This is a genomic window from Polaribacter sp. AHE13PA (genome assembly GCF_019278505.1).
Classification (GTDB): domain Bacteria; phylum Bacteroidota; class Bacteroidia; order Flavobacteriales; family Flavobacteriaceae; genus Polaribacter.
In genome coordinates, this window is sequence record NZ_CP058985.1 from 3557672 (window position 1) to 3615342 (window position 57671).

At 30.9% G+C, this 57671-nt stretch carries 43 protein-coding genes (2 of these 43 running past the window's edge); 21 read left to right on the plus strand and 22 right to left on the minus strand.

Going from position 1 to position 57671, the window contains the following annotated elements; all coding sequences use genetic code 11:
- On the plus strand, positions 1 to 139 hold the final stretch of the coding sequence (ahcY, locus tag H0I28_RS15205) for an adenosylhomocysteinase (protein WP_218732274.1). It extends 1175 nt beyond the left edge of the window; only the last 139 of its 1314 coding nucleotides appear in the window; the start codon falls outside the window, past its left edge; the stop codon is at positions 137 to 139.
- A 297-nt stretch (positions 140 to 436) separates the two neighbouring features.
- On the opposite strand, the gene H0I28_RS17675 is transcribed toward ahcY, so the two are convergent.
- Positions 437 to 565, minus strand: coding sequence for a hypothetical protein (locus H0I28_RS17675; protein WP_302850017.1), 129 nt, complete (start codon positions 563 to 565; stop codon positions 437 to 439).
- 25 nt (positions 566 to 590) lie between these two features.
- Between H0I28_RS17675 and H0I28_RS15210 the strand changes: the two genes are divergently transcribed.
- The gene (locus H0I28_RS15210) at positions 591 to 1397 is read left to right on the plus strand and encodes a DNA/RNA non-specific endonuclease (protein ID WP_218759625.1); all 807 of its coding nucleotides are present in this window, start codon (positions 591 to 593) and stop codon (positions 1395 to 1397) included.
- A 71-nt stretch (positions 1398 to 1468) separates the two neighbouring features.
- On the opposite strand, the gene H0I28_RS15215 is transcribed toward H0I28_RS15210, so the two are convergent.
- On the minus strand, positions 1469 to 2614 hold the full coding sequence (locus H0I28_RS15215) for a permease (RefSeq protein WP_218732276.1): 1146 nt from the start codon (positions 2612 to 2614) through the stop codon (positions 1469 to 1471).
- A gap of 3 nt (positions 2615 to 2617) precedes the next feature.
- Positions 2618 to 3808 carry a histidinol-phosphate transaminase gene (locus H0I28_RS15220; RefSeq protein WP_218759626.1) on the minus strand — a complete coding sequence of 397 codons (1191 nt, stop codon included), beginning with the start codon at positions 3806 to 3808 and terminating at the stop codon, positions 2618 to 2620.
- A gap of 285 nt (positions 3809 to 4093) precedes the next feature.
- Here H0I28_RS15220 and H0I28_RS15225 point away from each other — a divergent pair, with 285 nt between their 5' ends.
- Positions 4094 to 4936: a DMT family transporter gene (locus H0I28_RS15225; protein WP_254712794.1), complete on the plus strand. Its 843-nt coding sequence runs from the start codon at positions 4094 to 4096 to the stop codon at positions 4934 to 4936.
- Between the two features lie 113 nt (positions 4937 to 5049).
- On the opposite strand, the gene H0I28_RS15230 is transcribed toward H0I28_RS15225, so the two are convergent.
- Complete coding sequence (locus tag H0I28_RS15230; protein WP_218732278.1) at positions 5050 to 6585, minus strand: YifB family Mg chelatase-like AAA ATPase; 1536 nt, start codon at positions 6583 to 6585, stop codon at positions 5050 to 5052.
- A gap of 91 nt (positions 6586 to 6676) precedes the next feature.
- Here H0I28_RS15230 and H0I28_RS15235 point away from each other — a divergent pair, with 91 nt between their 5' ends.
- Complete coding sequence (locus H0I28_RS15235) at positions 6677 to 8023, plus strand: TlpA disulfide reductase family protein (protein ID WP_218759627.1); 1347 nt, start codon at positions 6677 to 6679, stop codon at positions 8021 to 8023.
- Between the two features lie 18 nt (positions 8024 to 8041).
- Here H0I28_RS15235 and H0I28_RS15240 read toward each other — a convergent pair whose 3' ends face one another.
- From H0I28_RS15240 to H0I28_RS15280, 9 genes are all read right to left on the minus strand, one after another.
- Positions 8042 to 8425, minus strand: coding sequence for a hypothetical protein (locus H0I28_RS15240; protein WP_218759628.1), 384 nt, complete (start codon positions 8423 to 8425; stop codon positions 8042 to 8044).
- A gap of 52 nt (positions 8426 to 8477) precedes the next feature.
- Positions 8478 to 11057, minus strand: a complete 2580-nt coding sequence (locus tag H0I28_RS15245; protein ID WP_218759629.1) for a phosphoenolpyruvate carboxylase — start codon at positions 11055 to 11057, stop codon at positions 8478 to 8480.
- Between the two features lie 238 nt (positions 11058 to 11295).
- Positions 11296 to 12678 (minus strand): TlpA disulfide reductase family protein, encoded by a 1383-nt coding sequence (locus tag H0I28_RS15250; RefSeq protein ID WP_218759630.1) that lies wholly within the window; start codon positions 12676 to 12678, stop codon positions 11296 to 11298.
- An 18-nt stretch (positions 12679 to 12696) separates the two neighbouring features.
- The gene (gene tilS, locus H0I28_RS15255) at positions 12697 to 14007 is read right to left on the minus strand and encodes a tRNA lysidine(34) synthetase TilS (protein WP_218759631.1); all 1311 of its coding nucleotides are present in this window, start codon (positions 14005 to 14007) and stop codon (positions 12697 to 12699) included.
- Between the two features lie 40 nt (positions 14008 to 14047).
- Positions 14048 to 14509: a hypothetical protein gene (locus H0I28_RS15260; protein ID WP_218759632.1), complete on the minus strand. Its 462-nt coding sequence runs from the start codon at positions 14507 to 14509 to the stop codon at positions 14048 to 14050.
- A 1-nt stretch (position 14510) separates the two neighbouring features.
- Positions 14511 to 14744, minus strand: coding sequence for a hypothetical protein (locus tag H0I28_RS15265; RefSeq protein WP_218732285.1), 234 nt, complete (start codon positions 14742 to 14744; stop codon positions 14511 to 14513).
- 19 nt (positions 14745 to 14763) lie between these two features.
- A complete protein-coding gene (locus H0I28_RS15270; protein ID WP_218759633.1) occupies positions 14764 to 16080 on the minus strand; it encodes a serine hydrolase in 1317 nt (438 codons plus the stop codon).
- A 30-nt stretch (positions 16081 to 16110) separates the two neighbouring features.
- Entirely contained in the window at positions 16111 to 17412 is a 1302-nt protein-coding gene (locus tag H0I28_RS15275; protein WP_218759634.1) for an anthranilate synthase component I family protein, read from the minus strand.
- Between the two features lie 67 nt (positions 17413 to 17479).
- Positions 17480 to 18703: an acyloxyacyl hydrolase gene (locus H0I28_RS15280; protein ID WP_218759635.1), complete on the minus strand. Its 1224-nt coding sequence runs from the start codon at positions 18701 to 18703 to the stop codon at positions 17480 to 17482.
- Between the two features lie 101 nt (positions 18704 to 18804).
- Between H0I28_RS15280 and H0I28_RS15285 the strand changes: the two genes are divergently transcribed.
- Entirely contained in the window at positions 18805 to 19413 is a 609-nt protein-coding gene (locus H0I28_RS15285; RefSeq protein ID WP_218759636.1) for a DUF4230 domain-containing protein, read from the plus strand.
- A 39-nt stretch (positions 19414 to 19452) separates the two neighbouring features.
- Here H0I28_RS15285 and lpdA read toward each other — a convergent pair whose 3' ends face one another.
- Positions 19453 to 20853: a dihydrolipoyl dehydrogenase gene (lpdA, locus tag H0I28_RS15290; protein WP_218755020.1), complete on the minus strand. Its 1401-nt coding sequence runs from the start codon at positions 20851 to 20853 to the stop codon at positions 19453 to 19455.
- A gap of 162 nt (positions 20854 to 21015) precedes the next feature.
- Here lpdA and H0I28_RS15295 point away from each other — a divergent pair, with 162 nt between their 5' ends.
- Positions 21016 to 22278, plus strand: coding sequence for a glycosyltransferase (locus H0I28_RS15295; RefSeq protein ID WP_254712795.1), 1263 nt, complete (start codon positions 21016 to 21018; stop codon positions 22276 to 22278).
- A gap of 16 nt (positions 22279 to 22294) precedes the next feature.
- On the opposite strand, the gene H0I28_RS15300 is transcribed toward H0I28_RS15295, so the two are convergent.
- Positions 22295 to 23917 carry a glycoside hydrolase family 10 protein gene (locus tag H0I28_RS15300; RefSeq protein WP_254712796.1) on the minus strand — a complete coding sequence of 541 codons (1623 nt, stop codon included), beginning with the start codon at positions 23915 to 23917 and terminating at the stop codon, positions 22295 to 22297.
- A gap of 51 nt (positions 23918 to 23968) precedes the next feature.
- Positions 23969 to 24718: a DeoR/GlpR family DNA-binding transcription regulator gene (locus H0I28_RS15305; protein WP_218755021.1), complete on the minus strand. Its 750-nt coding sequence runs from the start codon at positions 24716 to 24718 to the stop codon at positions 23969 to 23971.
- A gap of 378 nt (positions 24719 to 25096) precedes the next feature.
- On the opposite strand from H0I28_RS15305, the gene H0I28_RS15310 reads away from it, so the two are divergent.
- From H0I28_RS15310 to H0I28_RS15355, 10 genes are all read left to right on the plus strand, one after another.
- Positions 25097 to 28285, plus strand: a complete 3189-nt coding sequence (locus tag H0I28_RS15310) for a SusC/RagA family TonB-linked outer membrane protein (RefSeq protein WP_218759637.1) — start codon at positions 25097 to 25099, stop codon at positions 28283 to 28285.
- A gap of 11 nt (positions 28286 to 28296) precedes the next feature.
- On the plus strand, positions 28297 to 29793 hold the full coding sequence (locus H0I28_RS15315; protein WP_218759638.1) for a SusD/RagB family nutrient-binding outer membrane lipoprotein: 1497 nt from the start codon (positions 28297 to 28299) through the stop codon (positions 29791 to 29793).
- Between the two features lie 194 nt (positions 29794 to 29987).
- Positions 29988 to 30491, plus strand: a complete 504-nt coding sequence (locus H0I28_RS15320; RefSeq protein WP_218732295.1) for a hypothetical protein — start codon at positions 29988 to 29990, stop codon at positions 30489 to 30491.
- A gap of 9 nt (positions 30492 to 30500) precedes the next feature.
- Positions 30501 to 32510 (plus strand): N-acetylmuramoyl-L-alanine amidase, encoded by a 2010-nt coding sequence (locus tag H0I28_RS15325; protein ID WP_218759639.1) that lies wholly within the window; start codon positions 30501 to 30503, stop codon positions 32508 to 32510.
- Positions 32511 to 32561: 51 nt separating this feature from the next.
- Entirely contained in the window at positions 32562 to 34019 is a 1458-nt protein-coding gene (locus tag H0I28_RS15330; RefSeq protein ID WP_218759640.1) for a sodium:solute symporter, read from the plus strand.
- Complete coding sequence (gene murQ / locus H0I28_RS15335; RefSeq protein WP_218755026.1) at positions 34009 to 34830, plus strand: N-acetylmuramic acid 6-phosphate etherase; 822 nt, start codon at positions 34009 to 34011, stop codon at positions 34828 to 34830. The genes H0I28_RS15330 and murQ overlap by 11 nt, the downstream gene beginning before the upstream one ends.
- A gap of 14 nt (positions 34831 to 34844) precedes the next feature.
- Entirely contained in the window at positions 34845 to 35951 is a 1107-nt protein-coding gene (locus tag H0I28_RS15340) for an acyltransferase family protein (protein WP_218759641.1), read from the plus strand.
- Positions 35952 to 35960: 9 nt separating this feature from the next.
- The gene (locus H0I28_RS15345; RefSeq protein WP_218759642.1) at positions 35961 to 37652 is read left to right on the plus strand and encodes a glycoside hydrolase family 3 protein; all 1692 of its coding nucleotides are present in this window, start codon (positions 35961 to 35963) and stop codon (positions 37650 to 37652) included.
- 62 nt (positions 37653 to 37714) lie between these two features.
- The gene (locus tag H0I28_RS15350; protein WP_218759643.1) at positions 37715 to 39181 is read left to right on the plus strand and encodes a glycosyl hydrolase family 18 protein; all 1467 of its coding nucleotides are present in this window, start codon (positions 37715 to 37717) and stop codon (positions 39179 to 39181) included.
- Between the two features lie 9 nt (positions 39182 to 39190).
- Positions 39191 to 40399, plus strand: coding sequence for an exo-beta-N-acetylmuramidase NamZ domain-containing protein (locus tag H0I28_RS15355; RefSeq protein WP_218759644.1), 1209 nt, complete (start codon positions 39191 to 39193; stop codon positions 40397 to 40399).
- A 97-nt stretch (positions 40400 to 40496) separates the two neighbouring features.
- On the opposite strand, the gene H0I28_RS15360 is transcribed toward H0I28_RS15355, so the two are convergent.
- Positions 40497 to 42512 carry a M3 family metallopeptidase gene (locus tag H0I28_RS15360; RefSeq protein ID WP_218759645.1) on the minus strand — a complete coding sequence of 672 codons (2016 nt, stop codon included), beginning with the start codon at positions 42510 to 42512 and terminating at the stop codon, positions 40497 to 40499.
- Between the two features lie 167 nt (positions 42513 to 42679).
- On the opposite strand from H0I28_RS15360, the gene H0I28_RS15365 reads away from it, so the two are divergent.
- Positions 42680 to 45157 carry a T9SS type A sorting domain-containing protein gene (locus tag H0I28_RS15365; RefSeq protein ID WP_218759646.1) on the plus strand — a complete coding sequence of 826 codons (2478 nt, stop codon included), beginning with the start codon at positions 42680 to 42682 and terminating at the stop codon, positions 45155 to 45157.
- Between the two features lie 66 nt (positions 45158 to 45223).
- Here the strand turns inward: H0I28_RS15365 and purE are convergent, their stop codons facing one another.
- The 3 genes from purE to H0I28_RS15380 are packed head-to-tail and all read right to left on the minus strand — an operon-like array spanning position 45224 to position 47399.
- Positions 45224 to 45703 carry a 5-(carboxyamino)imidazole ribonucleotide mutase gene (gene purE / locus H0I28_RS15370; protein ID WP_068449301.1) on the minus strand — a complete coding sequence of 160 codons (480 nt, stop codon included), beginning with the start codon at positions 45701 to 45703 and terminating at the stop codon, positions 45224 to 45226.
- A gap of 54 nt (positions 45704 to 45757) precedes the next feature.
- Positions 45758 to 46921 (minus strand): 5-(carboxyamino)imidazole ribonucleotide synthase, encoded by a 1164-nt coding sequence (locus H0I28_RS15375; RefSeq protein WP_218759647.1) that lies wholly within the window; start codon positions 46919 to 46921, stop codon positions 45758 to 45760.
- Between the two features lie 58 nt (positions 46922 to 46979).
- On the minus strand, positions 46980 to 47399 hold the full coding sequence (locus H0I28_RS15380; RefSeq protein ID WP_218759648.1) for a Rieske 2Fe-2S domain-containing protein: 420 nt from the start codon (positions 47397 to 47399) through the stop codon (positions 46980 to 46982).
- 203 nt (positions 47400 to 47602) lie between these two features.
- Between H0I28_RS15380 and greA the strand changes: the two genes are divergently transcribed.
- The 3 genes from greA (at position 47603) to H0I28_RS15395 (ending at position 48906) form a co-directional block, all read left to right on the plus strand.
- Positions 47603 to 48076 carry a transcription elongation factor GreA gene (greA, locus tag H0I28_RS15385; RefSeq protein WP_068449307.1) on the plus strand — a complete coding sequence of 158 codons (474 nt, stop codon included), beginning with the start codon at positions 47603 to 47605 and terminating at the stop codon, positions 48074 to 48076.
- Positions 48077 to 48335: 259 nt separating this feature from the next.
- Positions 48336 to 48725: an HIT family protein gene (locus H0I28_RS15390; protein WP_218759649.1), complete on the plus strand. Its 390-nt coding sequence runs from the start codon at positions 48336 to 48338 to the stop codon at positions 48723 to 48725.
- A 1-nt stretch (position 48726) separates the two neighbouring features.
- Positions 48727 to 48906 carry a hypothetical protein gene (locus tag H0I28_RS15395; protein WP_218759650.1) on the plus strand — a complete coding sequence of 60 codons (180 nt, stop codon included), beginning with the start codon at positions 48727 to 48729 and terminating at the stop codon, positions 48904 to 48906.
- A gap of 160 nt (positions 48907 to 49066) precedes the next feature.
- Here H0I28_RS15395 and H0I28_RS15400 read toward each other — a convergent pair whose 3' ends face one another.
- On the minus strand, positions 49067 to 54004 hold the full coding sequence (locus H0I28_RS15400; RefSeq protein ID WP_218759651.1) for a T9SS type A sorting domain-containing protein: 4938 nt from the start codon (positions 54002 to 54004) through the stop codon (positions 49067 to 49069).
- A gap of 147 nt (positions 54005 to 54151) precedes the next feature.
- On the opposite strand from H0I28_RS15400, the gene H0I28_RS15405 reads away from it, so the two are divergent.
- Complete coding sequence (locus tag H0I28_RS15405) at positions 54152 to 54520, plus strand: HIT family protein (RefSeq protein ID WP_218759652.1); 369 nt, start codon at positions 54152 to 54154, stop codon at positions 54518 to 54520.
- A 140-nt stretch (positions 54521 to 54660) separates the two neighbouring features.
- On the opposite strand, the gene H0I28_RS15410 is transcribed toward H0I28_RS15405, so the two are convergent.
- Positions 54661 to 57671 carry the 3' portion of a T9SS type A sorting domain-containing protein gene (locus H0I28_RS15410; RefSeq protein ID WP_218759653.1) on the minus strand. It continues 1774 nt past the right edge of the window, so the window shows 3011 of its 4785 coding nt (coding positions 1775-4785); the start codon falls outside the window, past its right edge — the gene reads right to left on this strand; it ends in the stop codon at positions 54661 to 54663.

The window sequence follows — 57671 nt, forward strand, 5'->3', positions numbered from 1 at the left end:
AAAACATTTAGATGAAAAAGTAGCCAAATTACACCTTGCAAAAATAGGAGTAGAGCTTACAGAATTACGCGAAGAGCAAGCATCTTATATTGGTGTAACAGTAGATGGTCCTTATAAACCAGAACACTATAGATACTAAAACTATTTGTCATTGCGAGGAAGTAATGACGCGGCAATCTTGTTTTTTAGATTGCAAAATATACAAAACCCTTTCATTAATTTGAGAGGGTTTTTCTTTGCTTCTAATTTCCGTTTTTTTCACACCTTGTCATTCCGAAATGAGCCTTTTTAGGCGATTGAGGAATCTCATAATAATTATGCTTTTTTTGGGCGTTTTAACAGGCTTCCACTACTCGCTTTTTTTATGAAAAATAAAAAAGAGCTCAAACAGACCGCTCAATCCTTAACGCGGAATTTTAGGATTAAATAAGGAATACTATTTTAAATTACAGTTCTTAGTAATTCTATTGTCATTTTCTCTTTCTGTAATTCCGAAATGAGTCTTTTTAGGAGATTGAGGAATCTCATATGATTTATGAAGTGTATTAACTTTATCTTTATTCATACCTTTACAACTTAAAATAATCACCTTGAAAAGAAAACAAGTACTATCCATAATAGCCATTATCATTTTAGTAGCTGTTTTAGGTTCTGAAGAACTGTTAGATGCTCAAAAAGAAAAAAGTATCATAGAAAATGGTAAAACACCAAAAGCAACTACCAACCAGTATTTTTTGCCAACAAGTACTACAAACCAAGTGGTACATCATCAAAATTATTCATTATCCTATAGCGAAAAACACGAACAAGCAGAATGGGTTGCGTATGAGTTAAAAGCATCCGATTTAAGTAGCACCAATTACAAAAGACCTTATTTTGAAATTGATAACGCAGTAAAAACCAAAGCAGCACATTGGCGTAATTATAAAAAGTCTGGTTACGATAAAGGGCATTTATGTCCTGCTGCCGACAGACGTTTTTCTAAATCGGCACATGATGAAACCTTTTTAACAAGTAATATCAGTCCGCAAGAGCATAAATTTAACGCAGGTGTTTGGAATCGCTTAGAACAGAAAGTACGTTATTGGGCAAAGAAAAACGATGGTGTATTTGTAATTACTGGAGGCGTTTTAGAAAATAATTTAAAAACAATTGGTAGTGAAGCTGTTGCTGTACCAAATCAGTTTTATAAAGTAATCTTAGATAAAACAAACGGAAAAATTAAAATGTTGGCATTTTTAATGCCTCATAAAGAATCGAATTTGCCTTTGTACAAATTTGTGGTTTCGGTAGATAAAGTAGAAGCTTTAACAGGTATCGACTTTTTTAAAGAATTAGATGATACTATCGAAGAACAATTAGAGAGCTCTAGTAGTTATAAAAATTGGAGTTTTTAATTTCTCTAAATAATTTAAGAAAACCCTTTCATTAATATGAAAGGGTTTTTATTTTTTTAATAGTTGTTGCTTTATTTATCAGCAGAAAGCTGGATTTTATTTTTTTTAATACTAGAAGTATTATCACTTTTTTTAGAAACTACATTTCTTTTTATTTTAATGAATACTGGGTACAAAATTCCGATAAAGAAGAGTGTTGTGCCTAATATTAAAATGTTATCTATATTGGTAAAAGTATTACCAGTTGTTAATATTCCTAAAATTAATAAAACTGAAATAGGCAAAGAAAGTGCTAAAATTGATAAGGCAAAATTAATATCAAAAGTTTTTTCTAGGGTATTTTCTTTTTTCTCTTTTAGGTTTATGGCAGAAATATGTGCAAAAGGCCAAAAACTAGCAGAGCTTAAAGCAAAAGCAATCATTACTAAAATATCTTTTTTGATTGTTATATCTGCAAATAAAATAATTCCAGCAATTAAAAGCAATGTAAAAGCAGCTCTTAAAAGGAGTAAAGAAAACAATTGAAGAAATTGTTCTTTTTTAATTTTTACAGCTAAACCAATAAAAAGTAAGACTAAAGGCGTCATTATATAGCTCAACCTTGTTAAGGTGATTGATAAATAACCAGGAATTTTGTCTAGTGTAATTCCAAAAGAAACCAATACCAATGCTGCAATTATAAATAAGTTTACAGGCTCGTAAAGTAATGCTTTAAAAAGTCCTTTTAATTTTGTTTTTAGCGAATTTGCTTCAAAATCAGCATTTTTATAATGCCATTTTAAGGCTACTAAATAGAGTAAAAAAAGCACAAAAAACTTGTTACCCAAATCTGCCATTGCAGCTTTTGCTAAAGAACCATCACCTAAAAATTCTAATATAAAAGCAAAACAAGATAAACCGGGAGCTAAAGAAGGTATTAGTAGTTTGGCACTTCTACCTTTATCAGAATTTATATCAATACCAATAATTTTTAATAATATAGGTGTAACCGCAAAAAGTATTACATTAAAACCTAAAGCTAAAATTGGAAATAGAATTAAATTTCCATCAACTTTTACTTTTAATAAAGCAATAAATATAGTTGCAGGTAATGCAAGTGTTAGAATTAAACTTTTTAATCCGTTAGTTTGTTCTCCGGTAGATATTTTCTTTTTTAAGAGAACTCCTATTAAAATAAATAGGATAAATGAAATTGATTTTTCTAAAGCGCCATCCATAAATTATGCAAAAATTTCTGTCATAGCATTCGTAAATAATTTCATTTCATCCATGGTACCAATACTTACTCTACACCAATTTTTATCCCAAAATTTAAAAGATTTTACAGCCACATTTTTAGCGTAAATTTTCTTTAAAAATTCTTTTCCTTCCATAGGGATTTCAAAAATTATAAAATTTGTTTCAGATGGTAAACAAGAAAAATTCTTTTCTTTTAAATAACCCATTGTATATGTTCTAGCATCTGCAATTTTGGTTTTACAAGAATCTAAAAACTCGGTATTTTCTAAACTAGTAATTGCTGCGGCTATTGATGGACCTGTAATTCCCATCCCGCCACGTGTAATTTCGCTTATAATATCTAAAGTTTCTTTTTTACCAATAGCGTACCCAACTCTTAAGCCAGCCATTCCATGAATTTTAGAAAAAGTTCTTGCTACTATTACATTTTTACCTTCTGCAACTAGAGAGTTCATAGAATCTTTAATTCCGTTTTTAGATAGCTCAATATAAGCTTCATCAACAAAAACGGGTACTTTTTCTGAAACTCTGCTACAAAATTCTCTTAACTTTTTAGCATCTGTAATTGAACCTGTTGGGTTGTTAGGGTTACAGATGTATACTAATTTTGTATTCTCATCAATTCCTGCTTCCATAGCGTCTAAATCGTGTTGAGAATCTTCTAATAATTTATAAGATTTCCAATTACCACCTACAGATTTTGCAACTACAATTAAAGACATATAACTAGGGTCTGCACTAATTACATTACCACCTTCTTGAAAGAAGACCATGGCTACTTTTTCCAACAAATCTGAAGAACCAGGGCCCATTAAAATTTGGTTAGTGTTAATGCCTTCGTTCTTGGCTATTTTAGTTTTTAGATCGTTTAAAGATTCCCAAGCATATCTATTTCCTTTAAAAACTTCGTCTTGAAAAGCTTTTGCTGCTTTTGGTGGTGGTCCGTAAGGGTTTTCATTAGATCTTAAAATGGTTAATGTACTTTCCTCTTCTATTATAGGAGGTGTAAATTCATTAAAATAGTTGTTAGAATTGTATAAGAAAGTTCTGCCTTCTTTTTGAGCGGTTAGTACGTTGCTGCTCCATATATCATGAGGTACTAAAGCCATTGCACCTAAGGTTAATGCTCCTTTTTTTAACCACTCACGTCTATTAAAATTTGTTGTTTTCATCTATTAGAATTTTATAAGAATTTACATCAACTAAATTATAAAACTATTTATTTTTTACAGTATGAAAAATTTAATAATAAGTATGTTTATTTATTTAATTTATAATAATAAGGTGTTATAATGTGTTATTGATATTGAAAGTTTAATAAAATTAACTTTTTGTTAACAATAATGTATTTTGTTTGTTGCTTTTATATTTATTGACTATATAATTATAAAATGTCTTTTTTATGGTATTTTTGAATATTAGTAAATACTTTTTAAGTAGTAAATTTTTCCTTTTTTATGAAGAGCTCAACAGCAATTTTTTATATGATTTTTAGTGTTATTGCATTTTCTTTGATGAATGCAGTTGTAAAATATTTAGGTGCTTTTGATGCGTATCAAATTGTGTTTTTTAGATCTATTGGTACGCTGTTATTCACTGTTCCATTAATTATAAAAGCGAAGATTCCTATTTTAGGAAATAACAAAAAACTATTGTTTCTACGAGGTCTTTTTGGAGTTATTTCTTTAACCTGTTTTTTTATGTCTTTAAATTATCTTTCTTTAGGAACCGCGGTTTCTTTAAGGTATACATCACCTATTTTTGGGGCTATTTTTGCATTATTTTTCTTAAAAGAGAAAATTAAATCAGTTCAATGGGTCTTATTTTTAATCGCTTTTATTGGAGTTTTAGTTATTAAGGGTTTTGGGGCAGATGTTAATTCTTTGGGAGTAATTTTTGCAATTTTATCTGCAATTTTTTTAGGGTTGATATTTATTGTAATTAGAAAACTAGGAGATTCAGAAAATCCTCTAGTGATTATAAATTATTTTATGATTTTAGCATTTTCATTTGGCGGAATTATGTCTATAAAATATTGGAAAACGCCTAATTTAACAGAGTGGTTACTTTTATTAAGTTTAGGTTTTTTTGGGTATGTTGGTCAGTTATACATGACAAAATCATTACAATCTGGAGAAACAAACGTAGTTGTACCTTTAAAATATTTAGAAGTTGTTTTTATGATTGTAATTGGTGCTTTTTGGTTTGATGAAATTTATAATTTATGGACTTTATTAGGTGTCTGTTTAATTATGTTTGGCCTACTTTATAATATTTATTTGAAAAGAAAGCGTAGCTAATTTTAGTGAAAATTCATTGCTTTTTCAGAAACAAAGCTCATCATTTAGTAAAAAAAAAACAAACAGATTATTAACTGTAATTCTCTGCGAATTTGCGTTTATAAAAATTAATTTTATCCCAGCCAACCATCTCTATCTAAACTTCTATATTGTATGGCTTCTGCAATATGATCTGGAGAAATGTCTTTAGAATTTGCTAAATCAGCAATAGTTCTAGATACTTTTAATATTCGATCATAGGCTCTTGCAGAAAGGTTTAATTTTTCCATAGCGGTTTTTAAAAGTGATAAACTTTCTGGTGATAATTTACAGAATTCGCGAATCTGTTTTACGCTCATTTGTGCATTATAATGTACGTTTTCGAAATCTTTAAAACGCTCAGATTGTATTTCTCTAGACGCCGTAACTCGTTCTCTAATTGCTACACTAGATTCTCCTTTGCGCTCTTCAGATAGTTTTGCAAATGGAACAGGAGTAACTTCTATATGAATATCTATTCTGTCTAATAATGGTCCAGAAATTTTGCTTAAATAACGTTGCATTTCTTGTGGAGAAGAAGTCATTGGGCTGTTTGGGTCATTAAAAAAACCACTCGGACTCGGATTCATACTTGCCACTAACATAAAACTACTTGGGTAAGTAACTGTAAATTTTGCTCTAGAAATAGTAACTTCTCTATCTTCTAAAGGTTGACGCATAACTTCTAAAACATCTCTTTTAAATTCTGGTAATTCATCTAAAAATAAAACACCATTATGAGATAACGAAATTTCTCCAGGACGAGGATATTGCCCGCCTCCAACAAGTGCAACATTCGAAATTGTGTGATGTGGGCTTCTAAAAGGACGTTGGTATAGTAAGCCTTCCTTTTTTATTTTACCAACTACAGAATGAATCTTTGTAGTCTCTAATGCTTCATGTAAGGTCATTGGTGGTAAAATAGAAGGCAATCTTTTTGCTAACATTGTTTTTCCTGATCCTGGAGGACCAATTAAAATAATATTATGTCCGCCAGCAGCGGCAATTTCCATACATCGTTTTATAGATTCTTGTCCTTTTACATCAGAAAAATCGAACTCTGGGAAATCTATGTTTTTATAAAACTCAGCTCTTGTATCAACAATGGTTGGTTCAATTTTTTTATCATCATTAAAATGATTGATTACTTCTAATATATTTTCGACACCTAAAACTTCTAAATCATCTACAATGGCAGCTTCTTTAGCATTTTCTTTCGGAAGAATTAAATACTTATAACCTTCTTCTCTTGCTTTTATGGCAATTGGTAAAGCGCCTCTTATGGGTTGTAAGCTTCCGTCTAGAGAAAGTTCGCCCATAATAATGTATTCATGAATAGCTTCGGATTTTATTTGAGCTGATGCGGCTAAAATTCCAACAGCCAAAGTTAAATCATAAGAAGCACCTTCTTTTCTAATATCGGCGGGAGCCATATTAATAATGATTTTCTTTCCAGGAAGTTTGTAGTTATTGTTGTTTAACGCAGCAGAAATTCGGTAAGAACTTTCTCTAACTGCATTATCTGGTAAACCAACCAAATGGTAGCCAATTCCTTTATCAATATTTACTTCTACGGTAATTGTGGTTGCCTCGATACCAAAAACAGCAGAGCCATAGACTTTTACAAGCATTCTTTTTCTTTTTTCTAAAGATAAAGAAAATTAATTAAGGTTTGGTTTTGGGTATTTTTTTATATATTGATTTTTTTAACATTAGTTATGTATGAGAGTAATTATTATTATTAGTATAATGGTCATATTTTTTGGATGCAAAACTAAAACCAAACTTAAGAATATAGAAACGGAATTAACTTTGGTAATTAATCAAGATATTGCGTTTAATAGACAATTTGATACAAGGAGAATTTTTTCATTGAATGAAAAGTTTCCAGAATATTATAATAAACAATTAGAACTATCTAAATTTAAAAAAGACGATTCTATTATAATTTCTACACTTTATACTGATTATCGAAAATTTTATTTTGAAATGTATCAGAAAGGATACTTGAATAGAGATGAGTTTATTAAAAAAAATATTGATAGTACTATAGAAATTAAAAAACCAGAACAAAAACTATTATTAACAGCAATAAAATTTACTAAAACCAAACAAGTTATTATTGTTGATGATAATAATAATGGTGATTTTTCGGATGATAATCCTATATACTTTGATAATAACTTCAGAATAGACCCAGATGATTCTTTAACTATAAGAAATATACCTTTAATAAATTTCAATTATTGGAATTTTAAAGATTCTCAAATAAATAATTTTAAACGAAAAGCTATCGTTTATCCATCTTTAAATGATTATCGGTTCTCATATTCAAATAATGATATTTTAAAGAAGTCAAGATTAATTATTAAACTAAAAGATTATTGGTCAGGATCTTTAGAGGTTGATAAACAAAAATATAACATAGCAATACAAGGATATTATAATTCTTGGCTAACAGTTTTAATAAAACCAGATTCTTTAAAGTTTAATAAAAATGATTTTACTGTTAATGGTAATTTTGAATATCGAATTAAAGACTCAATTAAGCTAGCAAATAAAATTTATGTTATTGATAGTATTACTAATAATGTTTCTAAATTAATACTTAGAGTAACTAATAAAAAAGAAATTTATGGATTTAGAACAGGACAAACAATAAACAATTTAAAAATTGTAGATCTAAATGGAGATGAAACTAAATTGTATATCTTCTCTAAAAATAAAAAATATACTTTATTAGATTTTTGGGGTACTTGGTGTAAACCATGTAAAGATGCAATTCCAGAACTTAAATCTTTCTATTCTAAAAATGCCGAAAATGTGAATTTATTAAGTATTTCTTATGATAAAGAGGTTACAAAGGTGAAAGATTTTGTTCATGAAAATGACATGAAATGGAATCATTTCTTTGTAGAAAGATCAAGAATGGGTGCTGGAATTATAAGGGATTTGAATATCAAATACTATCCAACATTAATATTAATAGATTCTAATAATAAAATTGTTTATAGAGGTAGTGGTACAAGTGCTCTAAAAGAAATAAATGATATTATTTTAAATAATTAAAAAAAATATTAAAGAAAATTAATTAAGCTTCTGTGATGTAAAGTTGATAGGGTCCCACCTTGTAGGATCATATTTTTGTAAAAATCCTTTTAATAAGTTTTCGTCTCTATAATTTTTATAATCGTCATAGATAAATTTAGTAGCTTTTGTAGTAAGGTTTTCAGTAGAAATTACAAATAGGTTATTATCAATATCTTCAAAAGAAATTGTAGAAAATTTATAATATTTTTTGAAGTTTAAATTTTTCTTAAGAGAAGCATAAGAAGGTTTAATGTCTGTTTTAACCTGAAAAGAAGTAGTGTAAATACTAACAGGAATAAAATTATTGTTGGTAGTTTGTTGTTGTGAAAAACAAAAACTACCAACAAATAAAGTTAAAAGTAAGAAAGCGTATTTTTTCATGGTACGTAATTTTACTTTATAAATATACTATAATTATTTGATAAATAAGTTTTTAAGCAGAGTTTCTACTTGCATTAATATTACCAAATAAAGAACGCATTACCATTTTTTCATACACTTCAATTTCTTCTGGGCTTCCTCCAGTTTTTTGAAGTTCTTGAATTTTCTTTAAAGCAAATTGCTGTATTGTTAATAAAGGCAATACAATTTGTTCTCTAATCTCTATAGATGCTTTTCCTACAGGGAAATTTTCCATTAATTCAGATTCTCCGGTAAGTTTTAAAAGCAGTCTTTTAGTAGTTTCGTACTCTGTGAATATTAGAGTCCAAAATTCACCAAATTCTTCATCATCTGCCATATAAGAAGTTAAACCAAAGAAAGATTTGGTTAAACTCATCATACTATTTTCTAACAAAGTTCTAAAGAAATCTGAAGCGTGATAAAACTCTTTTACTTCTTCAAATCTACCAGCATCTTCGTATTTTTTAAGTGCAGTACCTACACCAAAGAAACCTGGTACGTTTTGCTTTAACTGACTCCAGCTACCAACAAAAGGAATTGCTCTTAATGCAGAAAAGTCTAACTTGTCAGAGCCACCACGTTTACTTGGTCTACTTCCAATATTTGTTTTTGCATAGTATTTTAACGTACTCATTTTTTCTAAATACGATAAAAATTTAGGATGATTTTTAAAATCTACATACTTTTGGTAACTTGTAGCAGCCATGTCGTTTATCAATTCCCTATGGCTATCATTTAATTGATCTTTGGTAAAAACATCATTTTTAATACCAGAACTTAATAATTGTTCTAAGTTGTATTGAGATGAGTTTTGTGTACCAAAATTAGAACTAATTGTTTGTCCTTGTATGGTTAATTGTATTTCTTTATCCTCAATTGTTGGGCCTAAAGAAGCATAAAATTGGTGTGTTTTTCCTCCTCCACGAGCTGGTGGTCCACCACGTCCGTCAAAGAAAATTACTTCAATATCAAATTCTCTAGAGATTCTTGTTAAAGCTTCTTTTGCCTTAAAAATACCCCAGTTAGCCATTAAATAACCACCATCTTTTGTTCCATCAGAAAAACCTAACATAATCGTTTGTTTGTTTTTCCTTTTGGCAACATGGTGTCTATATACTTTATTAGAGTATAAAGTTCTCATTACATCTTCTGCATTTTCTAAATCTTCTACTGTTTCAAAAAGTGGAATTACATCTACTGGTAATTCATTTTCAAAACCACATAAGTTTAACATTGCAAAAGTTTGCATTACGTGTAAAGCACTTTGGTTGTTACTAATAATGTAACGGTTTGCTCCACGTTCTCCATTTCTTTGCTGAATTTCTTTTAAAGCATAAATAGACTCTATGGTTTTAACAGAAGTTTCATCCGTTAAAATACTTGGGTCAATACTTCCTTTTACAACAGATAAAATTTCAACTTGTTCTTCATCAGAAAGATTTAAATAGTTTTTAGGAAAAGTAGTATCTCCTGTTTTAAGTAAATCTTCTACAATTTGTGTAAATGCTTGGTGATGCACTCTACTGTCTTGTCTAATATCTAAAGTTGCAAAATGAAAACCGAAAATTCTAACTTTATTGATAACATCATTCAATTCTTCTACAAATAAAGATTGATGATCATTTACAATAATTTCTCTGGCAGCATATAGCTCATCTAATAAGATTTTTTGAGAAAAGTTAACTTTTGTATAGCTTCTTACAACATGCTTGTAAAGTCTTTTTTCTAACCTTGCAAAAATTTCTTGCACACCATCAAAAGTATAACGTCTTTTTAAACGTCTAATGTCTCTGTAATAATTTCTTAAAATTGTTTGACGCAATCTTTCTGCAACATCTAAAGTAATTTTAGTAGTTACAAATGGGTTTCCATCTCTATCTCCACCTGGCCAAAAACCAAGTTCAATAATTTCATTTTCTATCGGTTCACCATCATAAATATGATGTTGAATGTAGTTGTATATTTTAGGAACAGAGTGATAAAATACGTGTTCTAAATACCAAATTAAACTTACAGCTTCATCAAAAGGAGAGGGCTTTTCTTTTTTATAGAAAGGTGTTTTCCCTAATTGAGCTAATAGTTTTCTAATGAGTAGTAAATCATCATTTTGTATTGCCTTGTCTAAATCTGTAATGATACCTAAAACAGACCCAGGGTAAAATTGTGTTGGGTGTGCCGTTAATACAATACGTACTTTAAAATCTTCTAAATGCTTTTTTAGTTCGTCTTTTTTATTGCTTAATAGCGCTAGTTCCTTAGAGTTTCTTAACGTTCCAAAACCATCCATATTATTTACAATAGGATATGCAGCATCTTCTACAGCATCAAATAAAACTACTTGACGTTCTATAAATTGAATAAAACGAAAAAGTAAATCAGATTTTTCTTTTTCTGAAGGTTCGTCTTGGTATTTATTAAAAAAGTGTTCTACAATTTCTGTAGGGTTTTTTTCTAATTTAAAACCTTTGTTACAAACTTTATGTAAAAGAGGTAATAAAACCCCAGTATCGTCTATGGTGTCAAAAGGTAGCGTCGAGAAAATACTGTTGTAAATTTGATATTTAGACAGTACGTTTTCATTAAATCTATCTAGCTTAGGTAAATTGTTCATTTTCTTATGATTTTACGGGATTAAAATTACGAAAAAGGGAAATGATTAAGTGTGCTTTTTAATGAATAATCATGTTTTTATTTGCGAAAACGATATAAATTTGATTCCTTTTTAGTGAATTGTTTATTTTCTATTACTTATGAAGTTTTTTATTTTTATTTGAGCAAAAATATTTTGATATATCTGTACGACGAATAGCTTCTTTTTTTAATAAATTGTATCGTATAGTTTTTAATCTTTATAATTCTAAAGATTGTAGCGTTTCAACTAATTTTTGGTCAGACGGTCTTGGTGCATTTGCGTTTACAATATTTCCGTTTGGGTCAATTAATATAAAACGTGGAATCCCTTTTATTAGGTATTCTTCTACAAATTTAGATTCCCAATTATTATCTGCAAATAACTGTATTCCTTTTAGATCTTTATCAACAATCATTTTTTTCCATTTTTCATGGTCTTTCATTTTGTCGATAGAAATACTAATAAATTCAATGTTTTTACCATGATACTCTTTTTCTAGTTTCTTTAAAGAAGGTATTTCTGCAATACAGGGTCCGCACCAAGTTGCCCAAATATCTAAATATAAATATTTTCCTTTTAAGTCGTCTAGAGAAGTGGTTCCGCCTGCATTGTTTTCATAATCTATAAATTTTGGAGACGGACTCCCTTTAGCCAAAGCTTTTAGTTTGTTGTAAGCCGTTGTTATTTCTTTGTTGTTTTCTTGGTTGGTAGAATTGTTAGTAAAGAGCGTATAAAATTCTTCTAAATTGTCTGTATAAGTAATTCCGTATTTAGCGGCATCATACAATAATTTATTTTTTATTTTATCATTTTTTATTTTCGCAGTCAATTTTAAATAGGCAATATCATCTGCTATAGAATCTTTTTTTGCTAATGCTGTAGCATTGGTTGCTAATGCATTATCAACAAGACCTCTATATCCTGGAGAAAAAAGATAGTCGTTTTCATTTTCTAAATCGATATTTTTTAATTCATCTAAAAAGTTTTCAGATGCTTTAAAACTTTTGTCTTTAGTGTAATATCCGTGATAAGGAGCGTAATTCTGTAAAGTAGATAAATAACTGTAATTAATGTTTTTAAGTTCCTTATTTTTAAATTCTTCAGAAATATCATTTGTTTTTATTAATAAATCTTCTTCTGCTTTTTTTATATTTAATAAATGTGCTTTAAAGCTTGCTTCATCTTTTAGATACATTTCTTTTTGATCTCCAGTTGTAGCTTCTATAACCTTATTTTTTTCTGATAAGTATTTGTTAATAGTGCTATTACTACCTGATAATTGTAGCGTAGAGTCTTTTTTTTCTGAATCGTATTCAATTTTTAAAACGCTTCCTTTAGTAATATATAAATTTGTGAAATCTTTATCTTGACGCAGTGCGTAAAAATCGGTAGATATCTTTAAAGTGTCTCTAAAAGTACCATCTTCTGCAATCGTTATATCAGCAACTTTACCCATTGTATATTGATCGTAAATGATTACTTTTTTAGAATCTGTATTTTCAATTTTACCAGAAATAATGGCATAGTCTAAAGTTTCTTCAGGTTTTGGTTTACAAGATAATATGGTTGTAAAGGCAATTAAAAGTAGTAACTTCTTCATAATTCTATTGGTTTAAATTTATATTGAAATTTTTAAGAGTGTATTGTTTTTTTTGTTTGTATCAAAACGATTGTCTTTTCTACATCCTATAACCCAGATAATGGCATTGTCATTATTAAAAAGCAGCCATGTATTTTGTTTTTGTAAAAGCGAGAATTTTTCGTCTTTAAAATATTTGCTTAACTTCTTTTTTCCTTTCATTCCAGAAGGGTAAAAGAAATCTCCATCTTGCCATTTTCTAAGCTTTAATGGGAATTGTAAGTTTTGTTTATCAACATAAATGGTTTGTTTGTTTTCTGTCGATTTTTCTTGTACTTCTTCAATTTTTAAATGGATAGGTTCTGTAATTATACTTATGTTTTCGTCTATCTCCGTTGTCGTTTCGAGCGCAGTAGAGAAATCTTTTTTAGAAAGTAATAAAAAACCTCTATCTTTTAATAATGTATGTGTTTTAGAGATAATTTGCTTTCCAGACTGTGCAGAAATTAGATCGGCAACATCATTCCACTCCGTAAAATTATAGTCTTTTAGAAGCTGATATAAATAAGCCTTCGGGTTCGATAATTTTTCGATTTTAGAAATATCAATTTTTAAAATATTGTTTTCTGTTGCTATCGTTTCTGCTGATATTTCATCAATTTTATCTTCAATTATTTGCTGACTTTCTTTTAAATGTGCCGTTGTTTTTTCAAAAGTTTCTAACAAACTAGGGTTTATTTCCTTTAAAACAGGAAGAATTTGATGTCTAATTTTATTTCTGATGTATTTTGTAGACGCATTGCTTTTATCTTCTCTCCAAGAAATATTATTTTCTTTTACAAAAGTTAAGATCTCTTCTCTAGAAAACTTTAAAAGTGGACGCACAATATTTCCATTAATTTCTGGAATACCCGTTAATCCATCTAAACCAGCACCACGCGTTAAATTAATTAGAAAAGTTTCTAAGTTATCATCTGCATGATGAGCTGTTAAAATGTAATCAAATTGGTGTTTTTCTATCAGTTCATTAAACCAATCATAACGGAGGTTTCTTGCTGCAATTTGTGTAGATTGTTTGTTTTCTTTGGCAAATTCTGTTGTATTGAAATGAATTGTAAAAACTTTGGTGTTTAGATTCTTTCCTAATTTTTTTACAAACTCCTCGTCTATATCACATTCAATTGGTCTTAAATTAAAGTTGCAGTGTGCAAGAGAAATATTAAATTTTAATGTTGATAAAAGATGTGCTAAAACTACAGAATCTACTCCGCCAGAAATGGCGATTAATAACTTTTTATCCTTTAAAAAAGAAAGGTTTTGGTTGATGTGGTTCTCTAGTTTTTTTAACATTATACCTCAAAAATAACAATTTTAAATGTGATAGTGTTATTTAATTTGAAGAGTATTGTATATCGTCTTTTGTATTTAATTTTCCATCTCCTCCTAAAGAAGTCAATTGGTAATTTTGTCCATCTTTAGATGGAATATATACAAAAGTAGATTTCCAATAATCCATTGTTAAATTGCTTCTTAACGGGTTGTTTCTAATAATGTCTTTTAATGCTGAAGGGTATTTTCCAAATTGTTTCTTTTCTGCTTCTAAAAGTTTAGAAATTTCCAGCATTCTTTTTGTAGTTCTCTTTTGATTCTCATTTTTAAAAAAGAAGACTGAAAATAGGAAGATAACAGGAGTAATAATGATAAAGAAAATAAACAATGGTTTTGTCATTGGATGCCAAACAATGCTTTTTGGTAGGTTGTTTTCTTTCTCATACTTCCTCCTTCTTTTTGTATCAAACCAATGTTTGATGTCTAAATAGGTGTCTAAAATACATCCTATAAAATTAAACATTTTATTGTTTATTTAACCAAGCACGAATCTCTTTTCTGATAGAAACTTCTGGTTTTGGCAACGGAATAGTTCTACCAAATTGTTTACTTCTGTTAAATTTAGAGAAGGTAATTTTTAAATCTTTCCATTCCTTTGGGTATAACTTTAAAAACATGTTAAACATATTTTGTTCTGTTGGTTTTTCGTCTAAACTATCTAAAGTTTTTTGAAAAAGTTCGTCTTGATTTGGTATCATCATGTAAATTTAGATAAAATTATTGATTGTCTTTTATTGCTTTATAAAACACCTGCTGCAGCTTTGGTCTTATATTTAGATTGTATATATTTCTATGGTTTCTATTGGGATACACTCTGTTTGATAAGAATATAAAAACCAAATTATTTGTTGGATCTGCCCAAACAAAAGTTCCTGTAAAACCACTATGCCCAAAACTCTCTGGACTCACTTCTGGCGCAGGATAAGCTTCTTTTATAGATAATGTAGCGTTGTCAATTAACGGTTTATCAAAACCTAAACCTCTTCTGTTTTCGTTTCCTGGATATTGAATTTTGGTAAACTCTCTTACCGTGTTTTCAGAAATATATCTTTTACCATCATAAACTCCGTAATTGGCATACATTTGCATAATTTTAGCCAAATCTAGGGAAGTACCAAACAAACCTGCGTTACCTGAAATTCCGCCTAAAAGAGCTGCGTTTTCATCATGAACCCAGTTTTTTGTAAGTTCTTTTCTAAAAAGATCATCTACTTCTGTTGGTACAATTAAGTTGTTAAAGTTTTTAGATTTTGGTCTGTAGCTTAAAGTGGTTGCTTCTAATGGGGCATAAAAATTGGTTTGCAGATATTCCGTATAATCTTCTTTGGTAATTTCTGAAATTAAGTCCGGATAAATTAAAAAACTTAAACCAGAATATTTGTATTTTTTTACATCAGAAACTTTAGATCTGTTAATTTGTCTAAAGACCTTATTTTTAAATCGATTCTTAACATAAAGTCCTTCGTAAGCTTCATTTTTAAATCTTTTACTGGCTTTACTTTTGATAAAACGAGTTTTGATTTTACCATTTTTCTTTAAAACTTCATTTAAGAAAATAATGTACGGATTCAACCCTGCTTGATGCGCTAAAATTTCTCTAACAGTAAGCTCTTTTTTGTCTTTCCTTTTTTTCCAAGGTTTCCAGTAATTGCTAAAAGGACTGTCTAAATCTAGCTTTCCTTCAGAATGAAGTTTCATTAATGCAGGTAAAGGTCCTGTAATTTTTGTTACAGAAGCTAAATCGTAAATATCATCTAAACTTACTGCTTGAATGCTATCATACGTATGAAAACCGTAGGCTTTATTAAAAATGATTTTACTGTCTTTTACAACTAAAATTTGTGCACCAGGAAATGCTTCTTCTTGTATTCCAACATTCATAATTGAATCTACTTTGGTGTAAATGTAGAGCGAATCCATACCCACTTCAGACGGATTTCCGTAAGTGATTTTTTCATTTTGAGCAAAAGTAAAATGTGAAAGAAACAAGAACCCAATTAGTAGTAAAGTAGCTGTTTTTTTTAATGTTGTCATATTTATTGATAATTATTTTATGATTACTGTTTACTTAGAATTCAATAAAGCAAATTTCATTGCTTTTGCTTTTAGCAAGCATTCTTCGTACTCCTTTTCTACTACAGATTGTGCTGTAATGGCACCACCAACAGAGTAAGAGATGTATTTTTCTGCTTCATTATATAAGATACTTCTTATAATTACATTAAAGTCGAAATTGTTTTCAGGGGTAAAATAACCAATCGTTCCAGAGTATAAACCACGTTTGGTTTCTTCTAAATCTTCAATAATTTTCATGGCAGAAACTTTTGGAGCTCCGGTCATACTTCCCATCGGAAAGGTACTTTGTAGTACGTCTATTGGGTGTGTATTTTCTTCCACTTCAGAAACTACTGTAGAAATTAATTGATGCACCTGTTTAAAGGAATATACTTTGCATAATTCTTCTACTTTTACAGAGCCTATTTTTGCTGTTTTAGACAGATCGTTTCTTACCAAGTCTACAATCATTACATTTTCTGCCCGTTCTTTTTCGTCTCGCGTTAAATCTAAAGCTAATTGTGCATCATCAAATTCGCTAACCAATCTTTTTGCAGTTCCTTTTATAGGTTGAGAAATTATTTTTGTGCCTTCTTTTTTAATATATCTTTCTGGTGATGCGCACAAGGCGTATTGATTATCTAACTTTAAAAAAGAGGCAAAAGGAGGTTCGGAAATTTGGTTGAGGTGTTTATACACTTCAATCGGATTTATAATGGCATTTTCTGCATAAAATTCTTGACAAAAATTAGCTTCGTAAATATCGCCTCTTTTTATATGTTCTAAAACTTCGGTTACTTTTGCATGGTATTCATCCTTGTGAATTCGTAGTTTTATTTTGATGTCACTTTTAGATTGCTGGATTGCTGGATTTTTAGATTTAAGAATTTCATCAAAATCATTGTCAATTTCATCGTCAACCATTCTTAAATACTGAAACTCTACAGAGTTTCCTTTGATAAAAACAAGCTTTTTAGGTTGAAAAAAATACAAGTCAGCAAAATCTAAACCATCAAAATTTTTGGAAGAAAGTTGTTCAACATCATTTTTAACATCATAGGTGATGTAACCAAAAATATAATCTTTGGTAATGGTTTGGTATTCCTTTAATTTCTCAAAAGCGTTGTAATAATCGGTTTTTATAGACGTAAAATCGTCTGCAGCTAAAGCAGCATCGAAACTAGAGTATTTTTGATGATAGTTATTAGAATCTAACCAAATAACAGTTTCAAATTGTTGAGCCCAAGACAATAAATTATCTTTAAATTCAATAGTGTTATCAACAGAAAAAGTGCGAGTTGTTCTTTGCATATTCGCTTCAAAAATACAATTCTTATTTCTTTGAGATGTAAATTTTTAAATTGATTTGATGTTGGCATTAAAATGTTTTTCCAATTGTAAATTGGATAGGAATTGCAACACCAGAATTTTTAGTAAAAATATTTCCGTTAGAGTAATGCATAATTCTAAGTTCTGCGTTGTAAGCTCTTTTTTCTCCGAAGAAAACGCCTAAACCCATCGTATCTTGATACGTGATTTTTGGTCCTGTTTCTAAATTATCTATGTTACTTTTTGTTAAATAAGTGGGGCCAATTAACGAGTAATTGGTGTACATATCAAAACCATCTCTTCGCATTAAGTAAAAACGCATAGTAGGAAAAATGGAAAACGCAAACACATTTGTATTGGTGGCTTCTGTGTTAAAAGCGGTAACACTAACACCCCAATCTAGAGAAAAAAGTTTTTGTGTTCTAAAGGCAAGTCTTTGGTAGGTTATAGAAAATGAGTTTTCTGCTTTTACATCACCAACCCAAAAAACCGGAATTCCGAAACTTTCGAAATTACCAACTTTTAAACTCATTCCGAAAAATTTATTTGCACCAAAACCAATTTTACTGGTTCCGTAACTTACTTGTAAAATATTTTTTGGAAAGAAATACCTTTCATCATTTTCGTATGCTAGCGCCAACTCTTCAGGTATTTTTTGAATATGGTATTCAAACCCAACAGAGGTTTGTGAAATAGAAGGTTGATTGTGTTTGTCTGATTTTGGAAAAAAGGTTCCGTTTAAGGCTAGTTTCCATCGGTCATTTAATTGGTAATTGAATCCAAAACCATAGAGTAAGCTTCCAAAATGAGCATCGTCATAAATTACTTTATCTTCAATAGAAAAACCACTTCTTGTAACATTTGCAGCGCCAACTTCTCCAAAAAAGGATAGTTTTTTAGTTAGGTTGATGTTTTTTTTGAGTGATAAATACCAGGCATTAATCCACACACTTCTGTAATAACCAATATTATTTACATTATCATATTTAAACCAAGAAGCAGGTCTAATAACTCCAAATTGTAATGCTAGGTTTTCTTTTATTTTATACCCAAAACCTAATTTTCCTGAAAAATAGTTTTTACTGAAGGTTTCTGTTTTATAGCCTTCAATTAAATTGTCATTAGAAAAAGGATAAAAAATACCACCAAAATTTACACTGTAATAAAAGTTTGACAAAAATTTAGAAGGTTGTGTTTTTGGAGTTTTACTTTCTTGACTATTTAGATTAGAGATAATCATAAAAAAAGAAAGTAACAGCATATTTTTTTTCATGTTATAAAAATAGACAACTTTTTAAAAAGAAAAGGATTGGGAAAGAAGCTATTTTTAAGAAGTATATTATTAGATTTATTTTTTGGTAGTATATTTACATTATGGAATTAATTATTTTAGGATTGGTTATTGGTTTAGGGGTTTCCTACCTAATATCGAAACGATTTTCAGTATCAAAGAAAAAGGATTTAGTAGAAAAGCAATCTGTTATTTTATTGGATAAAATAAAGAAAGTGTCTAAATTGATTACTGTAGAAGGAGATTTTTCTGAAATTTATCATCATGAAAATACCAAAGAAAACTTTTGGGGATTCAGTAGTAAAAAGAAAGCGATTGTTTTAATTCAGGCAAAAGCACACATTGGGTTCGACTTTAGAAAAATTAAACTAGCAGCTAATACAGAAAAAAAGGAAATTGTTTTGTCAAATTTTCCGCAGCCAGAAGTGGTTTCTATTGAATGCGATATTAAGTTTTACGACATAAAAAATGGTTATTTAAATAAGTTTGGTACAGAAGATTTTACCAGTTTAAATAAAGAAGCAAAAGAACATGTGTTGAATAAAATACCAGAAAGTAATTTAATAAAATTGGCAAATAAAGAAGCTTTAGAAGCAATTTTATTAATGGAAAATATTGTAGAAACCATTGGGTGGAAACTAGATTATACGGCTTTAGAAGAAAATGAAGCGCAAAAAAAAATCTCGAAATAAACGTATTTCGAGATTTTTAAAATTATATATTTTTACTGATTAAGCATTTAAAGGCTTACCGTCCCAAGCAGCTTTAGCAGCTTCTTTTACCGCTTCAGAATATGTTGGGTGACCATGACAAATTCTTGCTAAGTCTTCTGCCGATGCTCTGTATTCCATTGCAACTGCAGCTTCCATAATTAAATCTGCAACACGTGCACCAACCATGTGAACTCCTAAAATTTCATCTGTATTTTTATCTGCAATAACTTTTACAAAACCATCTGTATCTCCACTTGCACGAGACCTACCTAAAGCTCTCATAGAGAATTTACCAACTTTGTAATCTACTTTTGCATCTTTTAATTCTTGCTCTGTTTTACCTACAGCAGCAACTTCTGGCCAAGTGTACACAATACCAGGAATTAAATTATAATCGATATGTGGTTTCTCGCCAGCTAAATATTCAGCAACAACAACACCTTCTTCTTCTGCCTTGTGAGCTAACATTGCTCCTTTAACTACATCACCAATTGCGTAAATATTAGAAACATTTGTTTGTAAATGATCGTTTGTAGTAACTTGACCACGCTCGTTAACTTCTACACCAATTTTTTCTAAACCTAAGCCTTCTGTATATGCTTTTCTACCAACAGCAACCAAACAATAATCTCCAGTAAAAGTAACTTCTTCACCTTTTTTGTTATTTGCTTTTACGGTAACTTCATCACCATTTCTTTCTACAGAAGTAACACCATGACTTACAGCAAACTTAATACCTTGTTTCTTTAAAACTTTTGTAAGTTCTTTAGAAACATCAGCATCCATAGTTGGCGTAATTTTTGGCGCATATTCTACAACAGTAACATCTGCTCCCAAACGTTTGTAAACCGTACCTAACTCTAAACCAATAACTCCACCACCAATTACAATTAAATGTTTTGGTACTTCAGGTAATTTTAAAGCTTCGGTAGAAGTAATTACACGCTCTTTGTCTAAAGAAATAAATGGTAAAGTAGACGGTTTAGAACCCGTTGCAATAATAATATTAGTTCCTTCAATTATTTCTGAAGAACCATCATTTTTAGTAATCTTTACATGTGTTGCATCTTCAAAAGAACCTAAACCTTCAAAAACATCAACATTGTTTTTGTCCATTAAATATGTGATTCCTCCGGTAGTTGTTTCTACAACTTTGGCTTTTCTTTCTACCATTTTACCGAAATCAAACGTAGGGTTTTCAACAGAAATTCCATGTTCGTCAAAATGGTTAACAGCATCATAATAATGATGAGAAGAATCTAATAATGCTTTAGATGGAATACATCCAACATTTAAACAAGTTCCTCCTAAAGTTGAATATTTTTCAATAATTGCTACTTTTTTACCTAATTGAGATGCTCTAACTGCAGAAATGTATCCTCCAGGACCAGATCCAATTACAATAATATCGTATTTCATGATTGCGTTTTTTTGCGTAAAGTGTAACCTTTCGCTTTGTTTCTTATATTGATGAACAAAAATACATATATTTTCATAGAATAAAGTAAGAAATAAGTAGTTTTACCAATCTGAATTTCTTAAATTTTAGCTAAATAAGTTTTAAAAAGAAAAGGGTTTTAAATGAAAAATGATTTGAAAGAATTGACAATACAAAATGTTTTAATTATTGGTTACGTTTGGGTTGAGCCAAACTCTTCTGCTGCCGGAAGTAGAATGATGCAATTAATTGAGCAGTTTTTAAAACATAATTTTAAAATAACTTTTGCTTCTCCTGCGCAAAAAAGTGAAAAAGCTACAAGTTTAAATTCTTTAGGGATTGATGAAGTTTCTATTGAATTAAACAATGCTTCTTTTGATGATTTTATAAAAGAGTTACAACCAACAATTGTCATGTTCGATCGTTTTATGATGGAAGAACAATTTGGTTGGCGCGTTGCGGAAAATTGCCCGAATGCAATTCGGATTTTAGATACGGAAGATTTACATTTTCTACGAAAAACACGTCATCAACAATTAAAAAAAGGAGAAGAATTTACAACAGAAGCATTATTAAAATCTGATGATGCAAAAAGAGAAATAGCCTCTATTTTACGTTGCGACATGAGTTTGATTATCTCTACGTATGAAATAGATTTATTAAAATCTGTTTTTAAGGTTGATGAAAAAATCTTGTATTATCTACCTTTTTTATTAGATAGGATTGATGAAAATCAACAAGGAAAATGGAAGTCTTTTGATGAAAGAGCAAATTTTGTGTTTATTGGTAATTTCTTTCACAAACCAAATGTGGACGCTGTTTTAACTTTGAAAACAGAAATTTGGAGTGAAATTAGAGAGCAACTTCCAAAAGCAGAAGTTCATATTTATGGAGCGTATGCGAGCCAACAAATAAATCAATTACATAATAAAAAAGAAGGTTTTATAGTAAAAGGCTTTGCAGAAGACGCTAAAGAAGTGGTGAGAAATGCGAGACTTGTTTTAGCTCCGTTACGTTTTGGAGCAGGAATAAAAGGAAAACTGACCGAAGCCATGATTTGTGGAACACCAAGCGTAACTACAGAAATTGGAGCAGAAGGAATGTGTGATAGATTTCCTTGGAATGGTTTTGTAGAAAATGATTTTTCTGATTTTGCATTGATTTCCGCAGAACTATATCGAAATAAAAATATGTGGAAAAGTCATCAATTAACAGGAGCTGAAATTATCAATGAAATATATGATAAAGAGAAGTTAGGTGTGCTTTTTATCAATCAAATAAAAGAAATTCAAGAAAATTTAGAACAACACAGAACTCAGAATTTTTTAGGGAATTTATTACAACATCAAACGTTACAAGCTACAAAATACATGAGTAAATGGATTGAAGCTAAGAATAGTATTTAGTAATTTGTTTTAATTTCTATAATTTAATTTCCTTTACAATACTCTCGTTTCCAAATTTATCAACAGCGGTTATGGCAATTGCTTTTAAGTTGCTTCTTAAATTTTTATTATCAACCTTAACTAAAGGTATGTTTTGTGAATTGGTAAAATTACCATGAATACTATAATCCCATTTAGAGTTGTATTTGTAATACACTACCCAATTGGCAATTTTATCAATATGTTTATGTGCCCAAGTTACCGATAAATTGTCTTTATCTTTAGAGTAATTTACAGTTGGAGCTTCAGGTGCTGTTGTGCTTAACCAAGGATAACTAGGTGTTAATGCTTGCTTTTTATAAGGACCATTAAAAATTGCTTCCGTAAGTTCTGGTGAATCAATTAAAGGAGCAATGCTCCAATGCACGGTTCCTGGAGATTTTGAGGTCATTCCACGCGTAATCATAATCTGATTGATGACTTCGTCAATGGCTTCTTCTCCCTTTTTTCTACCAATACTCATTCCTGGCCAAAGATGTCTTTCTTTAGTGTTTTCTCCTATCCACCAATTTAATAAAACAGGAAAACTAACCTCCATTCTATTAATTGGCCAATACAATTGCGGTGTAAAATAATCGATCCAACCTTCGTTCAGCCAAAGTTTTGCATCTGCATATAGCTCGCTATATTGGTCAAAACCAGCAGTTACTGATGCAGGATAATTAGGTCTCCAAAATCCAAATGGACTAATTCCGAATTTTACGTTAGGTTTTGTTTCTTTTATGTTTGTGTAAATACTTTTAATGAATTGGTTTACATTGTCTCGTCTCCAATTATCTCTTTTTAATTTTCCACCAGTGTTTAAGTATGCTTTCCAGCTTTTATCATCAGGAAAATCTTTATTGTTGTTGTAAGAAGGATATGGGTAAAAATAATCATCAAAATGAATTCCGTCTACATTATATCTTTCAACAATATCCATAACAACTTTGTAACTATGGTTTTGCGTTTTTTTATTTCCTGGATCTAGCCAATAAAAACCAGTTTCTAGTTTTACAGCTAATTCTGGTTGTTTGTTAACAATAGAAGCTGCTGTTACTTCGCCTCCGGTGGTGTGGTGCGCTCTATAAGGGTTTAACCAGGCATGTAATTCTAGTCCTCTTTTATGCGCTTCTTTAATCCAAAATTCTAAAGGATCATAATATGGAGAAGGTGCTTTACCTTGCGTTCCTGTTAAAAAATAAGACCAAGGTTCTAGGTCGCTTTTATACATGGCATCTGCCTGTGGTCTAACTTGTAATACAACGGCGTTAAAATTATTTTTATGGAGAAGGTCTAATAATTTAATAGCTTCCTCTTTTTGTTGTTTGCTAGAAAGACCTCGTTTACTTGGCCAGTTTATGTTAGCGACACTAGCAATCCAAGCAGCTCTGAATTCTCTTTCTGGAGCAGGAACTACCCTTTTTTTTAGGTCAATAATTTTTTCGACTTCAATGTTATTTTCAACTTCAATATTTTTGTCAATTTCAATGCTTTTTTGAGTTTCATTGCCTTTTTTTACATCTTTATTATAAATTTTTTTACTACAACTAATAAATAGTAAAGTAAATAAAGCAATAATATATATTGATTTGGTGTTTTTATAAAAAAGCATTTTCATTAATGTTGTTGTGTTTATTCTAATAATCGCTCCTTTTTTTCTTAATGAATATTACATTAAAACTAAGCCAGAGTCAATATAGGGTTTTAATATAGGGTCATCTAGTTCTAAATCTGTAATGGCAATATCTATTTCTTTAAGTGGGCAAATATCATAATTTAGTCTGATATTTAGTTTGTTGGAAGTAGATAAGTACACATTGCGTTCAGAAGAATCAATCATTGCTTTTTTAACCAAGGCAACCTCGTATCCTTCACCTGTAATTCCTTGTTCTGCATTAAAAGCACTTACGCCTATAAAGCAAAGGTTTGCAGTAATGTTAGATAAATATTGAATTACATCTATACCAGTTGTTACCATCGAGTTTCTTTGTATTCTACCACCAATAAAAATAGTTTCAATAGTTGCGTGTTCTGCCAATTGCATTGCAATTGGTAAGCTATATGTATAAATGGTTGCTTTTAAATTTTTTGGAAATAATTTTGCTAACATCAAATTTGTAGTACCTCCACTCATTATAATAACCATTCCGTCTTCTACTAAAGTAATTGCTTTCTTAGCAATAACAACTTTTTCTTCTCTTTTGTAGATTACATCTTCATTGTAATGGTAGAGTTTTTGCATGGTAGAAATTGCTCCTCCATGTACTTTGGTTAGTAGACCTTTCTTGTCTAATTCCTTTATATCTCTTCTAATAGTGTCTTCTGAAACATTTAGTTTTTCAGCCAAAAAAGTAGAACTTACCTGTCTGTTAATACTTACTTCATCTACTACTTTCTGCTGTCTCTCTTTCTTTTTCATAAAAAAATGATTTTTTCAAAAGTAAGATTTTATTTAACCATTTTGCAAATGCTTTTTGTTTAAAAAGATTTTTTTTTGCCGTTTTTTTTGCGTTTTTGCAATTAAAAACGCAAAAATTAACTAATTTTCAATTAATGTTAAATGAAGCAAGTTTTGTTCATTTTCCTTAGTGATACATTCATTTATTGTTGTATTTGGTTGATTTTGTGCTTATTTAGTAATTTTTGATAATTCTTAAAATCGCAATGGATGCGTGTTTTTTTCTTGAAATATTTAATTTTTCGAATAATTTTATTAAATATTGCAAATTCATGCAATTAACTTGCAGCTTTTTGTTTTTTTTATATCTTTACCTTAAATAATTCAAATTTAAACTAGATGAAAAAAAATTACAAACTAACATTGTCCTTGATAGTGTTTTTGATTGTGCAAAGTACATTTGCTCAATTAAAGACTATTTCGGGAGTTGTTACAGAGAAAGGCAGTGAAATACCGTTGCCGGAAGTTAGCGTTTTTATTAGTCAAATTAATAAGGGTAGTGTTACCGACTTTGATGGGAATTATTCTATTAAGGCTGAAGATTTAAAAGGAAAAACAATTGCCTTTAGTTATCTTGGTTATAAAACGGTTACAATAACCTTAACTGGAGAAAATCAAGTTATAAACGCAGAGTTAGAAGCGGATGCTACTGGTTTAGATGAGATTGTGGTTACCGCACTTGGTATTAAAAGAGCGGCGAAATCTTTAGGGTATTCTTTAACGGAAGTTGGTGGAGAAGATATGTCTGCAGTAAAAAGCACAAGTGCTGTTAATTCTTTACAGGGTAGAGTTGCTGGTGTAAATATTTCTGCAGGTAGTGGAGGAGCTGCTGGGTCTAGTAGGGTAATTATTCGTGGAGCAAGTTCGTTAACAGGAAACAACCAACCTTTATATGTAATTGACGGAATTCCTATTATTAACAATACAAACGGTTCTGTAGTTGGTGCAACCAATGATGGAACAGGAGATGGAGGAGATGATATTTCTTCATTAAACCCAGATGATATAGAGAGTGTTTCCGTTTTAAAAGGAAGTTCGGCTGCCGCACTTTACGGTTCTTTAGCATCTAACGGGGTTATTATGATTACTACAAAATCAGGAAAAGGTCAAAAAAGAATGGGCGTAGAGCTTTCTAGTTCTTTTACTTTTGATAAAATTAATACTGATTTACAAAATTTTCAAACTACTTACGGACAAGGGAATAATAGATTAAAACCAGGTTACGAGTATGATGGTAGTGGTCAGCCAGTAGAAATTTCTAATATAGCCAATGCAATTGATGATTCTTTTGTAAGTTCTTTACAATCTTGGGGAGATAAATTAGATGGCTCAATGGTTTATAATTGGGATGGTACTAAAAGACCTTATTCTAATACAGGAAATAACCTAGATAAATTTTATAACGTAGGTTCTACAGTTATAAACACAGTAGCATTATCAAAAGGAGGAGAGGAATATAATTATCGTTTGTCTTTTTCTAATTTAGATAATGATGATATTTTTCCGAATACGACTTTAAATAGAAAGTCAATGTCATTAAATGCTTCTGCAAATATTACTCCTAAATTAACATCTACAGTTAATGCTAAATATGTTATTGAAAAAGTACATAATCGTATTAATATTGGAGATACACCAGGGAATGCTAATACAGTAGCCTATGTGTTGCCAAGCAGTTTAAATATTACAGACTTACAACCAGGCTTTAATGAGGAAGGTACAGAGCTGTTATTTCAACCAAGTCAGTTTATTTCTAACCCATATTGGGCAACAGATGCTTTTAATAATGATGATAAAAAAAATAGGTTTACAGCATCTACATCTTTAAAATATGATTTTAATGATTGGTTATATGTAACTGGTCGTGCAGGTATAGATACGTATGATTTAAGTAGAAGAAGAGTAACACCTTTCGGAACAGCATACAGACCAGCTGGTGAAATGACGCAAGCAAAATCTACGTATACATTGTTTAATGGAGACTTAATGTTAGGTATTGATAAAGCTTTAACAGAAAAAATTTCTACAAGCTCAATTATCGGAGCAAATACAAGAACATCATCATTCGAATCTTTAAGTGCATTGGGTAGAGGTTTTATTGTAGAAGGTTTAGAAGATATTAATAATACAACTTTACCAGAGCCAACTTTTGGATATTCAAAAACAAAAACAAATTCACTTTATGGGTCTTTTGAAGTAAGTTATGATAAGTATTTTTACTTAACATTTACAGGAAGAAATGATTGGTTCTCTACACTATCTTTTCCTGGGAAAACAACTCCAAATAATGGTTTTTACTGGTCTCTAAGTCAGAGTTTGTTATTAAACGAATTGTTTGATTTACCAGAACAGGTTAATTATGCTAAATTTAGAGCAAGTTACGCACAAGTTGCCGGTGGAGCCAGTAATGCATATAGTTTAAATTTAGATTATGCAATTACAGGTTCTTTTCAAGGACAATCTTTTGGGCAGTTAAATGGTAATTCTATTCCTAATCCTAACTTAGTTCCTTTTCAAAAAAATGAATTTGAAGTAGGTTTTGACGGACGTTTCTTTCAAAATCGTTTAAATTTAGATGTTGCTTATTATCAAAATCAAACTACCAATGATATTGTAAGTGCTTCTGCATCTCAATCATCTGGTTTTACTTCATCAATTCTTAATATTGGAGAACTTCAAAATAAAGGGTTTGAATTTTTAATAGGTGGTACTCCAATTAAAACTGAAGATTTTTCATGGTACACTTCTTTTAATTTTGGATATAATGACAGTGAAATCGTTCACACAGATGATGAGGATACTGCTATTAATGTTGATGGTAGCCAGACGCGTTCTAGAACAGCAATTATTTCTCATATAGTTGGCGAAAATTATGGTGTAATTTGGGGTTCTTCGTACAAAAGAGATGCTGATGGTAACATCATGTACAATACAACAGGTTCTATTCCGAAACCAATTCAGGGAGAAAATAAAATTTTAGGACAAGGTGTTGCACCATATACTTTAGGTTTTTCTAACTCTTTTAAATACAAAGACTTTTCATTAAACTTTTTAATTGATGCTAAGTTTGGCGGAAGTGTTCATTCTGGTACTAACAGAGAGTTAATGATGCGAGGTTTGCATGAAAAAACATTAGAAGGTAGAGAAGATGGTTTAGTGGTATCTGGTATAGATGATGCGACAGGAAACCCATTTACAATGACAGTAGCACCAGAAAACTTAAGAACTTATTATGGTTTTATTGGTGAAGAAAACTCTGGTATTTCAGAAGAGTTTGTTTATAGTACAGATTTTATAAAATTTAGAGAATTAAGTGTAGCTTATAGTTTCCCGAAAAAAACGTTAGAAAATATTTTTGTAAGTGATGTAAGGCTTTCTTTAATAGGAAGAAACCTATTTTATATTTCTAAAAAAATAGATAATGTAGATCCAGAAGCTTCATTAAACAATTTAAACTCTCAGGGTATAGAAAGATTCGGAACACCATCAACTAGAAGTTATGGATTCGCAATAAATGTTAAATTTTAAAAAAACAGATCATGAAAAAAATATTTATTTCATTCATAATTATAATGTTTACTTTAAGTGCTTGTGACGATGGTTTCGAAGAACTTAATGTAAATCCAACAAAACCAGTACAATTAGATCCTTCTACAAAATTCACCTATGTTCAGTTATATACAGGTGGTAGTAGTTATGTAGCCTATTTATTTTGGAATATAATTCACTTAATGCAAAACGTACAACATTTAAATAATACGTCGTATGCATCATTTTTATATAAAGAAGGAAACACACATTGGTTATTTGAAGAGCAATTTAGTACTACGGTAAAAAATATTGCAGATTTAGAAGCGCAATTAGAGTTAAGTACAGAGCCAACTGCAACTATGGATTTAGCAATTACTAAAGTGCAAAAAGTATTAATTTTTAGTAGAATTACAGATGTGTATGGAGATATTCCTTACAGTGAAGCTGGTAAAGGTTTTTTAGAAGGAATTCGTTTTCCTAAATATGATAAGCAAAGTGCTATTTATGCAGACATGTTATTGTCTTTAGAGAGTGCAACCGCAACTTTAAGTGCTGGCGGAACAAGTTCTTTTGGTTCTGCAGATTTAATGTTTTCGGGTGATGTTGCAAAATGGAATAAGTTTGCAAATTCATTAATGTTACGTTTAGCACTTCGAATGGTAAAAGTAGATGAAGCTGCTGCTAAATCTTGGGCAACCAAAGCAATTGATGGAGGTGTAATGACAAGCAATGAGGATATTGCATATATTCAATATGAAAACTCTGCAAATGATGGAGGACCAAACGTAAACCCATTAACAAAAGGTTTTACTTCTAGAGCATCTACACAAGTTAAGATTTCTAAAACTTTCATGGATTTTATGAAAACAAGAAACGACCCAAGAGTTTCTGTTTTAGCATCTACAGTTGATGGAAATACTGATTTTGCATTACAATTTGGACAAGATATCAACGATGAAACAAGGGGTGAAGCAAACTCTAAACCAAATATTAACATTTTTGGAGGTTCTGGAACTGTAATTTACGATGCACCATTTTTCTTTCAAACGTATGCAGAAGTAGAGTTTATGTTAGCAGAATCTGCAGAACGTTGGGGTTTCGCTGGAGGATCATCAAATGTGGAAACGCATTATAATGCAGGTGTAACAGCGGCAATGCAATATTTATCTATGTATGGAAGTGCTGCAGATATTACAACTACTCAAATAAATGATTATTTAAGTGCTAATCCGTTTGTGCCAACGCAAGCTTTAAAAATGATAAATGAGCAATATTGGGTAGCTACTTTTGGTAATGGTTTAGAAACTTTTTCTAACTGGAAAAGATCAGGCTATCCAGAATTAGTTCCTGCAAATGTAGCAGCAACGCTTACCAATGGAGAAATTCCTAGAAGACTTCCTTATCCAGCATCCGAAAAATTAAATAATTCGACCAATGTTGAAGCTGCAATAGCTGTACAAGGAGGAGATCTTTTAACCACAAGAATGTGGTGGGATAAAAATTAATTATAAAGCGAGTCCCCCAACTAATTAATTTAATGTTTGTTTTTTTTATTTTTTTTGAATTAGTAAGGGGTGAGATGGTATGAAAGTCGATTCTCACTCCTTATTTTAAAGAATTTAATTTGAAGTCAAATATAGGAGAACTAATTTTTTAATATATAACTATTTAAGAGGATAAGAATTAAGATTGTATACATATGAAAAATCATAAATCAATAATACCTTACTTTATTATCCTTTTACTTTTACTTAGTAATTGTAAAGATAATTCTAAGAAACAAGTGGAGGAGAGTAACGTGGAGGTTCAGCCGAAGGTTACTACACAAACTACACCGAACAACAATGAAGTTTCCATTGTCAAAGAAGACAATGTTTTTGTTATTGATCAAACTTTTTCAAAGGAAGATGATCAAAAAAATATAATAGGAAAACCTGTAGAGGTTGATTTATCCACAACATCAGGGGCTATGCTTTCAGCGTATTCTAAATATAATGATGATTATACAGTTTTTTATAAAACTCTAGAAAATGATGCTTGGTCTGATTGGGTAGAACTTAAGGAAAATGATCATGTCGAAAATCCAAACCGTAAAGTCTTTTCGCCACAAAATTTAAAAACTTCGGTACAAAAAGTCCAATTTAAATCAAGTAAAATAACAAAAAGTGAAGTGATATTTAGAATATACACATTTGAAAAATAATCTCCCTTTATGAAAAAAATAATATTCTTATTCGTTCTTATGTCATCGTATTTTTGTTTTGCAGATTGTACGCAACCTGACTTTTGTGGAAGAGCTTGTTGGGATACAAATGGTACGCGTCCTGCTCAAACAAGTCCCAGTTACACAACCCCTACTCATATTATAGTGCACCATACCGGAGATGGAATTGTTTTTCCAGCGAATACTAATTACTCAGAAAAAATCAGGTATTATTGGGATTTACATGTAAACACCAACGGATGGTCTGATCTTGGGTACAATTGGTTAATCGATAGAAATGGTGTTATTTACGAAGGAAGAGGAAATGGTGTTGCTGGAGCACATTTTAGTGGACATAATGCAGGGACAATGGGTGTTTGTATGATTGGTGATTTTACTTTAGAATCTCCTTCTGCAAAAGCTTTAACTTCTTTAAAGAATATAATATCTTGGGAGGCAACAGATAAAAATATAGATGTCGCAGGTGCTAGTTATCATGCATCATCGGGTCTTAACTTAAACAATGTTTCAGGTCATAAAGATGGTGGAGCAACCGCTTGTCCTGGTACAGATCTTTATAATTTATTACCAAGTATTAGAACTTCTATAAGTGCGTTTTCATGTTATACAGATACAACTCCAGCACCAGGTTTAGATTGCTCAAGTGCAATAGAACTAAGTAATGGTGTTACTTATTCAGGAAGTAGCTCTACGGCTGGTTCAAAAGTTTCTACTTTCGGGTGCAACTCTTGGACAGAAACAGGTCCGGAAAGAGTTCATAAAATAACACCTACGGCAGACGGTACAATAACAGTTAGTTTATCTAATTTTTCAGGAGATTTAGATGTTTATATTTTAGGAAGTTGCGATCCTTCAGATTGTTTAGGAGCCGTAAGTTCGTCATCAGCAACCTTTGAAAATGGTATTGCAGGGCAAACGTATTATTTAGTTGTAGATGCAGATGATGGTAGTGGAGGTGCGTACGATATTGTAGCAACATATTCAGAAGCAGTAATTGCTGAAGATGTAACAATTTCAAATGGACTTGTAAATATAACAAGCGTAAATGCAGGTGAAACTATAGATGTTTCAGCTACACAAAATTATTCAGGTTCTCAACTCGCTGCAGATTTACCAACTATTCATCTTGGTTATTATTTATCTACAGACTGTAATTTGAGTTCAAATGATGTTTTACTTGGAGAAAGTAGTTCTAATTTAGGTAGTGATAATGCATATCAAAATGAGAGTAAAACGCTTACCATTCCTAATAATACTTCTGATGGAACTTATTTTATCCTCTTTTCCGCAGATAATAAAGGTGGATTAACCGAAAGTGATGAGACTAATAATGTAAGTTGCATACAAATTACAATAAATAGTACTGAAGAGTCAGCAGATATAAAGGTGATAAATACAACTGTAAGTCCATTAGTTGTAAATGCAGGAAATAACATTAATGTTACTGCTACACAAAGTTATTCAGGGGCTCAATTGTCTACTAATTTACCAAGTTTTAGTCTTGGTTATTACTTGTCTACGGATTGTGATTTGAGTGAGAATGATGTTTTACTTGGAGAGAGTAGTTCTAATCTTGGTAGTGATAGTACTTCTCAAAACGAGAGTGAAACTCTTACTATTCCTAATAATACCGCTGCTGGAACTTATTTTATCCTATTTTCTGCTGATAATGAAGGTAAACTAACCGAAAGTGATGAGGTTAATAATACCAATTGTATTCAGATTAAGGTAGACGCAGCTTTGGCAAATGTAGATTATCAATTTAAAAATCAATTAAGTGTTTTTCCAAATCCTACATCAGACATTATAAATATAAAGGCAAATATCAATTTGGTTATTAATAAACTTTATATCTATAATTTAAATGGACGTTTAATAAAAGAAAGTACATCTGATTTGAATAAAATTAATATTTCAGAATTTTCTAAAGGAATCTATTTATTAAAAGTGGTGGGTAATGAAGATGAAACAGCCGTTTTTAGAATTATTAAAAAGTAAAAATATTTTAATCGACAGATTTAGATTTTAAAACGTTAAACAATAAAGTACATGAATTCAACCATAATTTTATTAATCATTATCTCTTATTTTGGAGTATTAATGTTAATATCTCACTTTGCTTCAAAAAATACAAGTGATGATTCTTTTTACACCGGAGATAGAAAATCTCCATGGCAAGTAGTTGCTTTTGGAATGATTGGAGCTGTAATGTCTGGTGTTACATTTGTCTCTATTCCAGGAATGGTAAGTAATAATTATTTCTATTATTTACAATTTGTTTTTGGTAATGTAGTCGGATATATTTTTATCACGTATGTGTTAATTCCTATTTATTACAATTTACAACTCGTTTCTATTTATAGTTATTTAGAAACAAGATTTGGTCCTAGAACCTATAAAACAGGTTCCTTATTTTTTCTGATATCTCAATCGTTTGGTGCTGCTTTAAGATTATTGTTAGCAGCAAAAATTTTACAATATGCCGTATTTGATGAGTTGAATATTCCGTTTTTCTTAACGGTAATTATCATATTGATTTTAATATGGATGTACACAAACAAATCTGGTATTAAAACAATTGTTTGGACAGATACGCTTCAAACATTTTTTCTATTATTGGCAGCAGTTGTATCGATATATATCATTAAAGATTCTTTAAATTTAAGTTTTTCAGAAACCATAACATCTGTTACAAACCATAAATATTTTAAGGTTTTTAATTGGGATTTTAATTCTGGTAGCAATTTCTTTAAGCAGTTTATTTCAGGGATTTTAATTGCAGTTGCCATGGTTGGTTTAGATCAAAATATGATGCAGAAAACATTAACCTGTAAAAGCAAAAAAGAAGCACAGCGTAACATTCTTACCTTTAGTTTATTCTTGGCCTTAGCACAATTTCTATTTTTAGGTTTAGGAGTGATGTTGTATTTATATGCAGAAAAATTCGGAATTCAATTAGAAATAGAAAACGGTCAATTTATTCATACCGATAACTTATTTCCAATGCTTTCTTTGGGGAGTTTTGGTACAGTAGCAGCAATCAGTTTTATTTTAGGAATTACGGCTGCTTCATTTTCTAGTGTAGATTCATCATTAACGGCGTTAACTACATCCTTTACACATGATTTTTTAGATATTACTCATAAAAATTCAAAAGAAAAAAAACGTCTTAAAAATTATGTTTTACTTGCTTTCTCTATTGTAATCTTCATTATTATAATGTTGTTTTCAGGAAGTAAAGGAGACGTAATTACAACAATTTTTAAAGTGGCAGGCTATACGTATGGTCCTTTATTAGGGCTTTACCTTTTGGGTATTTTCACTAAAATAAAAATAAAAGATACGGCTGTACCTTATGTCTGTGTTTTAATGCCATTACTTACTTATTACATAAATTACATAGTTAAAGTTAAGTTTTCATTTGATTTAGGTTTTATGAACATTTTATTAAATGCATGCCTTACTATACTATGTTTAATCCTTATACGAAACAAAAATGACGAATAAATTAACTACAGAGCAAGCATCAGATTATAATAATTTAGAGCAGATGAGTACCACAGAGTTACTCACAAATATGAATACAGAGGATAAATTGGTTCCTTTGGCAATTGAAAAGGCAATTCCATCTATACATAAACTTGTAGATGTGATTCATAAAAAAATGAGCAACGGAGGACGTCTGTTTTATATTGGAGCAGGAACAAGCGGAAGGTTGGGAGTTTTAGATGCATCAGAATGCCCACCAACGTATGGCGTTTCTGATAATTGGGTAATCGGAATTATTGCCGGTGGAGATATTGCACTTAGAAAAGCAGTAGAAAATGCCGAAGATGATACCGAATTAGCTTGGGAAACTTTACAAGAACATAATATATCAGATAAAGATGTTTTAATAGGAATTGCAGCTTCTGGTACTACACCTTACGTAATAGGAGGTATGCAAAAAGCAAAAGAACAGAACATCGTTACGGGTTGTATTACGTGTAATGAAGGTTCTCCTGTTGCGTTAGAAGCAGATTATCCTATAGAATTAGTAGTTGGGCCAGAATTTGTAACAGGAAGCACAAGAATGAAAGCAGGAACTGCTCAGAAATTGGCTTTAAATATGATTTCTACAACGGTTATGATAAAACTAGGCAGAGTAAAAGGAAACAAAATGGTAGACATGCAGCTTTCTAATAAAAAACTAGTTTCTAGAGGTGTAAAAATGGTGATGGATGAATTAAATATTGATACAGAATTAGCAAGTAAATTATTGAAACAACATAAAAGTGTTCGGAAATCTATAGAAGCATATAAAGAAGTCGTGAAATAGGACATTCTATAAAGATGGAAAAAAAAGAAAGATTAATAGCGTTAGATGTTCTAAGAGGCATTACAATTGCCTCTATGATTTTGGTGAATACACCCGGCAGTTGGTCTTATGTTTATTGGCCATTGTTACATGCAAAATGGAATGGTTTTACGCCAACAGATGCTGTTTTTCCTTTTTTTTTATTTATTGTAGGGGTTTCCATACATTTTGCTTTTAAAAACTTTAGAGAAAATGAGCATAAAAGAGCACTCAAAAAGATCGTTAAAAGAACTTTAATAATTTTTGCTATCGGATTGTTTTTAAATTTATTTCCAAAATTTAATTTTGAAACGGTTCGGTATTTTGGAGTATTACAAAGAATAGCAATTGCCTACGGTATAGGTGCTACTCTTTGTTTGTTCTTCAATAAAAGAAATCTAATCTATATAACGGTATTTATTTTACTCGGATATTGGGCTATTTTATATTTCTTTATTCCCGAAAATCCTTTTGGTCCACAAACGAATTTAGTAGGTAAAATAGATTTGTATTTATTTGGATCAGATCATATATGGAAAGGGCTAGGTTTTCCTTTTGATCCAGAAGGATTATTATCTACGTTACCATCAATTGCAACAGTACTTATTGGGAGTTTAACGGGTAGTTTTTTAAGTAAACGATCTGAGAATAGTACTAAAATAGTTACACTTTTAAGTTACGGAATTGGGCTTGTTCTACTCGGTTACATTTGGGGTTTTGTGTTTCCTATTAATAAATCGCTTTGGTCAAGTACGTTTGTTTGTTTTTCCGCAGGATGGGCAATGCTATTATTGGCATTTTTAATATGGGTTATCGACGAAAAAAAATACACAGCATGGTCTAAACCATTTATCCATTTTGGTACAAATCCTTTATTCATTTTTGTGTTTTCTGGTTTGTTTGCAAAAACGATCATTTATTTAATAAAAATCACCAATTCACAAGGAGAAGCTATATCAGCAAAACAATATTTATATCAAGATATATTTGTCCCTATTGCCGGAAATATGAATGGGTCACTTCTTTTTGCAGTTGCTCATATTGTCTTTTTCTGGTGTTTAGTGTATCTATTGTACAGAAATAAAATATTTATAAAAATTTAATTACTAAAAATGAAAAAATTAATTACTACACTCTTAGTCTTATTATTCGTTGTTTCAAGTTGCGATAAAAAACAAGCGGTAAACAAATCATCAGAAGATACGGAACGAACAAAATGGGTAGATAGCATCTATAATAAAATGACTTTAAAAGAAAAAGTTGGTCAATTGTTTATGATTGCAGCCTATTCTAATAAAGATCAAAAACATACGGATTCTCTTAATAAATTAATTAAAGAATACGCCATTGGTGGATTGGTGTTTTTTCAAGGAGGACCAGTAAGACAGGCAAAGCAAACAAACTTATATCAAGCTACATCTAAAGTACCTTTGTTAATTGCAATGGATGCAGAATGGGGGTTAAATATGCGTTTAGATAGCACTGTAAGATTTCCGTATAACATGACGTTAGGTGCTGTGCAAGACAATGATTTGGTGATGAAGGTTGGTGAGAAAATAGGCGAACACTGCAGTCGTTTAGGCGTTCATATAAATTTTGCTCCTGTGGTAGATATCAATACAAATTCTAAAAATCCAATAATTGGTGTGCGTTCTTTTTCTGAAGATAAATATAACGTAACGGAGAAAGCATTGGCTTATACAGAAGGGATGCAGAGTCAGAATGTATTGGCGTGTGCAAAACATTTTCCAGGACATGGAGATACCGATAAAGATTCTCATAAAACGCTTCCAACTGTTACACTTTCTAAAGAAAGAATAGATTCAGTAGAAATGTATCCGTATAAAAAATTATTCAAAAACAATATGGCTGGTGTAATGGTTGGTCACTTAAATGTACCGAGTTTAGAAAAAAACGACGGTCTACCTTCTTCTTTATCTCATGAAATTGTAACTAATATTTTAAAGGAAAGACTTCAGTTTAAAGGGTTAATATTTACAGATGCATTAGAGATGAAAGGAGTATCTACTTTTAAAGAACCAGGTGATGTAGATTTAGCGGCATTTAAAGCAGGGAATGATGTTTTATTAATGGGAGAAGATGTTTCTAAAGGAATTTCAAAAATTATAGAAGCCTATAATAATAAGGAGGTAACTGAAGAAAGATTAGCACATTCTGTAAAGAAAATTCTAGCATCAAAATTTGATGTTGATTTAAATAATTTTAAACCTATTGAAATAGAAAATCTTATTAGCGATTTAAACGATGAAACAAATGATGTTTTAAATGAAGCTGTTTTTATAGATGCCATTACTGCTTTAAAGAATAATGAAATTCTTCCTATTAAAAAGGATGCAAATGAAAAAATAGCATTTGTAGGTTTAGGTGATGGAAATTCGGCTTCTTTTTTAAATGCTTTAAAATCACACTTAAAAGTAGATGATTTTTCTGATTTAAAACAACCAGAATTGCTTAAAAAACTTAAAACCTATGATAAAGTAATCGTTAGTTACCATCGATTGAATAGTAGATTAACTAAAAAAATATCTGATGAGGATAAATTAAAAATAGAAGAAATAGCAAAAAGTAACAAGGTTGTTTTAGATGTATTTGCAAGTCAATATAGTTTAGAGAATTTAGACTTCGAAAATATAGAAGCAGCTATTATTTCTTATGAAAATACGGATATAGCTCAAAATGTATCTGCCGAAATAATTATCGGGAATAAGGATACAAAAGGAAAATTATCAGCATCGCTAAATGATGAGTTTATTGCTGGTGTAGGAATTGAAATTTTAAAATAAAAACAACTTAAGACAGATTCATATTGTAAAAAACTAAAACTACTAACTTAAAACCAAGAATTATGAAACAATTATTACATTTCACAGTAATTTCCTTATTTATCTTTTTCTCTTGTAATAGTCTTTTATCTCAAGAAATTATTAAGAAAGGAATTCATGAATTACAAGCAGAAGAGTTTGGTGGTTCTGCCAAGCATCAAAAAAGTTTAAGTAAAATTGTTTCAGAAATTATTCCTTTGCAAAGCAAAAGCGCAAAAGCATTATCAAAAAAAGTTTTTGGTTTTTTACCTTATTGGGAGCAAAGTAGTGGAGCACATAATAATATTCAATATAATTTATTAACGCATTTGGCCTGTTTTGATTTTAGAGTACAATTAGATGCAGCTATTTCTACACCTCCAGGTTGGCCTTGGACAACAGAAATTAATGCAGCACATGCAGCAGGTACAAAAGTGATAATGACTGTTGTAAATTTTGGAGGAGCAGACGGTGCAGATGCAGTGGCTTGGGAGTTGTTTACAAATACAAGTAAGAAAAATATTTTTTTTGCCAATGTTAAAAATTTAATTGAAACGTATAATTTAGATGGAGTTAATATCGATTTTGAAGGAATAGCAAGTGCGCACAGAGGTGCTGAGTTAAATACGTTTATGGCTGCTTTAACGGCTTATATTCATCAAGAATTACCAGGGAAAGAAGTTTCTTTTGATGGTCCGGCAGTAAATTGGGGAGGTTGGATTATGGATGATTTAGTAGATAGTGTAGATTATTTAATTATAATGGCATACGATTATACGTCTGGTTCATCTGCCAATGCAGGGCCAGTAGCTCCTTTAACACACCACACTTCTTGGAAAAGATTTGTGAAAAGAACCGTAGAAACCGGAACTTATAAAGTGCCTGTTACAAATAATCCAGAAAAGTTAGTGATGGCAATTCCGTATTATGGTCAACATTGGAAAACCGCAACAAATGTTTCTGAATCTGCAACAGTTTCGCATGTTAAATCAACCAGGTATAAAGACACTTCTATAGATGCAAGTGCTTATGGAGGTTGGATATGGAACAGTGATTTTGAGGTTCCGTGGTACACTTGGAATGATGGTGTAAATTGGAATCAGATTTGGGCAGATAATGAATTGAGTATTTCAAAAAAATACGATTTGGCAATAGAAAATAATTTAGGAGGTGTTGGTATTTGGGCTTTAAATTATGATGGAACAAGACCAGAACTTTGGGAATTAATCAATACTAAATTTGGCTCAACGGCTAATGTTCATTCTTATTTGAATGATATTATATCTGTGTACCCTAACCCTACCAATAACATTATTAATATTTCAAATGAAAAAAATATAAAATTCGCTAAAATTGGGGTTTATAATACTTTAGGGGAATTAGTTAAAGAAGTAGGTTTGCAAAAAACAGCTATTGATATCTCTAATTTTTCAAATGGAGTCTACTTTTTAAAAATTGTTGATGAATCGGGTAAACAAGCAACATTAAAAATTTTAAAATCATCTTTATAATTTACAATCATGAAAAATTTAATTATACTATTATCTCTTGTTTTAGTTTCCTGCAATGCTAAGCCTAACAAAGAAAAGCAAACAGAAAAAGCTAGCATGATAGCAGTAAAAGAAGATGTTAAAATTATTGTTGCTGCCAATCAAACAGCAGAGTACTTAGATTTATTGAAAGGTAAAAAAGTAGGTATTGTTGCCAACCAAACAAGTGTTATTTTTAAAGGTGATACAAATGTACATTTGGTAGATTCTTTAGTTTCTTTAGATGTGGAGATTACTAAAGTTTTTGCTCCAGAACATGGTTTTAGAGGAAAGGCAGATGCAGGTGAACATGTAGAAGATCGTATTGATGCTAAAACAGGCTTACCAATTATCTCATTATATGGAGCAAACAGAAAACCATCTCATGAACACTTAAAAGATTTGGATGTAATACTGTTCGATATTCAGGATGTTGGGGTGCGTTTTTACACGTACATCTCTACTTTACATAATGTTATGGAGGTTTGTGCAGAATTAAATATTCCACTGATCGTATTAGACCGACCAAATCCTAATGGGCATTATATTGATGGTCCTATGTTACAAGAAGAAGCAAAAAGTTTTGTTGGGATGCATCCTGTTCCTACAGTTTATGGAATGACAATTGGAGAATATGGAAAAATGATTAATGGTGAAAAATGGTTGGAAAACGGAATTCAATGTAATCTAACAGTAATTCCTTTAAAGAATTACACACATAATTCTGAGTATGATTTACCAATACTGCCTTCACCAAACTTACCAAATGCAAAATCTATTAATTTGTATCCTAGTTTGTGTTTTTTTGAAGGGACAAATGTTAGTGCAGGTAGAGGTACAGAAATGCAATTTCAAATTTTTGGCTCGCCTTTTTTAGCAAAAGAATCTTTTGACTTTAGTTTTACGCCACAACCTAATTTTGGGGCAAAACATCCAAAGCATGAAGGAGAAGTTTGTTTTGGTACAGATTTGCGAACTCATAAAAAATTAAGCAGTTTAAATTTAGAATGGCTTATAGAATCTTATGCGAAAACAGCTGATAAAGAAAAGTTTTTTAATAATTTTTTTTTAAAATTAGCGGGAACAAAAGAATTACAAGAGCAAATTGAAGCAGGTTTGTCATTCGAAGAAATACAATTAAGTTGGCAAAATGACTTAACTTTTTTTAAGGAAGTTAGAAAAATGTACGTATTATATTAACTACTTGTTGTAAAGTATAAATGGAAAGAAAGTAAAAGATATTCAGTCGTATTTTTTAGTCAAAAATGTACTAAAAACTACGACTGAAAACTAAATATTAAATTAAACCTGCTCTTCTTAAAAGCGCATCTGGTTTTGGTTCTTTTCCTCTAAAACGTTTGTACAATTCCATAGGTTTTTCTGTTCCTCCTTTAGAAAGTATATTGTCTTTAAACTTAGTTGCAACTTCTTTGTTAAAAATTCCTTCTTCTAAGAAATATTCAAAAGCATCTGCATCTAAAACTTCTGCCCATTTGTAAGAATAATATCCTGCAGAATATCCTCCTTGAAAAATATGAGAAAAAGCAGTGCTCATACAGTTTTCTGCAACATCAGGATATAATTTTGTGTTTGCAAAAGCTGCGTTTTCAAATTCTTTGATTGATGTAATTTCTGATGGATCTTGTCCATGCCATTGCATATCTAAAAGACCAAAACTAAGCTGACGTAAGGTTTGCATTCCTTCATGAAAACTTGCAGATTCTTTAATTTTCTCTACATATTTCATCGGAATAACTTCTCCTGTTTCATAATGCTTTGCAAACAATTCTAACGCTTCTTTTTCGAAACACCAGTTTTCTAAAACCTGACTTGGTAATTCTACAAAATCCCAAGAAACAGAGGTTCCAGATAAGCTATTGTAGGTTGTGTTTGCTAACATTCCGTGTAATGCATGACCAAATTCATGAAACAAGGTTGTAACCTCGTTAAACGTTAATAAAGACGGTTTGGTTGCGGTTGGTTTGGTAAAGTTACAAACAATAGAAACCTGTGGTCTTTCGTTAATTCCGTTTTTAATTTGTTGAGATTTGTAACTCGTCATCCACGCACCATTTCTTTTTCCTTTTCTTGGATGAAAATCAGCATAAAAATGCGATACAAAATTTCCGTTTGCATCTGTTACGTTATATGTTTTAACATCTTCATGGTATTTGTCGATGTTATTTATTTCTTCAAATTTTAAATCATATAATCGGTTGGCAATTTCAAAAACACCATCAATTACATTTTCTAATTTAAAATATGGCTTTAAAGCTTCTTGGTCTAAATCGAATAATTCTTTCTTCAGTTTTTCTGAATAGTAAGAACCATCCCATTTTTCAAGTTGGTCTATGCCGTCTAATTTCTTCGCGAAGTTTTCTAAATTTTCAAATTCTTTTAAAGCAGCAGGTTTAGCTTTTTCTAAAAGATTGTTAGAGAATTCAATTACTTTTTCTGGCGTTTCTGCCATTCTTTCTTCTAAAACAAAATGAGCATGTGTTTTGTATCTCAATAAATTAGCTCTTTTTTGACGAAGGTTTACAATGTCTAAAACAACTTGTTCATTATTAAATTCATTATCTTGAAACGCTTTTTTACCAGCAGCAATGGCCATTTTTTTACGTAATTCTCTGTTGTCAGCATACGTTAAAAAAGGAATGTAACTTGGGTAGTCTAAGGTAAAAACATAACCATCTTTATCTCTAGAATTTGCAACTTCTTTTGCTGCTTCTTTTTCGCTTTCTGGCAAACCAGCTACATCTTTTTCATCAGTTAAATGAAGTTCAAAAGCATGCGTTTCTGCCAATACGTTTTCTCCGAATTTTAAAGATAATTTAGAAAGCTGCGCATCAATTTCACGAAGCTTTGTTTTATCAGCTTCATTTAAGTTAGCACCATTTCTAGCAAAGCTTTTATATTGCTTCTCTAAAAGCATAGTTTGTTCTGGAGTTAAATCTAAATTTTCTTTAGCATCAAAAACCGATTTTACTCTTTTAAACAAAGCTTCGTTTAAAGTAATATCATTACTAAACTCACTTAACCAAGGAGAAACTTCTTGCGCTATTTTCTGAATTTCATCATTCGTTTCTGCAGAATTTAAATTGAAGAAAATACTGGTAATTTTATTCAATTTTTCACCAGAAAAATCTAAAGCAACCGTTGTATTTTCAAAAGTTGGTTGTTCAACATTATTTATAATTGCATCAATTTCTGCTTTGGCAATTTCAATCCCTTTTTTAATTGCAGGCTTGTAATCTTCATTAGAAATTTTAGAAAAAGGCGGTGTATTAAAATCTTGTAAAAGTGGGTTCATGAATTCTTAGTATATAAAGATCAAAGATAGATATTCTATCAATTTTATGCTTGTAATCAGTAAAAAAACTTCTATTTACCGAATAAATAATTAACTTTATCCAATTTTTACAAAGTAAGGTTTATTTTAGAGTTATCTTTATTTTAATATTTAATATCCCCCTGATTATGAGAAGCGTATTTATTAATTTTATAATAATTTTAATTACTTATTGTAGTTATGGACAGACAGCTAATGATGGTCTATATTTTGATGGTGTAGATGATACTGTAATTGTTCCAAATACTACAAATATTAACAGTACAGTAACTAATAACAGAACTTATGAAACTTCTTTTAAAGTTGAAGATGCAACTTCCTCTACAAAACAAGTTATAATGAAAGAAGGAGGTGGTACAAGAGCTGTTATTATATATGTAGAAAGTGGCTATTTATATGTAGGGGCTTATAATAGAACAGATTATACACCAATATGGAATGGTACTTTTTATAGGGAAGCTATTTTATCAAATACTTGGTATCATGTGGCTTTGGTATTTGACAATGCTATAGCTGCTAATGCAACTAGTAACCCAATGACAGCTACTTCAAATAATGCTTTAAAATGGTATTTAGATGGTGCTTTAATGGGGCAAATTTCTGGCTATCAATTAGGAAGCCATAATTCAATAAGGTTAGGGTATAAAAATGAAACTTTGCGTTTCCCTTCTTGTGGAACATGGACAGTCACTGGTATGTCTGAGTATTGTTTTAATACAATTGCAAATGATGATGGTGGCGATGAATATTATTTTAAAGGATACATTTGGGGGTTTAGAGTTTGGAATGATGTAAGAACAATTACAGAACTTGTAGATTATAGGACAGACATTATAACAACTGTTGGTACTAATGATTTGGTTGCTGCTTTAGATGGAGATACATTTACCTATTTAAATAGTTCTGATGTTGCTGCAGAGGGGGCAGTATCTGCAGTTCCTACAATTGTTTGGAGTGGAACAGCTGCATCAACAGATTGGAATACGGGTTCTAATTGGATTGGAGGTATTGTACCAAATTCATTAAAAAAAGAAAGAGCACAAATACAGGTTTCTAGTAATTACCCAGAAATATCAACACACATTGTTGTAGGAGATTTAATAGTTGATACTAATGCTAGTATTACGGTTAATGCAGGAGGAACGATGGAAGTTTCTTATGATTTAACAAATAATGGTACTATTACTGTTTTAGATGATGCTAGTTTAATTTTAAGAGAAAAAAAAGCAGGTGTAAATACAGGTACATTTAACATTCAAAAAGTTACTCCAACGTATTCTAGCAATAAATTCTTTTCATATTGGAGTTCTCCGGTTATTAGTTCAGATTCTAACATTGCTACTGTTTTTCCAGATGCATCTAACATTTATAAGTTCGATGCAAGTGTTTCAAATTCAGATTGGGTTGCTACTGGTGTTGCAGATTTTAATACAGGAATTGGGTATGCGGTTCGTAATGAAAGTACAGGAGGACAATTAAGAACTTTTTCTGGTAAAATTAATGAAGGTGATATAGAAGTAGATATATACAATACGTCTAATTTAGAAGGTGTAGATTTTGATGGAGTAGTTTGGTCTACAAGTGGAGATAATTTAGTAGGAAATCCATATCCTGCAGCAATAGACTGGGAGTTGGTTATTAATGATCCAGATAATAGTGAAATTGAAGGAACAATGTATCTTTGGGATCAGAATTCTGTTCATATAGGTGAAAATAGGCAAGCAGATTATGTAGAGTACAATGCAACAGGTGGTTCAACTCCCACAGTAAATAGTGTTATAGGTTCTGGTCAAGGTTTCTTTATAAAAACAACAAGTTCAGATTCTAATTTAAAAATCACTTTTAAAACTACGCATCAAGTAGAGGGGTTAAATACTAAATTTCTTAAAAGCAATGAAGTTAGTGCTAATAGTATAAAAAAACAAGGGCGCTCTTGGTTTACTTTTAATCATAATGATATAACAAAAACAATACTGATAGGTTTCTTAGAAGGTGCAACAGATAAGTTTGATAGGTTGTATGATGCTCCTTTTGATGTAGAGAAGAAATCTATGGAGTTTTACTCGTTTGTAGAAGATGTACATAAAGCAAGTATACAAGGTTTACCTGTTTTAAAAGAGGATACTAGAACAATTAGGGTAGGGTTTGTTGTAGATGAATTAGGAGATTATTCTTTAGGTATACAAGAAGAACAAATAGAAGAAGCTTATTATATCTATTTATTAGATACAGAAAAAGGAGTTACTGCAGATTTAAAGCAGTCAGAATATAATTTTACTGTTGATGCTGTTGGAGAAAATAATACAAGATTTAAAGTTGTTTACACTAAAAATAAGTTAAAAACATTAAGTGCAAATTCATATGAAATGGATGCAAACAAATTTTTGGTATATCTTAATGAAAGAAAAGAATTAATAGCAACATATAATAATAGTGCAGATGATATAGATGAGGTTTCTGTGTTTAATGTTCAGGGAAGAAAAGTAGCCTCTTTTAAAGGAGAAGAGAAAATGAATACTTCTAATCTATCATCAGGAGTGTATATTGTAAGTGCTAAACTACAAGATAATAGAAGCTTAAATAGAAGAATAGTGCTTGTAGATTAGTCATTAAAAAAAGACATAAAAAACTCAGAATTTATAAAATTCTGAGTTTTTTTATTTTAAAAATAATTATTTTCTAACTCTTTCTGAAGCTTGATTTACTTTTAATTTTAATTCTTCTTTGTAGGCGATTATTTTATTTAAAATAAGCTCGTCTGAAGCACCAATAATTTGCGCCGCTAAAATACCTGCATTTTTTGCACCATCTAAAGCTACAGTTGCAACTGGTACGCCACCTGGCATTTGCAAAATAGATAAAACAGAATCCCAACCATCTATAGAGTTTCTACTCTTTACAGGAACTCCAATTATAGGTAATGGACTCATAGAGGCTACCATTCCTGGTAAATGTGCTGCGCCACCTGCTCCAGCAATAATTACTTTAATACCTCTTTTGTGTGCGTTTTTAGAGTATTCAACCAGTTTTTCTGGAGTTCTGTGAGCAGACACAATATCTACTTCTATTTTAATATCAAAACTCTCTAAAATGTCTATTGCTTCTTGCATTATTGGAAGATCAGAATCGCTTCCCATTATTATTCCTACCATATTTTTTCAATTATCAATCATCAGTTATCATTAATAACTGATGATTGTTTGCTGTTAATTATTTTTACTAATAACTCTAATTGTTTCTTTTACCTCTTGTGCTACTTTTCTAGCAACTTCAATATCTTTATTTACAATAGTAACATGTCCCATTTTTCTAAAAGGACGTGTTTCTTTTTTTCCGTAGATATGTGGTGTAACACCATCAATCTTTAAGATTTCTTCTATGTTTTCATAAATTACATCACCAGAAAAACCTTCTTCACCAACCAAGTTTACCATAATTCCGGCAACTTTACTATCTGTATTTCCTAACGGAAGATTTAATATTGAGCGTATGTGTTGTTCAAATTGATTGGTATAACTCGCCTCAATAGAATAATGCCCAGAATTATGAGGTCTTGGAGCAACTTCGTTTACCAAGATTTTATCATCTACGGTTTGAAACATTTCTACAGCCAATAAACCAACAAAATCTAAATCGCTTACTACTTTTAAAGCTATTTCTCTCGCTTTTTCTGCTACTTTATCATCTATTCTTGCAGGGCAAATTACATATTCTACCTGGTTTGCTTCTGGGTGAAATTCCATTTCTACAACTGGGTAGGTTTTTACTGCACCAGCAGCGTTTCTAGCTACAATTACTGCCAATTCATTTTTAAACGGAATCAGTTTTTCAGTAATACATTCAACATTTGGTAAAGATTCTAAATCTTCTATATTTCTAACAATTTTAACACCATTACCATCATAACCAAAACGAGCCGCTTTCCAAACAAAAGGAAAATCTATCGTATTATTTTCATAGGAATGTTTAATCTCTGTGGAGTGCGCAAAATGAGAAAAATCAGCAGTAGGAATCTCATGATCTACATAAAAATTCTTTTGTCTTGCTTTATTTTGAATAATGCGTAAATCTTTCGGTTTCGGAAAAATGGTTAAACCTTCATCCTCTAGTTTGTCTAAAGCATCTAAGTTTACATTTTCAATTTCGATTGTTAAAACATCTACGGTTTTACCAAAGTTGTAAACAGCATCAAAATCTAATAAATCTCCAACCACAAACGTGTTACAGATTTCTGCACAAGGTGCGTTTTTATTCGTTTCTAAAATAGAAGTATGAATGTCTAATTTTTGAGTTTCTGCTAAAAGCATTCTACCTAATTGACCTCCACCAAGAACGCCTAATTTAAAATCTGAAGAATAATAGTTTTTCACGTTGAGAATTGTTGTGTTTAGGCAAAAATAAGCAACTCAATTTAACTAATCTACAATTTTAATTTCTTATTTGAACCCCATCACTTCCAATTAGGTTCACAGTGTACATTAACATGCCACATCCTTCTTCTCCAATTAGTTTTCCACCTTGTAAATAATTATAATTTCTATCATGGCAAGTACAAGTTATAATTGGTGCATTTGTAATAATATCTAAGGGTGCATTGCAGTTCCTATCTGGACATTCTAAATCAAAAGCTATAAAATCTGAAGCATTATTTCTAATAATATGTATTTGTCTACCACCAATTGAATATGTATTGCTAGTACCATTAATAGTTAACAATTGGTATGATGGAAGCCTTGTGTTTAAAACTTCAGAGACATTTACATCTAAAAAACAATCATTAATTTGTGTGTTATCTGAGCATGATAAAACAATCATTGAGCAGCAGAATAATACTATTTTTTTAATCATACAAAGTTTCATTTTATTTAAAACGTTAGCAAGTTACAAATATTTTGTATATTTGTTATTCAATCTCATTCCTGTTAGGGCAATGGGATTTTTTAATATAAACCCGTGTTGGGTTTTTTTAGTGTAAAAGCAACTTGTTTTTAATAAAATTAAGAAGTTATTAAATTGAGGTTAGAATGAGGTTAGAAATTAAAATAAAAAAAATGAGCGAGATATCTTATTATTCAGCAGAAGGATTAAAGAAATTGAAAGATGAATTGGTGCAACTAGAGCAAGTTGAGCGCCCAAGAGTAACTACAGAAATTGCAGATGCACGAGATAAAGGAGATTTAAGTGAAAATGCAGAATACCATGCTGCAAAAGAAGAACAATCTCACTTAGAATTTAAGATTGCCAAGTTAAAGAATGTTATTTCTAGTGCAAGAATTATAGATGAATCTCAATTAGATACTTCTAAGGTGTTGATTCATTCTATTGTAAAAATAAAAAATGTAGCAAACAAAATGGAGTTTTCTTACACGTTGGTGGCAGATTCAGAAACCGATGTTAGAAACGGTAAATTGTCTGTAAACTCTCCAATTGGTAAAGGTTTGTTAGGTAAAGAAGTTGGTGATGTTGCAGAAATTAAAGTACCAAACGGAATTATGAAATTCGAAATTGTAAATATTTCTAGATAGTTTTTTTAGAAGCTATTTCCTGCTTTCCGTTGTATCTTTTTTTAAGAAAAATAAAAAAAGGATGCCACTTCAATCAGGGCTAGACTTGTTTGCAGGCTTTTTGGCTTTCTTAAAAAAAAAAATAGATTTTTTATACAAGTTTCCATTATAAATTCGGGTTTTAGCATTGCTAGAACCCGAATTCTTTTTTTACCTTTACTACTGTTTGTCAGGTCGAGTATAGTTTAGATCTAATTTATAAATCAATTCAATAAAAAAAATGAGCATTTTCACAAAAATAATAGAAGGAGAAATTCCTTGTTACAAAGTAGCCGAAGACGATAATTATATTGCTTTTTTAGATATCAATCCAAATGCAAAAGGGCATACTCTGGTAGTTCCAAAAAAGGAAGAAAACAAATTATTCGATTTATCTAAAGAAGATTATTTAAGTCTTATGGATTTTTCTTACCGAGTAGCAGAAGCCTTAGAAAAAGCAGTTTCATGTAAAAGAGTTTGTATGAGTGTTATTGGTTTAGAAGTGCCACATGTACATGTACATTTAGTACCAACAAATGCAATGGAAGATATTCAGTTTACTAAAAAAGTAAAGTTAACAAATGATGAATTTGTTGCTTTAGCTGCAAGTATTTCATCAGAATTTAAATAGAATGAAAAACTGGGTAAAAACAGGATTGATTTGGGGATTTGTAATGTTTATTTTATTAACTTTTGTTTCTCCTTATCTTTTTAATAAAGAAATTACCTTAAACAGAATTATAATAAATATTTTTTTATGGTTAATTTTAGGCTTGTTATTTGGTTATTCTGTACGCAAAAAATTACAATAAGTATCTAAAAGAGCCTTTTTTAAATCTGAATTTATTTTAAATTCTTATAATTTTTAAGTTTAGTAGTTTTAAACTATGGCTTATTATTAAAAGAAAAACCACGTTTTCTTTTATGAAAACGTGGTTTTAAATATTAAATCAAAAATATTTTATAGAAAATTTATTTTACTAATATCTTTTTACTAATATTTCCTTTTTCTGTAGCAATATTTACAATATAAATAGATTCAGAAATAGTATTAATTTTCAATCTATTTTGGATTGTATTGGTTTCAATAGTATTCCATTCAGCCACTTTCTGACCTAATAGATTAAATAAAGCTACCTTTTTTAAATCTAAATTACTGTTGTTATTAATTACAATTTCTTTAGCATTGTTGTCTAAATAGGCAGTAACTTTATTTTCTAAAATAGCATCTTCTACACCTAATGTTGTGGTTTTAGAAAAAGCAAGTACAAAACGATCTGTATACGTTCCTTTTGCAAGTGTTATATCAATAGTTTTACCATCAAGAGGATAAGAAGCATTTGTTAATTTATCTGTAAAGTAAACCGCTCTGTCAATAGCATTCCATTCATCTATACCAATTGTTACTTGTCCGTTCTTAGATATTACTAATTCTAAAGGGATTTCTAAATCTTCAGAAATATTTTGTACTCCTGTAATTACATACTTTTCATCAGTATTTGGAAACTTCCAATAGATATCAGTCGTTCCTACATCATAAATTTCTGTGTCATATCCTTTGTCAAAATCAAAAGAGTTATTGTTTTTAAATGAAATAGCTAATTGCCTGTGTAGGTTTAAATTTTCATCATTAGTATAACTCATTCCAAGTTTAATAATAGGCAATGTATTTGTGTGGCTTGCAGATTTTTTGTTTTCACTTTTAAAGAAATAAGAATCGTTTCCTTCTTGGATATACTCTCTTTGGCTATTGTTAAATTGAATATTATCTGCACCTGTAGAGGCAGCATCGTCTCCTTCTATAAAAAATCCTTGTCCAATTGCTATAAAGGCTTTTGGTTCTGTATAAGAACCGTTACCTAAAGTTGGTGTGCCGTTATCACTATTATTGTTGATAGATACACTAGTTGCCGCAACTCCACCAGATAAGTTTCTTACTCCATATCCGCCTATATATCCTCCAAAATTATGTCCTTCAGATCCATTGCTAGAAGCTTTTTCACCTGCATGTTCCCAGAAATATAAACTTCCGTTAGTGGTCTCTAAATTATCTTCTATAAACTTTTTAGCACTGATTGCAGATGCATACGGATTACCAACTAAATAAGAATCTCCTGCACTAATAGTGGTTGTTAATGTTCCGTCTTTAGGTGTACCAACAAACGTATAATTCTGTCCATTTGTATTCTGATTTAAACTACCTGGTCCTTTAAGTAGGAATCCATCTGTTTGCGAAATGGTGCCTCCTTTATACTTATGTAACCAATTAGATCTTCCGCCTGCTGAGGCTGCATAGGTATATACCCAATATTCAGCAATTTCTATGGGTGATTTTGTATAGTCACCATCATACCCAGTTACAAAAGTAATTTCTTTGGCTATATTAGAGCTTCCATTACCAATAGTAGAGGTTGCGTCTAATGGGTTTGTACCATCTTTTAAAACACTAGCAACCGTAAAATTGGTTTCTCCAATTGTATTTACCGGAGAACTTAAATAGTTATATCTGTATTTACTTGGTACGGTAGAATTTTGATCTACTAATAATTTTCCATCACCAGTTACTTTGGCTGTTGTTGTATGCGTTTGTATTAGTTGCGATTTGTTGGTGTCATCAGAGCTAATTAATCGTATTTGATCGGTAGTATTTGTAATTTCAACCTCATCAGTAACTACTAGTAAATTGTCTGTAATACTAAGTATACTGTTTCTAACTTCTAGTTTTCTTGCGCTTAATTTATCAGAAGTACTAAAGTCTTCAAGGATTTCAATATTTCTGGATCTGTCAGGATATCCGTTAGACCAGTCATTACTTATTCTCTCAGTAAGTTTTAAGTTATGCAAACCAGGTCTTATATTAGCGGCATCATCTGCATTAACAATTTCAGATAAAAGTGGCGCATGTGCATGACGTTCTATGGCATTATCATTTGCTGCATCTGAATACGTAATAATAGTATCATCTATAAAAGCAACCCATTCATCTTCTGTATAGGTCGTGTTTGGTACTAAAATTTCATCTATACGCACATAACTTGTATTGTTTGCAATTGTACTTACAACATCTACTCTTCCGTTCCAAGCATTACTTACTGTACCTCTGGTAAGTACTAATACATCATCTGCATCAGAGAAATCTATTACGTTTGCATTGGTAATGGGCGTAACGTTAGCATTACTTAATGAAGCATTATTAAGATCATTAGTAATTAAAATAGAAGCACCTGGTTGAATAGTTGTTGTATTGGCAAAAATTACTGGAGATGTTGCTGTTGTTGGGTCAGATCCGTCTTTAAATAATACCAATGTTGCTGCATTTATACCAACAATATTATCTTCATCTATGTTTGTAATCTCTACCCAATGTTCTGTATCTGTAGTATATATTTGTGTTATTATTGGTGAGCCACATGCTTTTAATGCTGTGTCTAAAGCATAATTAGTGTATGTTGATGTGTAATTAATAGCTGCTGCATCCGTGTCTACATCTTCTAAGCTATTTGCTAATCCATTGGCACCAACTAGGTCTTGTGTAATATCTATAACTGCATTTGCTATATTGGTTATTATGGTTGTTGTATTATCTGTATCTAAATTACTTACAGGCGCTTCTTTAAGTGTAGTTGGCACATTTGCTTCTATTGCATCTGGGCAACCGTCTCCATCAGAATCTAAATCTAAATGGTTTGGTATACCATCATTATCTTGGTCAAAAATGGATTGTACTTCAGTATCATCATCTCCAATAGCTGCATTAGCATCATCGTCATCTAAATAAGCAGGTACACCATCACTGTCATCATCTGCTAATGGATTTAATCCGCCTGTTCCTGTTTCATCAACATCTAAAACACCATCATTGTCATCATCAATGTCATAAATATCTGCGATGCCATCTCCATCATAATCTCTTAAAACATTAAAAGAAACAGATGGTGAATCTGTAGTGGTATTATCATCTACTTGATCTTGTGTATTTGTAGCTGTGTTTACTTTAGCAGAAGTAGTGCTAATACCTGTCATTGCATCTGCTTTTGCTACAATTGTAATGGTTTCTACTTGCCCGCTTATAAGGTCTCCTACAGTCCAATTAGGAGCTGTCCAAGAACCTATACTTGTACTTACGCTAGTAATTGTTAAACCATTAGGAATAACATCTGAGATATTAACATTTGTAGCCGCATTTACACCTTTACTTTCTACTGTAATTTTAAAAGTAATGGTTTCTTCTTCTAGAATTTCGGTTTTGTCGGCAGTTTTGGTTACCACAATATCTGGGTTACAATAGTAAGCAGATATTGGCTGAGAATCATATGAACAACCTCCTTTAGTAACACGTACATAATAATCTCCAGATGTTGTAGGGGTGTATGTATGGTCTGTTGCTCCTGGTACTAAAACACCATTATCATACCATTGGTAAGATTCAAAATTTTTAGTAACGACTTCAATAGTACCGCCTGGTAAACAACCTCCACCTGTAACAGCTAATTCTGTAACAGGTACAGTGTCAAATCCAGAAAAATACCCGGCAATTCCTCTAGCATTATTAAAGCCTATAAACCCAACAGCTATGGGGCCAGTAGAATTTACAGAAACGTCTCCTGTAAGTGTAAGTCCTGCAATATAAAATGTTTTCCATTCGGTAGTACCTGAAACAGTTTCTTCTGGGGGTAGAATAATTTGATTAGCATCGGCATAAACCTCAATAGCTGAGTTTGCTGTTGTAGTTGATGCTATAATAAATAAACCACCGGATGCTGTAAGTCCAGCAATATCTTGTATATTAGAAATGTGATCCATGGTATCTGGTAATAAACAGTTTACTGGGGCTACGAAATTTAAACCTACTGTATTAGGATGATCGGCTCCGGAAATAACTTGATAGGCATAAACGTTTTTTGTAGTTGCTATGTGCATGTTTTTACCAACAGTGGTACCAGAATATTTAGAAGAGGGTACTTTTGCATACTCTCCAACATCAATTGTAGCAAAAGGCGAAGTCTCATCATTTACATAAATCTCTGTATTTGCTTGCGTTCCTATAATGATCACAAACTCATTAGTGGATCCTCCATTACCACGCACAAAAATATATTCTTTACCTAATTTATCTTCTGGTACAGGTTGGTCGGCACCAGCATCTCTAGCTCCTCTATTAGTGACACCAAAATTTAACATTCCGTTACTGATGGCTATGTCTTTATCAGATACAATAGATGCACCAATCCAACCATCAATGTTGGCAGCGGCACCGTATCTAGCTGCTTCAAGTACATAAGATTGCCCTTTATTTAATGTAATGTTTATAGTGCTAGAACTAATGCCGTCTATTGCAGTTGGAGATCTAAACCTACAAGCTGTATCATAACCACTTATTGTTATCGAGGTATTGTCTTCTGTAGCCATAATACCTAATGTTGCATTAACAGTACTATGGCTGGATTCAATTGGTGCGCCTCCCCATTTAAATTTTTGACCTAAAGCAGCTCTACCTTTAGAGGTAATTGAAGCTGCTTGGTTCGCAGATCTTCCTCTGTAATTCACATAAAATTTTTCTCCGCTTGCAGATTCAAAACGTAAGCCCCCATCAGATAACACGATTCCTGTGTGTGCATCACTTACTAGGGTTATATCATTGTCTCCTGAGGCTGGAGAATAGGTTTGTGGGGTAGATTTTGATAGTGATAAAGTAGCAAGCTCTGTAGTATTAGTACCTCTATATATTTTTACATCGAAACTAGAAATTTCTGGTGTAGATAAATAGATGGTTTGTTCCTGAATTGCTGCGTTATTAGCAGACTGTTTTAATGGCGGTAGGTAGTGTAAATCGCTTAATTGGCTATAACCAACCTGTGTTATGGTTAATAAAATAATACTGATAACTATTTTATATAAACTTTCTCTCATTTTGGGGGGATTTAGAGTGTTTTATTTTATAATAATGCTAATATAATAATAATATAAGTTGTTGTAAGATAAAGGCTTAAATACTTTAGAATATTATTAAATGATTTTACTTTATAAGGTAGATATACAGTTAGTTACTTCTTTTATATGAGGATAGCACTTTATTTTAAAAGAGCTGTAGAAGACGATAATTATATTGCTTTTTTAGATATCAATCCAAATGCCAAAGGTCATACTTTGGTAGTTCCAAAAAAGGAAGAAAACAAATTATTCGATTTATCTAAAGAAGATTATTTAAGCCTTATGGATTTTTCTTACCGAGTTGCAGAAGCCTTAGAAAAAGCAGTTTCATGTAAAAGATTTTGTATGAGTGTTATTGGTTTAGAAGTGCCACATGTACACGTACATTTAGTACCAACAAACGCAATGGCAGATATGCAATTTAGCCAAAAAGTAAAATTAACAAATGATGAATTTGTTGCTTTAGCTGCAAGTATTTTATCAAAATTTGAATAAAATAAAAAAGGGGTAAAAAAGAGGTTTTTAAATGTCTTTTTTTATAATTCACATTATAATATTTTTATAAAAAAAAAACCACGTTTTCATAAAAGAAAACGTGGTTTTAAATATTCAATCAAAAATATTTTATAGAAAATTTATTTTACTAATATCTTTTTACTAATATTCCCTTTTTCTGTAGCAATATTTACAATATAAATAGATTCAGAAATAGTATTAATTTTCAATCTATTTTGGATTGTATTGGTTTCAATAGTATTCCATTCAGCCGCTTTCTGACCTAATAAATTAAATAAAGTTACCTTTTTTAATTCTAAATTACTGTTGTTATCAATTACCAATTCTTTGGAGTTATTATCTAAGTAAATAGAAACGTTGTTCTCTAAAATTGCATCTTCTATCCCTAATACTTGGCTTTTAGTAGTTTCAGAAAAAGCAAGTACAAAGCGGTCTGTGTAGGTTCCTTTTGCAAGTGTTAAAACAATACTTTCATCATTAAGTAAATAAGAGGTGCTTGTTAATTTATCTATAATATAAACGTTTCTGTCAATCGCATTCCATTCATCAATGCTAATTGTTACTTGTCCGTCCTTAGAAATAACCAACTCTAAAGGGATTTCTAGTTCTTCAGAAATACTTTGTACACCAGTAATTACATATTTTTCATCAGAGTTTGGAAACTTCCAATAGATATCAGTAGTTCCTACATCATAAATTTCTGTGTCATATCCTTTATCAAAATCAAAAGAGTTATTGTCTTTAAATGAAATGGCTAATTGTCTATGTAGATTGAAGTTATTATCATTTGTATAACTCATTCCTAATTTAATAATTGGTAATGTATTTGTAAGGCTTGTTTTAGCAGCAGATTTTTTATTTTCACTTTTAAAGAAATAAGAATTTGCTCCTTCTTGTACATATTCCCTTTGGCTGTTGTTAAAAACAATAGGTCCAGAAAGTACATCATCTCCTTGTATAAAAAAACCTTGACCGATTGCTATAAAGGCTTTTGGCTCTGTATAAGATCCACCACCTAAAGTAGGTGTGCCATTATTACTGTTATTATTGTCAACTACACTGTTTGCAGCAACGCCTCCAGATAAGTTTCTAACAGCATATCCACCAACGTATCCACCATAATTATGTCCTTCAGAACCATTACTAGAGCTTTCTTCTCCTACATGTTCCCAAAAATATAAACTACCGTTCGTAACGTCTAAATTATCTTGAATAAACTTTTTACTACTCATTGCAGATGCATACGGGTTTCCTACTAAATAAGAGTCTCCTGCATTAATAGTTGTTGTTAATTCTCCGTCTTTAGGAGTACCAACAAAAGTATAATTTTGTGCAGCACCAGGACCTTTAAAAGTAAATCCATCGGTTTGTGAAATTGTTTCACTTTTGTATTTATGAGACCAACCAGATCTTCCATTAGATCCTGTTGCATATGTGTATATCCAATGATCTGCTATAGAAATAGGAGATGTGGTATTACCATCATAACCACTCACAAAGTTAATGTTTGTAATTGTAGAAGTTGCAGAGGTTGGTATTGTGCCGTCTTTTAAAACATCTTCTATAGTAAATGTTGTAGCATTAAGAGTATGTACAGGGGAGCTTAAATAATTGTATCTGTACTTACTTGGTACTGTAGAGTTTTGGTCTACTAATAATTTACCGTTTCCAGTAACTTTAGATGCTGTTTTATGCGTTTGAATTAACTGTGCCTTATTAGTATTGTCTGAACTAATTAAGCGTATTTCATCGTTTGTATCTTTAATAATTATTTCATTTGTAACTACTAATAGGTTATCTGTAATTGTAAAAATACTACTTTCTTTAACTTCTAATTTTCTAGCACTTAACTTACCTGTATGATTATAATCTTCAGAAATCTTTACATTTCTAGATCTATCTGGGTATCCGTTTGTCCAAACACTACTACCTAATACGGTAGTTCTGTCTGTGAATAGAAATCTATGTAAACCTGGTTTTATATTGGCTTCATCATTAGCAGTAGCTATTTCAGATAATAAAGGATCGTGTGCATGACGTTCTATAGCATTATCATTTGCGTCATCTGAATAGGTAATAATGTCATCGTCTATAAAAGCAACCCATTCTGTTGTATCTGCAGTTTTATTTGGTGCAGAAACTTCATCAATACGCACATAGCTTGTATTGTTTTCTATAGATGCTATCACATCAATCCTTGATGCCCAAGCATTCGTGTTAGATATTCTAGTTAAGGCTATAATATCATTGGCATCATCAAAATCTGTAACATTTGTATCAACTATTTCAGAAGCTGTAGAAAGCTTGTTAGAAACAGTTCCTGCAGATATTAATAGAGATTCACCCGGGTTAATAGCATTTGTGTTAGAGACAAAAGCATTTGGCGTATTATCTGTTTGATCTCCAGAGGTGTTTTTAAAGAGTGCAATAATAGCTGCATTTGGTGCAACAATATTTGCAGCATGCTTGTTGGTAATTTCTATCCAACGTTCTGTGTTTGTTTGATATATTTGTGTAATCATAGCCACTCCACATACATTTGTATTTTTATCTAACGCATATGTATTGTAGGTTGATGTATAGTTTATAAAGGTTGTAGTATTATCATTAGTTTCTAAGCTAGCCGCTAATCCATTGCTTCCAACAGGGTTATTTGAAATGTTTATTACAGCATCTGCAGTATTTGTAGTGGTATTATTAATTACGTTTGCACTTTCTAATACCGCAGGGACACTAGCTTCAATAGTATCTGGACAACCATCACCATCAGAATCTAAATCTAATTGATTTGGTATACCATCGTTATCGGTGTCGTTATTTCCTTCAGTAGTGTCTAAAACACCATCGTTATCATCATCAATATCATATATATCTGCTATAAGATCTCCATCATAATCTCTTAAGATGTTAAAAGAAACAGAAGGAGCATCACTGGTGATATTATTGTCTGTTTGATCTTGCGTATTTGTGGCTGTATTTGTTGTAGCGGCAATTGAGTTAATTCCTGTCATTGGATCTACTTTTGCGATAATTGTAATTGCTTCAACTTGGCCACTTGTAAGATTTCCTAATGTCCAATTAGGAGCTGTCCAGGAACCAGTACTTGGGCTTGCACTAACAACTGTTAAGC

Excerpts from the sequence above, each read along its gene's own strand:
- purE (WP_068449301.1), bottom strand. The coding sequence starts at position 45,703 with ATGGTAGGAATAATAATGGGAAGCGATTCTGATCTTCCAATAATGCAA.
- H0I28_RS15310 (WP_218759637.1), top strand. The coding sequence starts at position 25,097 with ATGAAAAAAAATTACAAACTAACATTGTCCTTGATAGTGTTTTTGATT.
- H0I28_RS15215 (WP_218732276.1), bottom strand. The coding sequence starts at position 2,614 with ATGGATGGCGCTTTAGAAAAATCAATTTCATTTATCCTATTTATTTTA.
- H0I28_RS15300 (WP_254712796.1), bottom strand. The coding sequence starts at position 23,917 with ATGAAAATGCTTTTTTATAAAAACACCAAATCAATATATATTATTGCT.
- lpdA (WP_218755020.1), bottom strand. The coding sequence starts at position 20,853 with ATGAAATACGATATTATTGTAATTGGATCTGGTCCTGGAGGATACATT.
- H0I28_RS15250 (WP_218759630.1), bottom strand. The coding sequence starts at position 12,678 with ATGAAGAAGTTACTACTTTTAATTGCCTTTACAACCATATTATCTTGT.
- H0I28_RS15280 (WP_218759635.1), bottom strand. The coding sequence starts at position 18,703 with ATGAAAAAAAATATGCTGTTACTTTCTTTTTTTATGATTATCTCTAAT.
- H0I28_RS15230 (WP_218732278.1), bottom strand. The coding sequence starts at position 6,585 with ATGCTTGTAAAAGTCTATGGCTCTGCTGTTTTTGGTATCGAGGCAACC.
- H0I28_RS15395 (WP_218759650.1), top strand. The coding sequence starts at position 48,727 with ATGAAAAACTGGGTAAAAACAGGATTGATTTGGGGATTTGTAATGTTT.
- H0I28_RS15315 (WP_218759638.1), top strand. The coding sequence starts at position 28,297 with ATGAAAAAAATATTTATTTCATTCATAATTATAATGTTTACTTTAAGT.
- H0I28_RS15325 (WP_218759639.1), top strand. The coding sequence starts at position 30,501 with ATGAAAAAAATAATATTCTTATTCGTTCTTATGTCATCGTATTTTTGT.
- greA (WP_068449307.1), top strand. The coding sequence starts at position 47,603 with ATGAGCGAGATATCTTATTATTCAGCAGAAGGATTAAAGAAATTGAAA.
- H0I28_RS15330 (WP_218759640.1), top strand. The coding sequence starts at position 32,562 with ATGAATTCAACCATAATTTTATTAATCATTATCTCTTATTTTGGAGTA.
- H0I28_RS15245 (WP_218759629.1), bottom strand. The coding sequence starts at position 11,057 with ATGAACAATTTACCTAAGCTAGATAGATTTAATGAAAACGTACTGTCT.
- H0I28_RS15380 (WP_218759648.1), bottom strand. The coding sequence starts at position 47,399 with ATGATTAAAAAAATAGTATTATTCTGCTGCTCAATGATTGTTTTATCA.
- H0I28_RS15390 (WP_218759649.1), top strand. The coding sequence starts at position 48,336 with ATGAGCATTTTCACAAAAATAATAGAAGGAGAAATTCCTTGTTACAAA.
- H0I28_RS15285 (WP_218759636.1), top strand. The coding sequence starts at position 18,805 with ATGGAATTAATTATTTTAGGATTGGTTATTGGTTTAGGGGTTTCCTAC.
- H0I28_RS15400 (WP_218759651.1), bottom strand. The coding sequence starts at position 54,004 with ATGAGAGAAAGTTTATATAAAATAGTTATCAGTATTATTTTATTAACC.
- tilS (WP_218759631.1), bottom strand. The coding sequence starts at position 14,007 with ATGTTAAAAAAACTAGAGAACCACATCAACCAAAACCTTTCTTTTTTA.
- H0I28_RS15345 (WP_218759642.1), top strand. The coding sequence starts at position 35,961 with ATGAAAAAATTAATTACTACACTCTTAGTCTTATTATTCGTTGTTTCA.
- H0I28_RS15355 (WP_218759644.1), top strand. The coding sequence starts at position 39,191 with ATGAAAAATTTAATTATACTATTATCTCTTGTTTTAGTTTCCTGCAAT.
- H0I28_RS15365 (WP_218759646.1), top strand. The coding sequence starts at position 42,680 with ATGAGAAGCGTATTTATTAATTTTATAATAATTTTAATTACTTATTGT.
- H0I28_RS15265 (WP_218732285.1), bottom strand. The coding sequence starts at position 14,744 with ATGATACCAAATCAAGACGAACTTTTTCAAAAAACTTTAGATAGTTTA.
- H0I28_RS15240 (WP_218759628.1), bottom strand. The coding sequence starts at position 8,425 with ATGAAAAAATACGCTTTCTTACTTTTAACTTTATTTGTTGGTAGTTTT.
- H0I28_RS15320 (WP_218732295.1), top strand. The coding sequence starts at position 29,988 with ATGAAAAATCATAAATCAATAATACCTTACTTTATTATCCTTTTACTT.
- H0I28_RS15225 (WP_254712794.1), top strand. The coding sequence starts at position 4,094 with ATGAAGAGCTCAACAGCAATTTTTTATATGATTTTTAGTGTTATTGCA.
- H0I28_RS15220 (WP_218759626.1), bottom strand. The coding sequence starts at position 3,808 with ATGAAAACAACAAATTTTAATAGACGTGAGTGGTTAAAAAAAGGAGCA.
- H0I28_RS15360 (WP_218759645.1), bottom strand. The coding sequence starts at position 42,512 with ATGAACCCACTTTTACAAGATTTTAATACACCGCCTTTTTCTAAAATT.
- H0I28_RS15275 (WP_218759634.1), bottom strand. The coding sequence starts at position 17,412 with ATGCAAAGAACAACTCGCACTTTTTCTGTTGATAACACTATTGAATTT.
- H0I28_RS15260 (WP_218759632.1), bottom strand. The coding sequence starts at position 14,509 with ATGTTTAATTTTATAGGATGTATTTTAGACACCTATTTAGACATCAAA.
- H0I28_RS15305 (WP_218755021.1), bottom strand. The coding sequence starts at position 24,718 with ATGAAAAAGAAAGAGAGACAGCAGAAAGTAGTAGATGAAGTAAGTATT.
- H0I28_RS15270 (WP_218759633.1), bottom strand. The coding sequence starts at position 16,080 with ATGACAACATTAAAAAAAACAGCTACTTTACTACTAATTGGGTTCTTG.
- H0I28_RS15350 (WP_218759643.1), top strand. The coding sequence starts at position 37,715 with ATGAAACAATTATTACATTTCACAGTAATTTCCTTATTTATCTTTTTC.
- H0I28_RS17675 (WP_302850017.1), bottom strand. The coding sequence starts at position 565 with ATGAATAAAGATAAAGTTAATACACTTCATAAATCATATGAGATTCCT.
- H0I28_RS15295 (WP_254712795.1), top strand. The coding sequence starts at position 21,016 with ATGAAAAATGATTTGAAAGAATTGACAATACAAAATGTTTTAATTATT.
- murQ (WP_218755026.1), top strand. The coding sequence starts at position 34,009 with ATGACGAATAAATTAACTACAGAGCAAGCATCAGATTATAATAATTTA.
- H0I28_RS15405 (WP_218759652.1), top strand. The coding sequence starts at position 54,152 with ATGAGGATAGCACTTTATTTTAAAAGAGCTGTAGAAGACGATAATTAT.
- H0I28_RS15235 (WP_218759627.1), top strand. The coding sequence starts at position 6,677 with ATGAGAGTAATTATTATTATTAGTATAATGGTCATATTTTTTGGATGC.
- H0I28_RS15340 (WP_218759641.1), top strand. The coding sequence starts at position 34,845 with ATGGAAAAAAAAGAAAGATTAATAGCGTTAGATGTTCTAAGAGGCATT.